Source organism: Lachnoclostridium sp. An14 (assembly GCF_002160755.1).
In the GTDB taxonomy this organism is placed as follows: Bacteria; Bacillota; Clostridia; order Lachnospirales; family Lachnospiraceae; genus Lachnoclostridium_A.
The window spans coordinates 172,320-228,803 of the sequence record NZ_NFLE01000001.1 but is presented as its reverse complement, the minus strand read 5'-3'; the positions used below and the strand labels follow the sequence as shown (position 1 = coordinate 228,803).

57 protein-coding genes and 1 other annotated feature (1 of these 58 cut by a window edge) are annotated in these 56,484 nt (G+C 56.3%); of the genes, 44 read left to right on the top strand and 13 right to left on the bottom strand.

From position 1 onward, the window contains the following. Nucleotides 1–192 carry the 3' portion of a hypothetical protein gene (locus tag B5E84_RS01070; RefSeq protein WP_087217885.1) on the top strand. It extends 537 nt beyond the left edge of the window, so 192 of the gene's 729 nt are visible here — the last part of the coding sequence; the start codon falls outside the window, past its left edge; the stop codon is at nt 190–192. 147 nt (nt 193–339) lie between these two features. Here B5E84_RS01070 and B5E84_RS01065 read toward each other — a convergent pair whose 3' ends face one another. Continuing rightward, complete coding sequence (locus tag B5E84_RS01065) at nt 340–1,389, bottom strand: lactonase family protein (protein ID WP_204248519.1); 1,050 nt, start codon at nt 1,387–1,389, stop codon at nt 340–342. A gap of 418 nt (nt 1,390–1,807) precedes the next feature. Between B5E84_RS01065 and B5E84_RS01060 the strand changes: the two genes are divergently transcribed. Beyond that, nucleotides 1,808–3,064 carry an SLC13 family permease gene (locus tag B5E84_RS01060; RefSeq protein WP_087217884.1) on the top strand — a complete coding sequence of 419 codons (1,257 nt, stop codon included), beginning with the start codon at nt 1,808–1,810 and terminating at the stop codon, nt 3,062–3,064. Nucleotides 3,065–3,171: 107 nt separating this feature from the next. Beyond that, on the top strand, nt 3,172–4,059 hold the full coding sequence (locus tag B5E84_RS01055) for a LysR family transcriptional regulator (protein WP_162612785.1): 888 nt from the start codon (nt 3,172–3,174) through the stop codon (nt 4,057–4,059). A 184-nt stretch (nt 4,060–4,243) separates the two neighbouring features. On the opposite strand, the gene B5E84_RS01050 is transcribed toward B5E84_RS01055, so the two are convergent. From B5E84_RS01050 to B5E84_RS01040, 3 genes are all read right to left on the bottom strand, one after another. Then, a complete protein-coding gene (locus B5E84_RS01050; protein ID WP_087217881.1) occupies nt 4,244–4,777 on the bottom strand; it encodes a methylated-DNA--[protein]-cysteine S-methyltransferase in 534 nt (177 codons plus the stop codon). 90 nt (nt 4,778–4,867) lie between these two features. Then, nucleotides 4,868–5,137: an antibiotic biosynthesis monooxygenase family protein gene (locus B5E84_RS01045; RefSeq protein ID WP_242963205.1), complete on the bottom strand. Its 270-nt coding sequence runs from the start codon at nt 5,135–5,137 to the stop codon at nt 4,868–4,870. Between the two features lie 17 nt (nt 5,138–5,154). Further along, nucleotides 5,155–5,853 carry a DNA-3-methyladenine glycosylase family protein gene (locus tag B5E84_RS01040; RefSeq protein ID WP_087217878.1) on the bottom strand — a complete coding sequence of 233 codons (699 nt, stop codon included), beginning with the start codon at nt 5,851–5,853 and terminating at the stop codon, nt 5,155–5,157. 340 nt (nt 5,854–6,193) lie between these two features. Between B5E84_RS01040 and B5E84_RS01035 the strand changes: the two genes are divergently transcribed. Beyond that, nucleotides 6,194–7,144: a helix-turn-helix domain-containing protein gene (locus B5E84_RS01035; RefSeq protein ID WP_087217876.1), complete on the top strand. Its 951-nt coding sequence runs from the start codon at nt 6,194–6,196 to the stop codon at nt 7,142–7,144. On the opposite strand, the gene B5E84_RS01030 is transcribed toward B5E84_RS01035, so the two are convergent. The 3 genes from B5E84_RS01030 to B5E84_RS01020 are packed head-to-tail and all read right to left on the bottom strand — an operon-like array spanning nt 7,141 to nt 9,916. Then, nucleotides 7,141–7,914 carry an ABC transporter ATP-binding protein gene (locus B5E84_RS01030; RefSeq protein WP_087217874.1) on the bottom strand — a complete coding sequence of 258 codons (774 nt, stop codon included), beginning with the start codon at nt 7,912–7,914 and terminating at the stop codon, nt 7,141–7,143. The two genes, B5E84_RS01035 and B5E84_RS01030, sit on opposite strands and share 4 nt — an antisense overlap. Before the next feature lies 1 nt (nt 7,915). After that, nucleotides 7,916–8,797 (bottom strand): ABC transporter permease, encoded by an 882-nt coding sequence (locus B5E84_RS01025; protein ID WP_087217872.1) that lies wholly within the window; start codon nt 8,795–8,797, stop codon nt 7,916–7,918. Nucleotides 8,798–8,818: 21 nt separating this feature from the next. Continuing rightward, on the bottom strand, nt 8,819–9,916 hold the full coding sequence (locus tag B5E84_RS01020; protein ID WP_204248522.1) for an ABC transporter substrate-binding protein: 1,098 nt from the start codon (nt 9,914–9,916) through the stop codon (nt 8,819–8,821). Between the two features lie 328 nt (nt 9,917–10,244). Beyond that, nucleotides 10,245–10,492, bottom strand: a binding site (T-box leader). Between the two features lie 289 nt (nt 10,493–10,781). On the opposite strand from B5E84_RS01020, the gene B5E84_RS01010 reads away from it, so the two are divergent. Then, nucleotides 10,782–11,303 carry a cysteine hydrolase family protein gene (locus B5E84_RS01010; protein WP_087217866.1) on the top strand — a complete coding sequence of 174 codons (522 nt, stop codon included), beginning with the start codon at nt 10,782–10,784 and terminating at the stop codon, nt 11,301–11,303. A gap of 333 nt (nt 11,304–11,636) precedes the next feature. Here B5E84_RS01010 and B5E84_RS01005 read toward each other — a convergent pair whose 3' ends face one another. After that, nucleotides 11,637–12,551: a LysR family transcriptional regulator gene (locus tag B5E84_RS01005; RefSeq protein WP_087217864.1), complete on the bottom strand. Its 915-nt coding sequence runs from the start codon at nt 12,549–12,551 to the stop codon at nt 11,637–11,639. Between the two features lie 257 nt (nt 12,552–12,808). Here B5E84_RS01005 and B5E84_RS01000 point away from each other — a divergent pair, with 257 nt between their 5' ends. Genes B5E84_RS01000 through B5E84_RS00980 form a run of 5 tightly spaced genes read left to right on the top strand, consistent with a single transcriptional unit; the run spans nt 12,809 to nt 17,149 of the window. After that, complete coding sequence (locus B5E84_RS01000; RefSeq protein ID WP_087217862.1) at nt 12,809–13,981, top strand: MalY/PatB family protein; 1,173 nt, start codon at nt 12,809–12,811, stop codon at nt 13,979–13,981. Between the two features lie 13 nt (nt 13,982–13,994). Continuing rightward, nucleotides 13,995–14,342, top strand: coding sequence for a beta C-S lyase family protein (locus B5E84_RS00995; protein WP_087217860.1), 348 nt, complete (start codon nt 13,995–13,997; stop codon nt 14,340–14,342). Continuing rightward, a complete protein-coding gene (locus tag B5E84_RS00990; protein WP_162612784.1) occupies nt 14,339–15,193 on the top strand; it encodes a MalY/PatB family protein in 855 nt (284 codons plus the stop codon). Before B5E84_RS00995 ends, B5E84_RS00990 begins: the two co-directional genes overlap by 4 nt. 8 nt (nt 15,194–15,201) lie before the next feature. Further along, complete coding sequence (locus B5E84_RS00985; protein WP_087217856.1) at nt 15,202–15,693, top strand: hypothetical protein; 492 nt, start codon at nt 15,202–15,204, stop codon at nt 15,691–15,693. Nucleotides 15,694–15,733: 40 nt separating this feature from the next. Continuing rightward, entirely contained in the window at nt 15,734–17,149 is a 1,416-nt protein-coding gene (locus tag B5E84_RS00980; RefSeq protein ID WP_162612783.1) for a Na+/H+ antiporter NhaC family protein, read from the top strand. Between the two features lie 123 nt (nt 17,150–17,272). Here B5E84_RS00980 and B5E84_RS00975 read toward each other — a convergent pair whose 3' ends face one another. Further along, nucleotides 17,273–18,208: a LysR family transcriptional regulator gene (locus B5E84_RS00975; RefSeq protein WP_087217852.1), complete on the bottom strand. Its 936-nt coding sequence runs from the start codon at nt 18,206–18,208 to the stop codon at nt 17,273–17,275. Nucleotides 18,209–18,349: 141 nt separating this feature from the next. On the opposite strand from B5E84_RS00975, the gene B5E84_RS00970 reads away from it, so the two are divergent. Together B5E84_RS00970 and B5E84_RS00965 are read left to right on the top strand one after the other, a co-directional pair. Next, nucleotides 18,350–20,635, top strand: coding sequence for a hydratase (locus tag B5E84_RS00970; protein WP_087217850.1), 2,286 nt, complete (start codon nt 18,350–18,352; stop codon nt 20,633–20,635). A gap of 144 nt (nt 20,636–20,779) precedes the next feature. Then, nucleotides 20,780–21,697 (top strand): AEC family transporter, encoded by a 918-nt coding sequence (locus tag B5E84_RS00965; RefSeq protein ID WP_242963203.1) that lies wholly within the window; start codon nt 20,780–20,782, stop codon nt 21,695–21,697. A gap of 211 nt (nt 21,698–21,908) precedes the next feature. Here the strand turns inward: B5E84_RS00965 and B5E84_RS00960 are convergent, their stop codons facing one another. After that, a complete protein-coding gene (locus B5E84_RS00960) occupies nt 21,909–22,763 on the bottom strand; it encodes a MurR/RpiR family transcriptional regulator (protein WP_087217848.1) in 855 nt (284 codons plus the stop codon). 259 nt (nt 22,764–23,022) lie between these two features. Here B5E84_RS00960 and B5E84_RS00955 point away from each other — a divergent pair, with 259 nt between their 5' ends. The 16 genes from B5E84_RS00955 (at nt 23,023) to B5E84_RS00885 (ending at nt 38,211) form a co-directional block, all read left to right on the top strand. Beyond that, nucleotides 23,023–24,393 carry an FAD-dependent oxidoreductase gene (locus tag B5E84_RS00955; protein ID WP_087217846.1) on the top strand — a complete coding sequence of 457 codons (1,371 nt, stop codon included), beginning with the start codon at nt 23,023–23,025 and terminating at the stop codon, nt 24,391–24,393. A 38-nt stretch (nt 24,394–24,431) separates the two neighbouring features. Next, complete coding sequence (locus B5E84_RS00950) at nt 24,432–25,703, top strand: citrate transporter (protein ID WP_087217844.1); 1,272 nt, start codon at nt 24,432–24,434, stop codon at nt 25,701–25,703. A gap of 36 nt (nt 25,704–25,739) precedes the next feature. Beyond that, nucleotides 25,740–27,875 (top strand): hydantoinase/oxoprolinase family protein, encoded by a 2,136-nt coding sequence (locus B5E84_RS00945; RefSeq protein ID WP_087217842.1) that lies wholly within the window; start codon nt 25,740–25,742, stop codon nt 27,873–27,875. A gap of 35 nt (nt 27,876–27,910) precedes the next feature. Then, nucleotides 27,911–28,594: a hypothetical protein gene (locus tag B5E84_RS00940; protein ID WP_087217840.1), complete on the top strand. Its 684-nt coding sequence runs from the start codon at nt 27,911–27,913 to the stop codon at nt 28,592–28,594. Then, nucleotides 28,591–29,415, top strand: coding sequence for an alpha/beta hydrolase (locus B5E84_RS00935; RefSeq protein ID WP_162612782.1), 825 nt, complete (start codon nt 28,591–28,593; stop codon nt 29,413–29,415). The genes B5E84_RS00940 and B5E84_RS00935 overlap by 4 nt, the downstream gene beginning before the upstream one ends. 219 nt (nt 29,416–29,634) lie before the next feature. Further along, nucleotides 29,635–30,513 carry a YicC/YloC family endoribonuclease gene (locus B5E84_RS00930; RefSeq protein ID WP_087217837.1) on the top strand — a complete coding sequence of 293 codons (879 nt, stop codon included), beginning with the start codon at nt 29,635–29,637 and terminating at the stop codon, nt 30,511–30,513. Between the two features lie 46 nt (nt 30,514–30,559). Continuing rightward, on the top strand, nt 30,560–31,186 hold the full coding sequence (gene gmk, locus B5E84_RS00925) for a guanylate kinase (RefSeq protein ID WP_087217835.1): 627 nt from the start codon (nt 30,560–30,562) through the stop codon (nt 31,184–31,186). A gap of 22 nt (nt 31,187–31,208) precedes the next feature. Next, a complete protein-coding gene (rpoZ, locus tag B5E84_RS00920) occupies nt 31,209–31,457 on the top strand; it encodes a DNA-directed RNA polymerase subunit omega (RefSeq protein ID WP_087217833.1) in 249 nt (82 codons plus the stop codon). A gap of 410 nt (nt 31,458–31,867) precedes the next feature. Next, nucleotides 31,868–33,208, top strand: coding sequence for a 30S ribosomal protein S12 methylthiotransferase RimO (rimO, locus tag B5E84_RS00915; protein WP_087217831.1), 1,341 nt, complete (start codon nt 31,868–31,870; stop codon nt 33,206–33,208). After that, nucleotides 33,192–33,734 carry a CDP-diacylglycerol--glycerol-3-phosphate 3-phosphatidyltransferase gene (gene pgsA, locus B5E84_RS00910; protein ID WP_087217829.1) on the top strand — a complete coding sequence of 181 codons (543 nt, stop codon included), beginning with the start codon at nt 33,192–33,194 and terminating at the stop codon, nt 33,732–33,734. Before rimO ends, pgsA begins: the two co-directional genes overlap by 17 nt. 2 nt (nt 33,735–33,736) lie before the next feature. Further along, a complete protein-coding gene (locus tag B5E84_RS00905) occupies nt 33,737–34,984 on the top strand; it encodes a competence/damage-inducible protein A (RefSeq protein ID WP_087217827.1) in 1,248 nt (415 codons plus the stop codon). A gap of 295 nt (nt 34,985–35,279) precedes the next feature. Further along, a complete protein-coding gene (locus tag B5E84_RS00900) occupies nt 35,280–35,609 on the top strand; it encodes a hypothetical protein (RefSeq protein WP_087217825.1) in 330 nt (109 codons plus the stop codon). Continuing rightward, on the top strand, nt 35,606–36,631 hold the full coding sequence (locus B5E84_RS00895) for a DUF2953 domain-containing protein (RefSeq protein WP_087217823.1): 1,026 nt from the start codon (nt 35,606–35,608) through the stop codon (nt 36,629–36,631). Before B5E84_RS00900 ends, B5E84_RS00895 begins: the two co-directional genes overlap by 4 nt. A 13-nt stretch (nt 36,632–36,644) precedes the next feature. After that, nucleotides 36,645–37,073 (top strand): GerW family sporulation protein, encoded by a 429-nt coding sequence (locus tag B5E84_RS00890; protein ID WP_087217821.1) that lies wholly within the window; start codon nt 36,645–36,647, stop codon nt 37,071–37,073. A 54-nt stretch (nt 37,074–37,127) separates the two neighbouring features. Beyond that, complete coding sequence (locus B5E84_RS20775; protein ID WP_204248518.1) at nt 37,128–37,265, top strand: hypothetical protein; 138 nt, start codon at nt 37,128–37,130, stop codon at nt 37,263–37,265. Nucleotides 37,266–37,422: 157 nt separating this feature from the next. Further along, complete coding sequence (locus B5E84_RS00885; protein ID WP_143469151.1) at nt 37,423–38,211, top strand: hypothetical protein; 789 nt, start codon at nt 37,423–37,425, stop codon at nt 38,209–38,211. 158 nt (nt 38,212–38,369) lie between these two features. On the opposite strand, the gene rpmB is transcribed toward B5E84_RS00885, so the two are convergent. After that, entirely contained in the window at nt 38,370–38,555 is a 186-nt protein-coding gene (gene rpmB, locus B5E84_RS00880; protein WP_087217817.1) for a 50S ribosomal protein L28, read from the bottom strand. Nucleotides 38,556–38,750: 195 nt separating this feature from the next. On the opposite strand from rpmB, the gene B5E84_RS00875 reads away from it, so the two are divergent. The 4 genes from B5E84_RS00875 (at nt 38,751) to B5E84_RS21265 (ending at nt 44,155) form a co-directional block, all read left to right on the top strand. Further along, complete coding sequence (locus B5E84_RS00875; protein WP_087217815.1) at nt 38,751–39,107, top strand: Asp23/Gls24 family envelope stress response protein; 357 nt, start codon at nt 38,751–38,753, stop codon at nt 39,105–39,107. A gap of 15 nt (nt 39,108–39,122) precedes the next feature. Further along, nucleotides 39,123–40,805: a DAK2 domain-containing protein gene (locus B5E84_RS00870; RefSeq protein WP_087217813.1), complete on the top strand. Its 1,683-nt coding sequence runs from the start codon at nt 39,123–39,125 to the stop codon at nt 40,803–40,805. A gap of 134 nt (nt 40,806–40,939) precedes the next feature. After that, nucleotides 40,940–42,991 carry an ATP-dependent DNA helicase RecG gene (gene recG, locus B5E84_RS00865; protein WP_087217811.1) on the top strand — a complete coding sequence of 684 codons (2,052 nt, stop codon included), beginning with the start codon at nt 40,940–40,942 and terminating at the stop codon, nt 42,989–42,991. A 93-nt stretch (nt 42,992–43,084) separates the two neighbouring features. Beyond that, entirely contained in the window at nt 43,085–44,155 is a 1,071-nt protein-coding gene (locus B5E84_RS21265; RefSeq protein WP_087217809.1) for a GNAT family N-acetyltransferase, read from the top strand. Nucleotides 44,156–44,255: 100 nt separating this feature from the next. Here B5E84_RS21265 and B5E84_RS00855 read toward each other — a convergent pair whose 3' ends face one another. Then, entirely contained in the window at nt 44,256–44,465 is a 210-nt protein-coding gene (locus tag B5E84_RS00855) for an alpha/beta-type small acid-soluble spore protein (protein WP_087217807.1), read from the bottom strand. 283 nt (nt 44,466–44,748) lie between these two features. Here B5E84_RS00855 and rsmD point away from each other — a divergent pair, with 283 nt between their 5' ends. From rsmD to B5E84_RS00840, 3 genes are read left to right on the top strand one after another with little or no spacing between them, the layout of a single operon-like run. Beyond that, the gene (gene rsmD, locus B5E84_RS00850) at nt 44,749–45,315 is read left to right on the top strand and encodes a 16S rRNA (guanine(966)-N(2))-methyltransferase RsmD (RefSeq protein WP_087217805.1); all 567 of its coding nucleotides are present in this window, start codon (nt 44,749–44,751) and stop codon (nt 45,313–45,315) included. Beyond that, entirely contained in the window at nt 45,312–45,797 is a 486-nt protein-coding gene (gene coaD / locus B5E84_RS00845) for a pantetheine-phosphate adenylyltransferase (RefSeq protein ID WP_087217803.1), read from the top strand. Before rsmD ends, coaD begins: the two co-directional genes overlap by 4 nt. Before the next feature lie 28 nt (nt 45,798–45,825). After that, nucleotides 45,826–46,422: a vacuolar family H+-ATPase subunit H gene (locus B5E84_RS00840; protein WP_087217801.1), complete on the top strand. Its 597-nt coding sequence runs from the start codon at nt 45,826–45,828 to the stop codon at nt 46,420–46,422. Here the strand turns inward: B5E84_RS00840 and B5E84_RS00835 are convergent. After that, on the bottom strand, nt 46,367–47,584 hold the full coding sequence (locus B5E84_RS00835) for a hypothetical protein (RefSeq protein WP_087217799.1): 1,218 nt from the start codon (nt 47,582–47,584) through the stop codon (nt 46,367–46,369). The two genes, B5E84_RS00840 and B5E84_RS00835, sit on opposite strands and share 56 nt — an antisense overlap. 51 nt (nt 47,585–47,635) lie before the next feature. Between B5E84_RS00835 and B5E84_RS00830 the strand changes: the two genes are divergently transcribed. The 9 genes from B5E84_RS00830 to B5E84_RS00790 all read left to right on the top strand — a co-directional run bounded on the left by B5E84_RS00830 (nt 47,636) and on the right by B5E84_RS00790 (nt 56,460). Next, entirely contained in the window at nt 47,636–48,442 is an 807-nt protein-coding gene (locus tag B5E84_RS00830; protein WP_087217797.1) for a M23 family metallopeptidase, read from the top strand. Between the two features lie 188 nt (nt 48,443–48,630). Then, nucleotides 48,631–50,067, top strand: a complete 1,437-nt coding sequence (locus tag B5E84_RS00825; RefSeq protein ID WP_087217795.1) for an RsmB/NOP family class I SAM-dependent RNA methyltransferase — start codon at nt 48,631–48,633, stop codon at nt 50,065–50,067. A gap of 22 nt (nt 50,068–50,089) precedes the next feature. Next, nucleotides 50,090–50,815 (top strand): pseudouridine synthase, encoded by a 726-nt coding sequence (locus B5E84_RS00820; protein WP_087217793.1) that lies wholly within the window; start codon nt 50,090–50,092, stop codon nt 50,813–50,815. Beyond that, a complete protein-coding gene (locus B5E84_RS00815; RefSeq protein ID WP_242963201.1) occupies nt 50,812–51,510 on the top strand; it encodes an HAD family hydrolase in 699 nt (232 codons plus the stop codon). Before B5E84_RS00820 ends, B5E84_RS00815 begins: the two co-directional genes overlap by 4 nt. Next, nucleotides 51,507–53,546 (top strand): YgiQ family radical SAM protein, encoded by a 2,040-nt coding sequence (locus B5E84_RS00810; RefSeq protein WP_087217791.1) that lies wholly within the window; start codon nt 51,507–51,509, stop codon nt 53,544–53,546. Before B5E84_RS00815 ends, B5E84_RS00810 begins: the two co-directional genes overlap by 4 nt. 46 nt (nt 53,547–53,592) lie before the next feature. After that, nucleotides 53,593–54,360, top strand: coding sequence for an SDR family NAD(P)-dependent oxidoreductase (locus tag B5E84_RS00805; protein ID WP_087217789.1), 768 nt, complete (start codon nt 53,593–53,595; stop codon nt 54,358–54,360). Nucleotide 54,361: 1 nt separating this feature from the next. Further along, nucleotides 54,362–54,934, top strand: coding sequence for an O-linked GlcNAc transferase-like protein (locus tag B5E84_RS00800; RefSeq protein ID WP_087217787.1), 573 nt, complete (start codon nt 54,362–54,364; stop codon nt 54,932–54,934). Nucleotides 54,935–54,961: 27 nt separating this feature from the next. Beyond that, on the top strand, nt 54,962–55,930 hold the full coding sequence (locus B5E84_RS00795) for an RluA family pseudouridine synthase (protein WP_087217785.1): 969 nt from the start codon (nt 54,962–54,964) through the stop codon (nt 55,928–55,930). Then, nucleotides 55,930–56,460 (top strand): Holliday junction resolvase RecU, encoded by a 531-nt coding sequence (locus B5E84_RS00790; RefSeq protein ID WP_087217783.1) that lies wholly within the window; start codon nt 55,930–55,932, stop codon nt 56,458–56,460. Before B5E84_RS00795 ends, B5E84_RS00790 begins: the two co-directional genes overlap by 1 nt. Nucleotides 56,461–56,484: the final 24 nt, after the last annotated feature.

Here is a 56,484-nt window from a genome sequence, read left to right as displayed (position 1 = left end):
CCGGCCGTGTGTTCCAGCCTGGAGGAGTGCTTGCGCCTGTTCGGCATCTGGCTTGCCCTTCTCTCCAAGGAACGGCCTGTCACCGGCGGGGACATCTCCTACGTGGAGGAGGAAATCCGCCTGACGGAAAACCCCATTCACCGGCGGGAGATGAATGGGCTGCTGGAGCAGCTTAAGCTGGCGGAGGAATAAAAACGCAGTTTCCTGTTAAAGAAAAGAAAAAACGGGAGCGGCCGCAGGCAGAGAGATTCTGCCGGAGCGGCCGCTCCCGTTTTCCTTTTACCGGGAAAGCTGGTCTCCCGGTAAAAGGAATGTGCGCGGTAAAGCGCCGGAACGGTTTTACAGGAATTGGATGCACACCGGGCTGCCGGTGGGGATGACGCGGGAGGTGGGAGTGAGCTGGCCTGTGGCCGGGTCAAAGAAGAACTCCACGATGGTGTCGCTGTCCTCGTTTGCCACGTAGCACCGCCCGTTGGGGCCAAAGCAGAAATACCGTGGCGTCTTTCCCAGGCATGGGAAAAATCCCGTATTTTTCAGATAGCCGGTGCAGGGGTCGATGCGGTACACCGCCATCAGGTCGGTGTAGCGGTTGGATACGATCACATAGCCGCCGTCCGGGCTCACCATCACCTCGCTGGCGTCGGAGTATCCGGTCACCGTTTCCGGGACGGTGGAGAGCTCCTGCAGGGCCGTCAGCTGTCCGCTTTCGTGGTCGAACTGGAAATAGAGGACTTTATTGCCTTTTTCCTCGCACATATAGAGCCAGCGGTTGTTGGGATGGATGGCGGCGTGGCGCGGTTCGTCCCAGGTTCTGGCCAGGAATCGTGAGGTTTCCTCAAACTCCCCGCTTTCCGGATGGTATTTTAAGGCCCGGATCTGGCCGTAGCCCTTTACCCGTCCCTGGGCGCAGGCGAACAGGTACTCTTTGGAATGATCCCAGAGGCACTGATGGATGGTGGAAACCTGTCCTTCCTGTTTCCCCTCATAGGTGTAGGCAGCCTTGATTTCCCCCAGGGAGCCGTCCGGCCGGCGCTCGATAGAGTAGAGGGTCCCGCCCTGGAGGGTGGCCACGATCACAAACCGGTTGGCAGCGTCTACGGTGATGTCCACCGGGTTTCTGCCGCCGATGTCCACGGTGTTTAAGTGTTTCAGGGTACCGTCCTCCCGGATCTCGTAGCTGGAGACCAGGGTCAGGTCCCCGTGTACGCTGTAGAGGAACCGTTTCTCCTGGTCAAAGCACTGGAAACTGGGATTGTCCGCCACAGACAGACACTGGCGTTCCTCCCAACTGCCGTCCGGCCGGATACCGTAGACGGTCAGCCCCTTTCCCCTGGCGTTTCGTTCCTTCGTGGTCCGGCATCCCACGTAAACATAGTCGTAGTTCATCATAGCTTGCACTGCTCCTTCCGATGATATTTGATTGGCTCCATTATAGAGAAGGAGAAAAGGGATGTAAAATCAGAAATTCCATATGGAGGTATAAATGCTGTTCGGCTCAAAATTCATCATATTGCACAATAAAAAAGATAAAAATTGCGCAGTATAGACAAAGAAAAGGGAAAAAGCGATAAGTTTTCGCGTATAATCAATGAAAAATTACGTATTTTACCATAAAAAAACGGACTGCTACAATACTGGTATCAAAAAAGTTTCAGGCGAAATCCCTTCCGCTCCCGGGGGAGAGGCAGGTCCCATTGCCTCCGGGGGAGAGGCACAGGTGCCGCGGGAGAGGGAAATGCGCCAAAGGCTTTGACTCCGCCGGGGACGAGCTCTCCCGGGGAGAAAAACAGGATTGGAGGAATGGAATATGGCAATCGTATCATTGATCGCTCTGGGAGCGGCAATCGTGCTGGGCTTTGTGCGGAAGGCAAACGTGGGAATTGTGGCAATGGCCCTGGCGTATCTCATCGGGCTGGCCTACGGCCTGCCGGCAAAACAGATCACGGGAGGGTTCAGCTCCTCTTTGGCGTTAACCATGATCGGGGTGATGTATTTGTTCGCCGTAGTAGGGGGAAACGGCACGCTGGAGCTGCTGGCCCGCCGGATCACGGCGTTGGCGGGAGGAAACCGGTATCTGCTCTACGTGGCCATCTATGTGATCGGCTTGATTCTCTCCGGCGTGGGGCCTGGGGCCATCCCGTCCTTAGCCATCATCCCGGTATTGGCCATCCCTGTGGCGCTGAAAGCGGGGATCAATCCCATTTTGCTCTCCCTCATCGGGCAGATGGGCGCCCAGTGCGTGCGGATGTGTCCCATCACCCCGGAGGCCGTGGTGGTGAGCGGCCTGATGACGGAACAGGGCTTAGACGGCAGCACTCTGCCTGGGATGTGGTGCCTGTGGGCTACGGAGCTGGTGATGATCGCCTGCGTGTTTGTGTTCTTTAAAGGCTGGAAGTTTGACAAGCCTCTGGAGTCCATCCGCGCAGAGAAGGCGGAGGCATTCTCCGGAAAGCAGCTTTTGACCCTGGCTGGCCTGTTTCTCATGATCGCCGCTGTGGTGGTGTTCCGCACGGATGTGGGACTGACCAGCCTGGTGGTGGGAACGGCACTGATCCTTTTGGGCTGTGCCGACGAGAAGGCGGTGGTAAAAGCCATCCCCTGGAACACCATTCTGATGGTTCTGGGGGTAGGGGTGCTGATGAACATTGTGCAGATCTCCGGCGGCGTGGAGATTTTAGCCGGTTCTATTTCCAAGATCAGTTCCTCCCGCACCATTACCGCCATGATGTGCGGCGTGTCCAGCGTGATGTCCTTCTTCGCGTCAGGGCTGGGCGTGGTGTTCCCCACCCTCATTCCCACCGTGGGCAGCATCGCCTCCCAGCTGGGAGGAGTGAACCCGGTGGAGCTGATGGCCGCTGTGGTGATCGGCGGGACCGTGGCCGGGTTTACCCCCATTTCCACCGCGGGAGCGCTGATTTTAGCAGGAGTGTCCCAGTTCCCGGAGGTCAGTGACAAATACTCCCAGAATAAGATGTTTGTGGAGCTGTTTATCGTGTCCTTCCTGTGTATGTTCATCAGCGTGGTCATGGGCGGCCTTGGCATTTACCGGGTGATCTGCGGCTGAGGAGAGAGGACGGCTTGTGCAACGGTCTGGGGGCTGGTATAATGGGAATAAACACAAGATAAACCCCATCGAGACGGAGTCGAGATGGTACAATGGGGGGGAAAGACGTGGATTCCAAACAGATTCAGTACATATTAAAGGTGGCGGAATGCCAGAATATCACCCGGGCCGCGGAGCAGCTCTACGTATCCCAGCCGGCCCTCAGCCATTTTATCTCCAAGGTGGAGGAGGAGCTGGGCGCGAGGATTTTTAACCGGGGCACCAGCCCTCTGACCCTGACCCAGGCGGGAGAGCGGTACGTGAGGACGGCCCGGATGATGATGAGCCTGGAGGAGAGCTTAAAACAGGACATCGAAAACCTGCGGGACTGCCAGACGGGGGAGATCGTCCTGGGGCTGTCGGACATGAGGGCCACCTCCCTTCTGCCCTTTGTGCTGCCGGATTTTTCCCGCCTCTATCCCAACGTGAAAATCCGCACCGTGGAGTCCTCCAGCCGGGAGGTGGAGGAGAACGTGCGCCGTGGCGCGGCAGAGATAGGGATCATTCCCCTCTTTGACCAGGGGCAGGATCTGGCGTCCATGCCCCTTTACGACGAGGAGCTGGTGCTGGTATCGCCCCAGGATCTCCAAAGCAGCCGGGGATCTGTGAGAAACTGGGTTTCCATGGAGGACGTGAATGAGAAAGATTTTGTGGTACTGACCAGGGGAAACCGTCTGCGTAGGGCGGTGGACGCCATTTTTCTGGAGCACGGGGTCAAGCCCCGGAGCCTGTTAGAATCCTCCAACAACATGACCGTCTATATGCTGGCCACCGCCGGAATGGGCTTAGCCATCGTGCCGGAGAGCGTGGTGCGCATGATGAACCCGGTGCGGGTTCCCAAGATCTACTCCATCGGAAAAGCCGGATTCCACTGGAGCATCGGGGCGGTGTGGCGGGAGGATACGGCCCTCACCGGTGCCCATCAGCAGCTGCTGCGCCTGCTACAGAACCGGTAGAGCGGTATCTGTGACAGGATCCTATTTGATCAATATTTATCAGTAGGATCATAAGATCACACCCTGAGAACCTGCGGATATATCAAAATTTGCCAGGCCAATCCGACGCGTGTTCGTCGCGTCGAATTGGCCTGGCGGCTGAAATGTCCTATTTTTATGAAACCAGCGGTTTTATCCCGGTATTTTAAGGTGCCGTGCTGTGTTTCGGCACAAAGTATTCCTTTTTCCATGCGCCTTCTAATTTGAGAAGTTCGATCTTTTTATCAATTCCTCCGGCGTATCCCGTCAGGCTACCGCTGCTTCCCACCACCCGGTGACAGGGGACAATAATGGAAATTTCATTGCGCCCCACAGCGCCTCCAACCGCCTGCGCGGACATCCGTTTCAGCCCGCGGCTGGCAGCGAGCTGCTTGGCGATTTCTCCATAGGTCGTGGTCTGCCCATAGGGAATGGAGTAGAGGATTTCCCACACTTCATTTTGAAAGTCCGTGCCGGTAAAATGGAGCGGCACTTTAAAATCCGGCTCCCTGCCGGAAAAATAGATGTCAAGCCATGTTTTTGCCTGTTTCAATACGGGTAGTTCCTTTTCTTCGTGCTCTTTGTCCAGATAAAGGGCGAAGTATTTCTGCCCCTCAAACCACAGGCCGGTTAAACCGATTTCATCTGCGGCCAGCAGGATGGTTCCCAGGGGGGACGAGTAATGACTAATGTACTGCATATGATTCCTCCATGTCAAAATATTGATTGGAATCCCGGGGGGCCTGTAAACGGTCCTGATCCGTATAGGAGCGGATTTCAGAGCAGACAGTTATTTTATAACTTTCAACAGGTTTTCCCGTCCTTCCTTCTGGCTCATGCGGTGCTGCATAACATTTCGCCAGCGTTCCACCGCGTTTTCATCCGTCCACACGTTCATGGACAGCAGCTTTCCATCCTCATTCAGGCTGGAAAACCGTTCTGCCCGGATAAAGCCCTCAAAGCCCGCCAGCATTGGTTTCAGCATAGCGGCAAGGTCAAGATATTTTTTCATTCCGGTTTCTGTGGGTTTCACTTCAAATAAAACAATCACGTTTGCCATGTTTTCTCCTCCTGTTTTTAAAGTTCCCGGTTCGCACCGCCTTTGTGGCCGGCTCTCTTTTTTCCTGTCCCACGGCCGCTCTGTTTCTTCGGCGCTCTGTCCTTCATGTCCGGAATGGCGCCGCCTGCCACAGCCCATAAATACAGGCTGGCAACGCTGCCGTAAGGAGTGAACCGCCTGCGGTATTTTTCAAACAATTTGCGGTCGATGGTCCTGTGGTGGTAGACCATGCGCAGCCCCCGCTGGATTGCCAAATCATCAAAACTGAAAATATCAGGCCGCTGCAAACAGAACAGCAAAATCATTTCCGCCGTCCATACTCCGATGCCTTTCAAAGAGGCTAAGGCTGCAATGGCCTCACTGTCCGGCAGCCGGGAAATATGCTCTAAATCAAACTCTCCGTTCTGCACCTTTTCCGCAAAATCCCTGATGTATTCCGCTTTGCGAAACGTCATGCCGAGGGACTGCAATGCTGCAAGATCAGCCGTCGATACAGTGGCGGCGTTTATTTCCCCAAACCGGTCTTTCATGCGCTGCCAGATGGTGGTCTGCGCTTTTGTGGAGATTTGCTGTCCGATGATGTGATGAATCACAGAGGAGAACAAATCGTCGTCCGCCTCCCGGTCAATATGGCCGATGGTCTCGATCACTGCGCCTAAAACCTTATCTTTGCGTTTCAGATACTCTGTTTCTTTGTCGCCGTATAAAAAATACAATTCATTCCCTCCTTGCCGCCTTGACCGTTTCTTCCGGAAATATTATGATGTAGGGGGCAAAAGGTATTTTAACCCCTATGATACCGGATTGCTTCACATTACGTGCTCCCGCAATCCTGGGAAACATTCATAATCCGCTCCTTTTTCTACGAAAAATGGCTGCTTATGAATGTTTTTGGCGGGTCCCAAGGTCAAAAATCCTCTTGCGAGCAAGCTTACATCGGATTTCCGACCTTTTGACCCTGGTATCATATTATAATTTTATCATAAAAAAATGGGATAAACTATGAAAAAATCGCCCAATACTATCGTAAAATTCCCAAAAGAGAGAGCTGTGGTCATGAACAGAGATGCTTATACGAACTCGGTCAATTTGAATATCAACACGGATTTTCCCTATCTTGTCCTGGAGGTGGCGGGAGATCAGTCCGCTCCCCGAACCCCTGGGTTTCAGGTGATGCACTGGCATGAGGATTTCCAGTTTATCTATGTGCTGGACGGAATCCTTGAGGTGCGGACCCTTGACGGTTCGGTTCAGATCAATGGGGGAGAGGCAATTTTTATCAATCAGAATGTGGTGCATTTGGTAGAGCAGATCAGGGGCTGTCATTACAACAGCTTTATTTTCCCGGCGTATTTTCTGGAATTTTATGCCGGAAGCCCTGCGAAGGAGTTTGTGGACCGCGTGGCTGCCAATGACCGCCTTCCCTTCGTCCGCATTGCCTCCGCGGATCCGTGGCACGGGGAGATAACGGAACGCCTGCGGCAGCTGGCAGAATTGGAACGGAATAAGACCGATTTTTATGTGTATGAGGTGTTGGTTCTCCTTTCCACGATCTGGCTGGTGATGCAGAAACATATTGCGGTTCCTCCGAAACAGAAGGAACAGGGGATTTCGGTTCGCATGAGGAAAATGCTCCGTTTCATTGAGGAACACTATGGAGAGGATCTTACGCTGGCAGACCTGGCCGCAAGCGCGAATATCAGTAAATCGGAGTGCTCCCGCTGCTTTAGGCTGTGTGTCAATACGACGCCCTGCCGGTACTTGACAGAATACCGCTTATCAAAGGCCGCGGAGCTTTTGGCGGGAACCGATGAGCCCGTGGGCAATATCGCCGCAGCCGTGGGTTTTCATCAGATGAGCCATTTTGGAAAATGCTTTAAAGAAAAAACGGGTTGTTCTCCAAAGGCGTACCGGGAGAGGAATCAACAGTGCCCATCCGCCGGAGGTTTTTCCGTCATAGGGAACGCAAGTTCCCCACTAAGACAAAAAAAGGAGTGGGAAACCTAGTTTCCGCACTCCACGCTGATTTCGTTGAACAGAGCCAGGAGATCCTCCGTGTGGGTCTCCTGTTTTCGTTCTCCCGTTTTGTCTAAGATCACCTTTCCCTGGTGCATCATCAGCAGGCGGTTTCCGTAGTCCGCCGCGTAGCGCAGGTTGTGGGTGACCATGATGGTGGTGAGCTTTTTCTCCTCCACAATGCGGCCGGTGAGTTCCATGATGGTCTCCGCCGTCTTCGGATCCAGGGCCGCCGTGTGCTCGTCTAAAATGAGGAATTCAATGGGGGTCATGGTGGACATGAGCAAGGCCATGGCCTGGCGCTGTCCGCCGGAAAGCACCCCTACCTTCACGTCCAGCTTATCTTCCAGTCCCAGCCCCAGCACCTTTAAGCTGTCCCGGTAGTAGTCGATCCGCCGTTTGTCCGTGCCGGGACGGAGGTTGAAGGATTTTCCCTTGGTGTCTGCCATGGCCATATTTTCCAAAATGGTCATGGAAGGGCAGGTGCCCATGGCGGGATTCTGGTACACCCGGCCGATGGTGCGCAGCCGCCGGTGCTCCGGCATTTTTGTGATGTCCTTTCCGCCGATGGAGATGGTGCCGCTGTCCACGGGAATGCTGCCGCAGATGATGTTGAGCATGGACGTTTTTCCCGAACCGTTGCTCCCCACCACGGACACGAATTCCCCGTCGCCGATGGTGAGAGAAAAATTTTCAAACAGGCACATCTCGTTTACGGTGCCCTGGTTGTAATATTTGTTGATGTTGGTAAGCTCCAGCATATCAGGCCGCCCCCTTCTTTTTACTCTGGTTGCTGATGACCAGGATGATCAAAAACAGCGCCGCCGTCACAAACTTCATATAAGAAGTCTTGAAAATGCCGATGGCCATGGCCGCGGCGATGCAGGCCTTGTAGAGAATGCTTCCGATGATCACCGCCGTGGTGGTCTTTAAAAAAGAGGCCCGCTTAAACAGCTTGGTGCCGATGATGACACTGGCCAGGCCGATGACGATGGAGCCGGTTCCCGTGGAAATCTCGAAAAACCCCTGTTTCTGACAGTAGACGCTGCCGGAGAGGGCCACCAGGCCGTTTGCCAGGGCCAGGCCGATGATCTTTACAGTGCCCTTGTCCTTGGCTAAGGAGGTCACCAGGGTGTCATTGTCCCCGGCGGCCCGCAGCAGGTAGCCGGAGCGTGTCTTTAAGTAGGCGTCCAGCAGCAGTTTCACCGCCATCACCACCACGAAGGAGATGATGGTCACGGTGAAATCCCCGGCGGGGGAGGAGAGGAGCGGGGCGGTGAGGCCATTTTCAAAAATGGTATCCTGGCCGAAAAACGCCAGGTTCGCCCCGCCGGCGATGGCTAAGTTGATGGAATAGAGGCCGGTCATGACGATGATACCGGAGAGCAGATCCACCACCTTCAGTTTCACATGGATGAGTCCCGTGACGATGCCTGCCAGCACGCCGCAGACAAAGGAGATTCCCAGGGCCGCGGGGGAGGGAACGCCAGCCAAAAGCAGCGCCGCCGTCACAGCCGCCCCCATGGGGAAGGTGCTGTCTACGGACAGGTCGGGGAAATCCAGGATGGAATAGGTGATGTACACCCCCAGAGCCAGGATGGCGTAAATAAGACCTTCTTCTAAAATACCCAGTATGATGGACATAGGACTGACCTCCGTAATGTATTAGTTGGTGATGGAATCAAACATCTCCGCCGCGGAGGAGGTGAGTTCTTCCGGAAGGGTAATTCCCAGGTTTTCCGCCACTGCGGTGTTGCCGTAGAAGGACGCCTGCTCAATGATCTCAAAGGGCAGCTCTGACGCCTGGGCCTGGCCGGTGAGCACCTGGGCCGCCATGTGGCCGGTCTGCTTGCCAAGCTCGATGTAGTCCAGTCCCATGGAGGCCAGGCAGCCGATCTTCACCTGCTCCACCTCGCTGCCGAATACGGGGATGCCTTTTTTGTTGGCTTTATCTAAGATCATGGGCAGGGAGCTGACTACGGTGTTGTCCGTCAGGTTGTTTAAGCAGTCCACCTTCTCTAAAAGGTTGTCGGTGGCCAGAGGGATGTCGGCGGCTCCGGAGACGCCGGTTTCCACGATCTCAAAGCCAAATTCCGGGGCTGCGGCCTTGTACTCCTCTAAGGTAGCCTGGGAGTTGACCTCGCTGGTGCTGTACAGGATGCCGATGGTCTTGGCGTCAGGAAGGATTTCCCGGATCATCTGCAGCTGTTCCTCCACCGGGAGCTTGTCGCTGGTGCCGGTGATATTTCCCACCGGCATCCGGTCTTCCGTGGCCAGCATTGCCAGAACCGGGTCGGTAACGGCGGTGTAGATGACGGGAACGTCCGCCCGCTTGGTGGCGCCGTATGCTGTCTGAGCCATGGGGGTGGCGATGGCACAGATCAGATCCACGTCCTTGGACATGAAATTGCTGATGATCTGGGTGCCCATGCCGCCGTCTGTGTTGGCGTTTTCATAGAGAACAGTCAGGTTTTCCCCCTCCACGATGCCGGCCTCCGCCAGCCCCTGCAAAAAGCCCTCCCGGCAGTTGTCTAAGGAGCCGTGGACGGCAAACTGGCCGATGCCGATGGTGTATTCCCCGTCCGCCAGGGCGGTTGCTCCGCTGTCAGATGCCGCCTGGGTATCGCCGGCTGCGGCGTCTGTCTCTGCGGCCGTGGTTTCCGGGGCGGCGCTGGTGGATGTCTGGCCGGAGTTTCCTCCGCAGGCGGTCATGGCAGTTGCGGTCATGGCGGTGATCATAAGGGCTGCGATTGTTTTCTTCATCATAGTGGTTTCCTCCGTTTGATAAAATTTTTTATTTAACAGGAAACTGCGTTTCCTGTTAAATAAGAATGCTCCGCAAGGAGGCGCACTCCGCGCAAAGGAATATGGCTGCTGGCGCAGCCGCGCTCCGGCGCGAGTGTGCGCCAAGCGCACACTTTTTTACAAAAGTTTTGTTAGACGGAAGGAAGTGGGGGAGAGGGGCTGGGGCGGAGGTTTTTGCGCGGGGATACGGATTGCTTCGTGCTGCGCACTCCCGCAATCCTGGGAAACATTCATAATCCGCTCGTTTTTCTGCGAAAAACAAAAAGTCCCAGGCATAATTACTTATGCCTGAGACGAATTAACCAATCCGCGGTGCCACTCAAACTTGACTGAAAAGTCCACTTCTTTCATATACTAACATATATGCCGCCTTGATAACGGTCGCGGTTTCCGTCGGTCCATACTGTCGGTCTGCCCGGTTCAGGACCGCCCTCGAAAGTCCATTCAGCCAGCCACGCCATACCGTGCTCCCACCAACGCACAGCTCTCTGAGATCTTGTGAAAAGGCTTACTCCTCTTTCTCAACGGTTTCTCTTTATGTTTTTCTTATCCTAATACGAAATGGGCCGTTTGTCAATCCCTTTTTTCCCGCCGGATGGCAGGCTGGCCTCCAGTCTGCCGTTTTTCCAGGCTTTTTTCCGGCTTTTTCCGGAGCCTGGGAACGGTTTTTCCGGGTGGAACGGCCGGCTGGGGCTGGTATGTTCGCGTGGATTTTCGCAGATTTTCGCGGGAACCGGCTGCCCGTCTTGAACCGGCCGCCCTCCTGTGCTAGAATAAAGAACGAAAAATATGGTAAACATAGGAATACAAAGGAGAATGATCTGTGAAACGGTTATTAGTAGTAGTGGATATGCAGAACGATTTTATTGACGGAAGTCTGGGCACCAAGGAGGCTCAGGCCATTGTGGGGCGGGTGGAGGAGAAGATCCGCCAGTATGAGACCGACCGGGAGGGAGAGGTGGTGTTCACCCTGGACACCCATTTCGCCAATTATCTGGAGACCCTGGAGGGAAAACGGCTGCCGGTGCCCCACTGCGTGAAGGACACGGACGGCTGGAAACTGCATCCGTCTTTGGAGGGCTATGCGGGGAAACGGTATGAGAAATCCACCTTCGGCTGTGTGGCCATGGCCAGGGATCTGGAGAAGGGAGAGTATGAGAGCGTGGAATTTGTGGGCCTGTGCACCGACATCTGCGTCATCGCCAACGCCATGATCCTGCGCACCGTATTCCCCGGCACCCCCATCACCGTGGACGCCTCCTGCTGCGCCGGCGTGACGCCGGAGAGCCACAGAAATGCCCTGGAGGCCATGAAAGCCTGTCAGATTGACATTGTGGGAGAGTAAACGGATATGACCGCTCACGCGGTCATCATCAATCATGAAAGCCAGATGGCTCCACGCCTACGGCGTTCCCGCCATCTGCCGACGGTATTCGAAATCCGGGCTGTCGCCCTCCTTTCTCATGCCGTCTTGCCCGTCTGATGCCGATATATCTGTGCGCACAAGCGCGCCCATCTATATCGCCGCCATCCGGGGCTTTCCGGGGAAATAAAAAACGGTAAGGGTTTTGGCGGGCGGATTTTTCAGAGTTTATGGTTGCTTGCCGAAAAAGGCAGAAGACGGATGGTTTCCATCCGGACCTTCTGCCTTTTTCGATTTATAAACGCAGGATAAAAGCTATGTTTCCCCATCCCGCAATAAGGATTTTATCTCATTGTGAAACGTTGCGCGCAGGTATTGATCCAATAAAGAGATTAGCAGCTTGATGGGAGTTTCTTTTTTATCCCCTTTCGTCAAATAGTAAATAATCCTGTTTGGAGGGGCATCAGAAATGGAATATACATGAGCGCCCTTGCTTTCCAAGTACCTCCCCATGGCGGCGGGAACGACCACCCATCGTTCATCCAGAAGAAAACATTCCAGTAAAGACACATCTTCAAGAAACACCACAGGGGATATGCGGTTGTTGAAACGGTCAGAATGCCAAAATTTGAATTCGTTGTTCCACGGCACATAGATTTCCTGTTCCGGTTTCAGAGAACGGGCCAAAACGCCCCCGTCTTCCACCGGCAATTCCTGATAGGAGGCAATCACAAAGGATTCTGAAAAAGCCGGTTTTGTGAAAATCCCATGGGCATTTTTGTGAATAAAGTCCTGCTGCTCGATAAATGCCAGGTCATAAAGCCCCTGCTCCATATATTGATAGGCGTCTTCTGAAAATGCGTTGTAGAGACGCAGGCGGAATTTGTGAGAAAAAAACTCAGGAAATACAGGCGCCAGTAAATAGCGTCCTACGCTGTTTACCGCCGCCACGGAAAGTAATTCCCGTTGTCCGGAAAAAGAAATGGAGTTTGTTTCTTCCAAAAGCAGCTGCCATTTCCACGCAATTCGGTAGAATTCCCTGCCCTGTTCCGTGAGCTGAACGGCACGGTGGCCTTTTTGACGCACGATGAGAGGATAGCCTAATTCCTGCTCCATGTATTGCAGGCGCCGGGTCAGAGCCGGTTGAGAGATGAAAAGATTCTGGGCAGCAACGGAAAGGTTTCCGTATTTTACAACAGCTAAAAATGTCTCAATATCTAACAGGGTCATTTGATTCCGCTCCTATTCCTGGCTGTTTCCAAGGTCAGACATTCTTCCGCAGGCAGACATTTCGCCGGATTTCCAACGTTTTATTCCTGGTAGTTTCATTATAAAAGATGGCTCCCCTCTTTTCAATGAAAAAAATATGTTTAAAACTGATATTTAATATAGAGTACCGGCATTTTTATTTGAAATGTGAATGCTATATACTATAGTCATCGAAACGGTGATGCAAAATAAATAAAAAAATGGAGAGGAGAAAGGGTATGAAATACAATTTTGACAAAACTTTGGATCACAGGTATAACCATTCTTATCGGTGGGAGCAGCCGGAAGGACGGGAGGATGTTTTAGGGATGGGAACGGCAGATCTGGACTACACTTGTCCGCCCTGCGTAAAGGAGGCCACCCAGCTGGTCTGTGAAGAAAACACGTTTAATTACCGGAAAAAACCGGATTCCTACTATGCAGCCGTCATGGACTGGTTTAAGAGAAAACATCAGATGGATGTAAAACGGGAATGGATTCGGGAACTTCCGAGCACGATTGGCTCCATCCGGCTGGCGCTGGGAGCATACTGCCGTCTGGGAGATTATGTGCTTATGCAGTCGCCTTATTTTACTCCGATCAAGGCGGCCATCGAAGGGGCCGGATGCCATTTCTTAACCAACCCGATGATCTTGAAAAATGGCAGATATGAACTGGATCTGGAGGATTTTGAGGAGAAAATACGGACATACCGTCCGTCAATGTTCATTTTAGTAAGCCCACAGAATCCCACCGGCCGGGTGTTTACTCTGGAAGAATTGCAAAGGATGGTGGAGATCTGCGACCGGTACAAGGTTATAATTTTGTCCGACGAGGTACATTTTTTAATTACATACGATGGACATAAACATATTCCGATTATGGATGTATCAGAGACAGCGAGAAAAATTTCCATTCAGCTTTTCAGTTTCAGCAAAGGATTCAATATGATGAGCCTGCCTTATGCGATGCTGCTGATCGCGGATGAAGGGCTGAGAAAACGCTGGGATGATTATCTCATTCCCTACGATTTCCACTATGCGGTCAATTCCTTCAGCATCGCCGCCGTCACAGCGATTGCTGCGGGAGGGGGAGATGAGTGGCTGGAGGAGGCAAATGCCTATTTAAAGAGGAACCGCGATCTGTTTGCAGAACTGGTTGAAGAAAAACAGCTTCCCCTTATTCCGTTGAAACCGGAAGCCGGTTTTCTTTATTGGATTGACTGCAGAAAAACGGGAATCGAACCGGAACAATTAGGAAAAGTCTTTTTAGAAAAAGCGGGAATCAGCTTGAATAACGGGTTGGATCACGGAGAGGAGGGGAGAGGCTTTATCCGGTTGAACTTTGGCGTTACGGAACAGGTGCTTCGGGAAGCGGTGGACCGTATGGAAAAAATGTTTTGCGCCAAGTGAGGAGGAACGCGGTATGAGTTATCAGTTTGACAGTCATATGGACACGGGCAATTTGAGCAGGAAAAAGTGGGAATACGAGATAGAGCGCACGGGATTTCAGGATTTGCTGTCGTTTGGCACAGCGGATATGGATTATCACAGCCCGGAACCTGTTTTGGATGCAATCAGAGGAGTTGCAGATGCCGGTCATCTCGGCTATCCCCATATCCGGGACAGTTATTATCAGACCATAGAGCAGTGGCTGGAACGGCTTGCTAGCTGGAAAATCAATGGAAAAGAGTCCGTTACGCCTCATGTGGGGATTTACATGGCCTGCATTACAGCCATGGACGCCTTTTCGGAACCGGGAGAGACGAGGTGATTATCCAGACGCCGGTTCACGCCCGCTTTACCCAACTTGTAAAAGATAATGGGAGAGTGCCGGTCAGCAACCCATTAAAAGTTGTGGATGGCCGGTATGAGATGGATTATGAGCAGTTGGAGAGGTGTATTACGGAGAAAACAAAAATCTTGTGGATCTGCAATCCTCATAATCCGGTGGGACGGGCATGGACCGCGGCGGAGCTACAACGTCTGGGAGATATTTGCCTGAGTCACGGAGTGTATATTTTGTCAGATGACATTTATTACGGAATGGTATATTCCGGTGTCTCATATACCCCAATCGCCTCCCTATCCAAGGAGTTGAGTCAGATTTCAATTACCTGTTATTCGCCTAGCAAATGCTATAATACCACAGGGGTAAATCAGTCATTTACCATCATTGAAAATCCGCAGATGCAGGAAAAATATAAAAAGTCACTGCATAAGACAGACTTGGATTACGCCATCAATATTGTTGGTTTGGCGATTACGGAGGAAACCTGTAGCGGTTCCTGCGATGGCTGGTTAAAGGATTTTATGGTGTATGTAAAGAAAAACCATGAGTATTTGACAGAATTTGTGAAAGAACAAATGCCGGGAGCGAGTGTGGCGGAGGCGGATTCTACATATTTTGGATGGATTGATATGAGAAACCTTCATTTGCCGTCTGAAAAAATCGCAGACGCCTTTTTGAACGAGGGACACATTCTGGTAAATGACGGAGCTGCCCTTGGAACCGGAGGAGAGGGGTATATCCGCATGAATTTGGCCTGTCCCAGAGATACACTGGAAATGGGACTGTGGCGAATGGCAAAGGTATATCGTGATTTATGCGCGGGAGAGGTTTAAACGCATCTATGAGGAATCAGATATGGGCCTGCGCACTAAATGGGATACTATTCGGTCTTATAAAACTGTTTTATGAAATCGTACCGGCGCCGATGGCGGAGCTTTTATACTGCACGTTTCTGGGGTTTACCGTCACTTACGCTGTGGGAGCGGAGTGGAAGAAGGCTGGACATTATGTATGCAGTCTGGCTGTGGGCCTTATATGGGTGGCGGGATATGTGGGATTGGAAATGGTCTTTTGGCAGTTTCCCCTGCAGGCGGCAATCTCAAGGGCAGTGAGTTTTGGAGTGGTCAGTTTTGTCATAGAAGGAGCGAACCTGTTTTTTCTTCCAAAGACAAAAGGTGCTGTAGTTCCCCTGCAATTTGCGGTGGTGATAGGCGTATTTTCGCAAAAATGCAGGCATATTCCTTATGTTTTAACGGCACTTTTCATCGGAGTAGCTGCAGCGCTGATTTCCAAACAGATATATAAGTATTTTTTGCCGGTAAAAAAGAAGTGACAGCGATACTTTAACGATTATGTATAGGAGGGAACTTAGTATGGAAAAAACGAAAATCAGGCCGTCATTTGGCTATGCTATGATTACCATGGGAGCGCTTGTGTTGTTTGTTGTATTAGCGCTGCTGGTGTTTCAGATTCCAATTATTATTACATTGTTTTTTTCCTGGATTCTTTTGACGCCGTTCGCGGTGAAACTGGGATATTCCATTGCGGATGTGGAAGAAACCATATATGAAATGATTAAGTCCTCTGCCAGTATGTTCGCACTTTTGCTCTCCATTGGATGTATGGTTGCGATCTGGCTGTGCGCGGGAACCGTTCCCACACTGATTTATTGGGGATTAAACCTGGTAACGCCGAAAATGTTTCTCTGCCTGGCGTTTCTGTTTTGCGCGGTGCTGTCGATTCCCACAGGAACCTCCTGGGGAACCATGAGCACAGCTGGAATTGCCATGCTGGGCGTGGGAATGGGATTAGGTATCAATCCGGCTATGGTGGTCGGCGCTATTGTGGCTGGTTCTCACGTGGGAGATGCCCTTTCCCCGGCATCGGATACGCCACTTTTGACCGCGTCATCCTGTAATGTTCCCTTGATGGAACATTTAAAACACAATTTAAAGTTAATTCTTCCGGCAGTGGGAATTTCCGCGGTTTTATATGGCGTTTTCGGATTCGTTTTTATAGACAATGTGATGGATCATACGACGCTGAATATGATTTCCACAGACCTGAAGAATACGATGAATCTGGGCGTAATTACTTTAATTCCCCTGGTTGTGGTGATTGCATTGCTGGTTATGAAACAGTCCGCCCTGACGGCAATTCTCGCGGGAAGTGTAGTTGGAATGGTGATTGCCGTCGCTTATCAGGGATTCAGCATCAGTGAAGTCGGAAACTTCATGTCAACGGGATTTGTGATTCAGACGGGAAATGAATATCTGGATCCGATTCTGAACCGGGGCGGAGTGAGTAGTATGCTGGAGTTGTTAAGCATGATCATCGCCTCTTTGGGCATGGGCGGAATTCTGAAAGGGACTCAGATCCTGGATGTAATTGTGGAGTCCTTCAGCAAGGTGATCAGCACAAGATTTGGCTTGACTACGGCATCTGCCGTGGGATGCGTGCTTTGCCTGGCGGTGGTATCCACAAACTACTTTTCCATTATTTTAAACAGCACTTTGATGACGCCGCTCTATAAAAAGCTGGGCTACCGGCCGGAGAACGCGTCCAGAATTGTCAACAATTTAAGTTGTCTGCTGAGCCCGTTTGTCCCTTGGGGACTGGCCGGTGTGTTTGTGGCGGCCACCTTCGATATTAACGTAGTTTCCATAATTCCATATGCGTTTTTCAATATTGTGGCATCGGTTTTATGCTTGGTCTATGGATACACGGGATTTACCATGACAAAGTATACGCCGGAGGAATGGAAACAGATGGAAAATACGGCGCAGTAATGCAGTTGCGGAAACGTTTGAGGGAGAATTGTGAGAGAGTAACATAAGGGGAAATCCGGTACAGGGGCCAGCGAAAGGTTTGGCCCCTGTAGTTGTTGTAAAATAATTCCGGGTAGAAAAGGGCTACAGCCCCTCGTCCCCTCCGCACCGCTCCCGCACCATGGAGAGAAAGATTTCCCCGGCCCGGGACAGGTACGCCCCCTTGGCGGTGGCGATGCACAGCTCCCAGAAGGCCCCGTACCGCTCCGGGATGGAGTAGTAGTCCGGTTTCTGGCGCAGGAAAGGGATGCGGGAATACTGCTTTGGCAGCAGGGTGAACCCCATGCCCTCGGCGCAGAGGAGCTGGATAGTCTCAAAGCTTCTCAGAGAGAGGAGGATTTCCGGCTGGTGGATGCCCGCCCGGCTTAAGAGAGAGTCGGCGATCTGCCGGATCCGCTGTCCCCGGCGCACCATGAGAAGGGGCTGTCCCTTCAGGTGCTTGAGATCCAGCTCCGGGTAGTCCCCGTCCCGTTTCTTCGCCTGAGCCCCGATGGGATGGCCTTGGGGGGCCACGATGAGGAAGGGGTCCCTGGAAAGGAGCTCATAGGACAGGCCGGAGGCGTAGGTGTCCTTGGGGGCGTGCATAATGGCAAAATCCAGGTCCCGCTTGGCCAGCTTGTCCTCCAAAACATTGGAGGTTTCCTCCGTCACCAGGCATTCCACCCTGGGAAATTTCCGGTGGAAGTCAGGCAGCACCCGGGTGAGCACGCTGGTGCCCAGATGGCTGGTAATTCCCAGCTGCAGCTTTCCCGTTTTCAGGTCGTTGATGTCGCTGATTTCCCGTTCCAGGCTCTCGTACAGGTTGAGAATGCGCACGGCGGTCTCGTAGTACCGCTCCCCGGCGTAGGTCAGAATGAGGCCGCCGGGCGTCCGTTTGAACAGCTCTGTCCCCAGCTCCTGCTCCATCCGTTTCACGTACTGGCTTAAGGAGGGCTGGGAGATGAACAGCCGCCTGGCGGCCCCGGAAATGCTCTTTTCCTCGGCGATGGTTTTTACATAGATCAGTTCTTTGTCTGTCATATCGTCACTCCATATCATTTATCCTATAAGGGTCATCATAGATATAGTATTTGTCTTATATGCAATTCCATTATATAATAAGGACAACAAATTGAAAAGGGGAATCGAAGATCCCCGCCAAAAATGTTCGGAGGTATTAGTATGGTGAAATTGTATGAAGGCGGCGCGTACCTGGTAAACCAGACGGAGCTGGTGCCGGAGGCGGAGGCCGCAAGAGTGGAATCTCTCACGGGAAAAGCAGTGACCAAGGAGGAGGCGAAAAAAGGAACCATCGCCTATTCCATCCTGTCCGCTCACAATACGTCAGGAAATATGGAGAACCTGAAAATCAAGTTTGACGCTCTCACTTCCCACGACATCACCTTTGTAGGCATTGTGCAGACGGCAAAGGCATCGGGAATGGAGCGTTTCCCCATCCCCTACGTGCTCACCAACTGCCACAACTCCCTGTGCGCCGTAGGCGGAACCATCAATGAGGACGATCATATGTTCGGCCTGTCCGCGGCGAAGAAGTACGGCGGCATCTACGTTCCCCCCCACATCGCTGTCATCCATCAGTACATGAGAGAGATGATGGCCGGCGGCGGGAAAATGATCCTGGGCTCTGACAGCCACACCCGCTACGGTGCCCTGGGCACCATGGCCATCGGCGAGGGCGGCGGAGAGCTGGTAAAACAGCTGTTAAAGGACACTTACGACATCGCCTACCCCGGCGTGGTAGCCATCTATCTGGACGGAAAGCCTCAGCCCGGCGTTGGTCCCCAGGATATTGCCCTGGCCATCATCGGCGCCGTGTTTAAGAAGGGCTATGTGAAGAATAAAGTGATGGAGTTCGTAGGCCCCGGAATCTCCCACATGACCACGGATTACCGCAACGGCGTGGACGTTATGACCACGGAGACCACCTGCTTATCCTCCATCTGGAGAACGGACGAGGACACCAAGGCCTTCCTCACAGAGCACGGCAGAGGAGAGGACTTTAAGGAGTTAAATCCGGCGGACGTGGCCTACTACGACGGCGTGGTTTACGTGGATCTGAGCACGGTGAAACCCATGATCGCCCTTCCGTTCCACCCCAGCAACACCTACGAGATCGACGAGTTAAACGCCAACCTGGAGGACATCCTTCACACCGTTGAGGAGGAGGCGAAACGGATCGCAGGCGGCCGCGCCGACTTCACCCTCATGGACAAGATCCGTGACGGAAAGCTCCACGTGCAGCAGGGCGTCATCGCCGGCTGCGCAGGCGGCAACTACACCAACGTCATTGAGGCGGCTCACGCCTTAAAGGGCGGCAACTGCGGCTGCGGCGAGTTCTCCCTGGCAGTGTACCCGTCCTCCCAGCCGGTATTTATGGATCTGGTGAAGAAGGGAGCCATCGCCGACTTAATGGAGGCCGGAGCCATCATCCGCACCGCCTTCTGCGGCCCCTGCTTTGGCGCCGGAGATACCCCCTGCAACAACGGCCTCTCCATCCGCCACACCACCAGAAACTTCCCCAACCGGGAAGGCTCCAAGCCGGGCAACGGCCAGATGTCCGCAGTGGCCCTTATGGACGCCCGCTCCATCGCTGCGACGGCGGCAAACGGCGGCGTGCTCACCTCCGCCCAGGCCTTCGACTGCTGGGGCGACGTGCCGGAGTACCACTTCGACGACACCGTATACCGCAATCGGGTATACTTTGGCTTTAACAAGGGCCAGGAGGACGCGTCCCTGGTATACGGTCCCAACATCAAGGACTGGCCGGAGATGGGAGCCCTCACGGACAACATCCTCTTAAAGGTCTGCTCCAAGATCCTGGATCCGGTGACCACCACCGACGAGCTGATCCCCTCCGGCGAGACGTCCTCCTTCCGTTCCAATCCCCTGGGACTGGCGGAGTTCACCCTGTCCCGGAGAGATCCGGAGTACGTGGGCCGTGCCAAGGAGGTCGCTCTTTTAGAGAAGGCCAGAACCTCCGGAAACGGCGCCGAAGAACTGGTGCCCGTATTTGAGAAGATCCGCACCATTCCGGGCCAGGAGAACGTGAAAGCGGAGGAGACGGAGATCGGCAGCATGATCTACGCCGTGAAACCGGGCGACGGCTCCGCCAGAGAGCAGGCAGCCAGCTGCCAGAGAGTGTTAGGCGGCCTGGCCAACATCTGTAAGGAGTACGCCACCAAGCGCTACCGCTCCAACGTGATGAACTGGGGAATGCTCCCGTTCCAGATGGAGGAGGAGCCGGAGTTTGAGGTAGGAGACTACATCTACATGCCGGGCATCCGCAAGGTGCTGGCGGAAGGCCCCACAGACCGCATCACCGCCTACGTGGTAGGAGCGGAGGTGAAGGAGATCACCCTGTACCTGGCCGATATGACGGATAACGAGAAAGAGATCGTAATGGACGGCTGCCTCATCAACTTCAACCGCAACCGTGCGAAGAAATAAGACTGGTTTTTCTGCGAGAGTGTGCGCTGCGGCGCACACTTTTGCGTTATAGGAGATGTTTGCAGCGGGAAAAACCGTATTGACGGCGGCCCCGTTTCGTTCCATACTATAAAAGACTACGAAAGACCAAAAGGACGGAACATCATGATTAACTTTGACAACCTTTTTGAAATGCAGGGAATGCTGTTTTCCCTGATGATTGTAGGAGCGTTTTTGACCTGGCGGGGCGTGATCCGCCCGGAAGGGCAGAAACTGCTCACCGATCTGGTGATGGACGTGACGCTCCCGGCCAGCATCATCCGTTCCTTCCAGATCGACTTTGACCGGAATATTCTGGAAAGCTGTCTGGCCATCCTTCTGGTGGCGGCCGCCATCCAGGCGGGAACCTTTCTCTTAAGCGCTGTGCTCTACCGCCGCACAGGGGATGTAAAACACAAAAAAGTGCTCCAGTACGCCACCATCTGCTCCAACGCCGGGATTCTGGGAAATCCCATCGCGGAAGGGGTATTCGGCAGCCTGGGCCTCCTTTACGCCTCCATCTACCTGATCCCCCAGCGGATCTTCATGTGGTCGGCGGGGCTGACTTATTTTACGGAAAGCCCCAGCAAAAAGGAGCTGGCAAAAAAAGTGCTCACCCATCCCTGCATCATCGCTGTGGAGATCGGACTGGTGCTCATGCTTTCCCAGACCAGGCTCACCGGCTTTTTAAACGCCACCGTGAACAGCCTGGCCAGCTCCAATACCGCCGTGTCCATGCTGCTCATCGGCTCCTTCCTGGCGGGGGTAAAATTCCGCTCCATGTTTCAGTGGACGTATTTCTACTACGGGGCGATCCGCCTGGTGGGGATTCCCCTCCTGGTCTATCTTCCCTGCGCCGCCCTCCGGCTGGATCCGGTGGTCACCGGCGTCTCCACGGTGCTGGCGGCCATGCCCGCGGCCAGCTCCTGCGCCATCCTGGCCTCTAAATACCAGTGCGACGAGGTATTCGCCTCCAAATGCGTGGTGTTCACCACCGTGCTCTCCATGGTGACCATTCCGCTGTGGTGCATTTTCCTGGCGTAAGGGCCGGGACGGAAATAAAAAAGTGTGCCTCCTTGCGGAGCATTCTTGTTTAACAGGAAACGAAGTTTCCTGTTAAATAAAAAAAGACAATGAAACATCAGGCCTGGCCTTCTGGAACAATCCCCGGAAGGCCAGGCCTGATGTTGTTTCGTTGTCATATCCGCTTTTTTCCTCCGGACGCCTGCCGGAACCCATTTTCCTCCGGAATCCTTTAATACTCAAAGGCGTAGGTATCCGCCGTCTGCATATTGTTTAACAGGGCGTCGCTGCTCAGCTTTTTCTGCCGCAGGCCTTTGTCGCTCTTTAGCAGGGCGCTGTAGAGGATGTCCGTGACGTAGAGGTACATCAGGCTGTTGGAGAACACGATGGAATTGTTGGCGGCCAGCTTGTCCGACACGATAAATTTGTAGTCGGAGAGATCCCCCAGCTTGGGAGAGTCCACACTGGTGATGGTGAGATTTTTCCCGCCCCGGTCGATGGAGGCGCTGGCCGTCTGGTAGATGTCCTTCATCATGATGCTGCGGGCGATGAAGATGGATAAGTCCCCGGAGGAGATGCTGTTGGCCTGCAGGGCCATCCCTAAGGGATCCGTAAACTCTTTCGCCCTCAGACCCAGCATTTCCAGCTTGAAACGGAATTCCCTGGCGATGAAAGCGGTGCTGTAAAGACCGAAAATATTGATGTTTTTCGCGGAGCGGATCATCTCCGCGGCGCTGAACACGGTGCGCTCATCCAGCATGGCCGCCGTGTTGTTTAGCATACTGCGGTAGTCCGTGGTGATGGACGCGATGAAATTGCTCTGGGCGGAGGCTGGTTCCCCCACCATACTGTTATAGAAACTCTCCTGGGCCAGCGCGATCTTTAATCCGTTGAACCCTTTGTAGCCCAGCTTTTTGCAGAACCGGTTGATGCTGGCCTCTGACGTGCCGGTTTCCTCCGCCAGCGCCGTGATGGTGGTGGTGAGGATCTGTTCCGCGTGGTTGATGACGTACTGGCTGATGGTGTTTTCGCTCACAGTGAAGTTGGGCTGCATGGAGATGATTTTGGAAACGACTGCCGATACCATAAATTCCTCCTTGATTGTATACAACTCCAGTATAGCACAGGTCGGGGGTATTTGCAAAGAATGAGAGAAACTGAAAAATAAAATCATATATATTGACAGCTTATGAAAATAATGATAGTATAAATTCATAAAAACTGCGGCTTGAATCGAAAATATTTCATAAAATAATACAAATTATGAAATGTGACGATGGAAAAAGTGATTTACAATGAAAAAACTATTCAAAATCACTGCCGCAAAACGGAAGAAAGGAGCAGGTATGAAAGAGGTTATCTACGACGAGACGTGGGACGTGCTCGTAGCCGGAGGCGGAGTTTCCGGTTCCATGGCAGCCATCGCGGCGGGACGCCTGGGGGCGAAGGTGCTGGTGGTGGAAGAAACCGGCTATCTGGGCGGCGCCCTCACCGGCTGCGGCGTGGGCCCGATGATGACGTTTCACGCGGGGGAGAAACAGGTCATCCGCGGCATCATGGAGGAGCTGGTACAGCGGATGAAGGACCGGGGCTACTCCACCGGCCACATCTATGACACCATGCAGTACATCAGCTACCTGACCCCCTTTGACTCAGAGGGGCTGAAACTGGTGCTGGATGAGATGGTGGCTGAGGCCGGATGCCAGGTGCTGTTTCACACCTTCGTGGGAGAGGTGGAGAGAGAGGGCAACCGCCTTCGTTCCGTCACCGTCTGCAACAAGGACGGCCTTCACCGGATGTTTGCCAAAGTATTTGTGGACGGCACGGGAGACGGGGATTTGGCAGCCTTTGCCGGCCTCCCCATGACCAAGGGACGGGAGTCTGACGGAGCAGCTCAGCCTATGACCATGAATATGAAGTACATCAACGTGGATACGGAGGCCATCAAGGAGCACATCCGCACCCACATCGAATCCTTTTCCAGGCATCAGGGAAAAGAGGAGTTGATGGACACCGTCTGCCGGCTTTCCTTCTGCGGCTTTCAGGAGGAGTTCCGGGCGGCGGACGAGAGAGGGGAGCTAGACATCAAGCGGGAGGACGTGCTCTGCTTTGAGACCAGCCGTCCAGGGGAGTACATTGTAAATACCACCAGGATCCTGGATCACGACGGTACCGACGCGGTGAGCTTAAGCGACGCGGAACAGGTGGGACGGCGGCAGTGCTGCCAGCTGGACCGGTTCCTGCGGGCCCATGTGCCCGGGTTTGCCAACGCGGTGCTGGAGTTTACCGGGCCGCGGGTGGGAGTGCGGGGATCCAGACAGCTGGTGGGGGCTTACACCCTGACAGCGGAGGACATTTTAAACCGGCGGGCCTTTTCCAGCGTGATCGCCCATTCCGCCTACCCCATCGACATCCACAACCCCAAGGGAGTGGGGACGGACAGCCATTTCCTCTCGGAAATGGGGACCTACTACAGCATTCCCTATGAAACCCTCTACAACCGGGAGGCGGAAAACCTTTTGGTGGGCGGCCGCTGCATTTCCGCCACCTTTGAGGCGGAGGCGGCCATCCGCACCACTCCCACGGCGGGAGCTTTGGGCCAGGCGGCAGGCGTGGCGGCAGCTCTGGCGGCCAGAGGAAATGGAGACGTGACAGCCCTGGATGTACGGGAAATTCAGAAATGCCTGCGGGAGCAGGGCGCGTACCTGGATCTTTGATCCGCGATCATGTTATCAAGCAAAGGAGAGAATAAGAAATGACCCTACAGATTATCGGAATTTTAGGTTTATTTGTACTGATGGTAGTTCTGATGATGACGAGAAAGGTGCCTACGATCCTGGCCCTTCCCATCATGGCGGTGGGCATTGCCCTCATCGCCGGCATCCCCTTTATGGGCGGGGAGTTCAGCATCACGGCAAATGTGCTGGAGGCGGGAGCCATGAGAATGAGCACCGCCATCGCCGGACTGTTCTTCGGCGGATTTTTCGGCAAAGTGCTCAGCCGCGTGGGCGTGACCCACACGATCATCCGCAAGGCGGCGGAGCTGGCGGGAGATAAGCCCCTTCCCATCGCCTACGCGTTTTTAGTGGTATCCTCTGTGATCTTTGCCGCCTCCAATGGCTTGGGAATGTTCATCCTGGTGGGAACCATCGTGATCCCGATCATGATCAGCGCCGGCGTAAGCCCCCTGGTGGCCGGCACAGTCCTGCTCCTTGGAAACGGCATCGGCGTGACATTTTCCGTGGGCACCCTGGGCGTTTACATCGACACCCTGGGACTTCCTCTGGAGACGGTGACCCAGTATTCCTTTCTGTGCGCGGCTCCCTTAATCATCGTGTCTGTCCTGATGATCTGGTTCATGGTAAAAACGGGAGGAAAAAAGAGAAAAGCCTGGGCGATGCCCGCGTCCAATGTGGGTTCTGAGAAAAATGTGCGTTCCATCGCCCTCATTTCCCCCATCGTTCCCGTGGTGTTGGTATTTGTGTGGAAGATGCCCTTAGTGCCGGCCATCCTCATCGGCATTGTGGTGACCCTGATCCTTGCTACCCCGAAAAATGCCGTTCATGTGGTGTCCAGCGCGTTTGTGGAAGGCATCCAGGAGACGGCAGGCGCCTGTGCTCTAATGATCGGCATCGGCATGGTGCTCAACGCCGTGATGGCGCCCCAGGTGGCGGCAGTGCTGGAGCCGGTGATCAAGGCCATGATTCCCTCCAGCGTGGTGATGTTTGTGCTGGTATTCGGCGTGCTGTCCCCCTTAGCCATCTACAGAGGCCCGTTAAACGTGTGGGGCCTGGGCTCCGGCATTGTGGCGCTCTTAGCTGCCGGCGGCATGAATCCCATCGCGGCCATGGTGGCCCTGCGCCTGGATTCCAACGTGCAGGCCGTCTGCGACCCCACCAACTCCCACAACGTATGGGCGGCGGATTTTACAAAGACGGACGTCAACGATTACCTGAAAAAGACCATCGTCTGGATCGTGGTTTCCACCATCGCCGGCCTGGTAGTGGCCGGAGCGATGCTCTTATAATTCCGGTGCGATAGAAATAAGGAGAGTACAGCAGCTATGGGCAAGAAAGTAAGAATTGGAATAGACGTGGGCGGCACGTTTACCGACGCCGTCGTGATTGACAATGACACCTACGAGGTCATCGCCAAAAAGAAGATTCCCACCACCCACAAGGAAGGCGTGGCGGTGGGCGTGGTTTCCATCATCAGCTGCCTGATGGAGGAACAGGGGATCCAGCCGGAGGACGTGGTGTTCATCGCCCACGGAACCACCCAGGCCACCAATGCCCTGCTGGAGGGAGATGTGGCCAGCGTAGGCGTGGTGGGCATGGGTACCGGTCTGGACGCCAGAAGCGCGAAAAACGAGACGAACGTGGGCGACATCGAACTGGCTCCCGGAAAATATTTAAAGACCTCCCACTGTTTCCTGGATTCCAAGCAGGTGGCGGCAGACACCATCCAGGGGGCGATCAAGGAGCTTTTGGGCGCCGGTGCCCAGGTGATCGTGGCCTCTGAGGCCTACAGCGTGGACGACCCGTCCAGGGAGCTGATGGTCCAGGAGGAGGCGGAGAGCCAGGGACTTTACTGTACCGGCGGCCATGAGATTTCCCAGCTCTACGGCCTGAAAATGAGAACCAGGACGGCGGTGGTAAACGCCTCCCTGATCCCGAAAATGATGGAGACCGCCAACATGACGGAGCAGGCGGTTATCGACACCCACATCCAGTCCGGCCTGATGATCATGCGCTGTGACGGCGGCGTCATGAGCATCAACGAGGTGCGCAAGCGCCCCATTCTCACCATGCTGTCCGGCCTGGCAGCCGGTGTGGCCGGAGCCCTGATGTATGAAAAGATCTCCGACGGCATCTTCTTTGAAGTAGGCGGCACCAGCGTGGATATTTCCGTGATCAAAAATGGAAAGGTCATGATCAAATACGCCCAGGTAGGCGGCCACAAGACCTATCTTCAGTCCCTGGACGTGCGGACGCTGGGAGTGGCCGGCGGTTCCATGGTGCGGGTGAAGGACGGGGCCATCGCCGACATTGGCCCCCGTTCCGCCCACATCGCCGGAAAAGAGTACGAGTGTTTCCAGGAGGAAGGCGCCATGGACGGTGGCCAGGTGACCTTCGTAAGCCCCAGGGAGGACGATCCGAAAGAATACGTGCTGGTAAAGACCCCGGATGGAAGGGAGTATTCCCTGACGCTGGCAGGGGCGGCAAACCTCTTGGGCTACGTGCCGGAGGGAGACTATGCCCGTGGGACGCACCAGTGCGCCAAAGCGGCCTGGGACAGCCTGGGAGCTTACTTAGGCTGCACGGGAGAGGACGCGGCAAGACGGGTGATGGACCTGGCCCTGGATAAGCTGGAACAGGTGGTAGACGAGCTGATCGCCGACTATGAGCTGGATCGGAAATTTATCACCCTGGTGGGCGGCGGCGGCTCCGGAGCCGTGATCGTTCCCGCCCTGGCGGAGCGCATGGACATGAGGTGGAAGATGGCGAAAAACGCCCCCTATATTTCCACCATCGGCGTAGCTTTGGCCATGGTGAGAGAACAGCTGGAGCGCACCATTGCCAATCCCACAGAGGAGGACATCAAAAAGATCCGCCGGGACGTGATCGAGAAAATCGTAAGATCGGGGGCCAACGAGGCCACGGTGGACGTGACCATCGAGGTGGATGCCCAGAAGAACATTTTGAGAGCGGTAGCCACCGGAGCCACGGAGCTAAGGCAGAAGGACCTGACGGCGGTGGACTTAAAGCCGGAACAGCTGGCCCAGATCTCCGCCGACGCCCTGGGGGCGGCAGCCAGGGATGTGAGCTGTCCCGCCGCCTGCGGCCGCTGGTACGTGTACGAGGCCGTGACGAAGAAAAAGGTGCTGGGCCTGTTCTCCCAAAAAAGCCGCAGCCTCTGTGTCATTGACCGGGAGGGCGTGGTCCGTTTAAAGAAGGAAAAGGCGGAGTATCTGAAGTTTTCCAAGGATCAGCGTACCTCCGTGTTCCTGGAGTTCCTGGACGCGAACACCACATTTTCCGACGCCAACGCCACCATCCCGAAAGTGTTTCTGTTCTACCGGGAAAAGATGCTGGATCTCACGGGAATGCAGAGCGCTGAACAGCTCACCTCCATGATGGATCTGGAAATCGAGGGCTTAGACGGGAACGAGGAACTGATCGCGGTTGCGTATAAATAATGGCACCTGTATAATATAGAAAGAGGAGGAACGGGATGATCGGAGACGAGCTCCTGGCAATGTGCGAGCTGGGGGAGGACCTGCTTTACGGCAGGATCCCCCAGGGGAAACAGAGTTACTACGTGAAGGAATCCTTAAGGCTGGGACGGGAGGCGGCGGCGCGGGTAAAGAAAAGCTGTGGCAGCCGCCCCATGGAGGATCTCTGCCGGGAGGCCGGGATCCGGATCACCTATCTGGAGGAGAGCGGGAAACGGTGCGGCGTCTCCTTCCGGGCACAGAGTGAGTACGGAAGGGACGGGAGCGGGGAGATCGTTCTCTACCGCGGTTCCATCGCCCTGCTGGCAGAGGCTTCCGGAGTCCATCCGGAGCTGGTCATAAGCCGGGACATCGCCCTGGAGACCCATTTGGCCCACGAGTATTTCCACTACCTGGAATTTGCCAGCTCCGGGGAGATTTCGCCGCCCAGAACGGAGCTTTACGGCTGCGGCTACGTGTCTGACTATCTGGACCCGGTGGAACTGCCCGGCCTTTTCAGGCGGAAACGGAAGGCCGGCATCCTGCGCTGCAGTGAGATTGCCGCCCACGCCTTTGCCAAAGAGTACGTGGGACTTCCCATTCTTCCAAACTATTACGACTATGCCTATCTGATCCGGGAAGGAAAATGGACGGAGGCAGAGTTTCAGGAAATGCTGAAACGATATGGAGAGGTGCTTGCATGAAATACGACGTAGAAATACAACTCAGAGTAAAACATCGCCAGGTGGACTTTGGCGGATTCCTGCCGGGAAACTGGGAGGAGATCGACCCGAACCGGAAACATCCGGCGGTCATTCTTTTAGCCGGCGGTGCCTACTGGAGGCGAAGCAGCCGGGAGAAGGAGCCGGTGGCCTTAAAACTGTTAGGCTACGGCATCAGCCCTTGGATTTTGGAGTACAGCGTGGCCCCGGAGACCTTTCCTCAGTCCTTGTGCGAGGTGCTCACGGCGGTGGAATGGCTGCGGGAGCACAGCGACGAATACGGGATCGACGGGGAAAACATTTCCGTCTGCGGGTTTTCCGCCGGCGGCCACCTGGCGGCCAGCGCCGGGTGCCTCTGGGATCGGGACTTCATTCAGGAAATGCTGGGGGATCCTGGCGTTCTGGTGCGGCCGGACAAGGTGGCCCTCTGCTACCCGGTGATCACTGCCGGGCCTTACGCCCATCAGGAGTCCATCCGCTGCCTGTTGGGAGACAAAGCGGAGGACGAGACCTGCCGCCGCCTGGTTTCCCTGGAACATCAGGTGGGAGCGGGGATGCCGCCGGTCTTTCTCTGGCACACGGCGGAGGACGCCTCCGTTCCCGTCCAAAACTCCCTGCTCTTTGCCATGGCCGTAGCCGCCCAGGGAAAGGAGCTGGAGCTCCACATCTACCCCCACGGCCGCCACGGCCTCTCCACCGGAGACTTCACCGCCAACGCCGGCCTGGAACCGGGAGACGCCTACGGCTGTGCCGGCTGGGTGGAGAAGGCGGCGGCGTTTTTCTGCGGGACCGGGAAGAAATAGGAGGCACTGAAAAGGCAAACGGGAGAATTTCATAAACCATGGTAATGTAGCCTGCGGGAGCTGGCGCACGGGAAAAACGGGCGCGCGGCTCCCGTTTTGTCAGGTGGGAGGCCTGACCGGCCCGTCACAGTTTCATTTTCCCCATTCACAAAACCCGGTTGACGCGCCCCCGCCTTTGCCGTATAATATAGCTATCTATGTGAAAGTGAGGCAGCACCAATGTTAAAGAGCATGACCGGTTTCGGCCGTTATGAAGTGGTCACCGACGAGTACAAAATTTCTGTGGAAATCAAGGCGGTCAACCACCGTTACCTGGATATGAGCATCAAGATGCCAAAGAAATTCAGTTACTTCGAGGCCGGGATCCGAACTCTGCTGAAAACCTACATTCAGCGGGGAAAGGTGGATGTCTACATCAATTATGAGGATTACACGGAGGGAAACCTCTGCCTGAAATACAATGCCTCCCTGGCAGCCGAATACATGGATGTGTTCCGGCAGATGGCGGAGCAGTTCGGCATTGAAAACGACGTGAAGGTGTCGGCTCTTTCCCGTTACCCGGAGGTGCTCACCATGGAGGAGGCCCCGGAGGACGAGGAGCAGCTGTGGAAAGTGCTCTCCGACACGGTGGAGGAGGCCGCGAAACGGTTTGTGGACACCCGGGTCGCCGAGGGAGAGCGTCTGAAAGGGGATCTGGTGGCAAAGCTGGACGATATGCTGGGCCTGGTGGATTTTATCGAGGCGCGGGCCCCCAGACTTCTGGTGGAATACCGTCAGAAACTGGAGGACAAGGTCAAAGAGCTGCTGGCGTCCTCCACCATCGACGAGAGCCGCATCGCCGCGGAGGTGGCCATCTACGCCGACAAGGTCTGCGTGGACGAGGAAATGGTGCGCCTGCGCAGCCACATCGTGGCCACCAGGAAAAAGCTGCTGGAGGGCGGCACCGTGGGCCGGGAGCTGGATTTCATCGCCCAGGAGATGAACCGGGAGGCCAACACCACCTTATCCAAGTCCAATGACCTGGAGGTTTCCGACAAGGCCATCGCCTTAAAGACGGAGATTGAAAAAGTCCGGGAGCAGATTCAAAACATCGAGTGATCCCTACGGACAGGATTGATACAGAATAGAAGGAGATTGAATCCCAATGAGAGAGAGAGGAATACTGGCAGTGGTATCCGGATTTTCCGGAGCCGGAAAGGGAACCCTGATGGAGGCCCTGATGGCAAAATATGACAATTACGCCTTATCCATTTCCGCTACCACCAGACAGCCGAGAGACAACGAGGAGCATGGAAAACAGTACTTCTTTGTGTCAGAAACAGAATTTGACAATATGGTAGAAAACGACCAGTTCATCGAGTACGCCCGCTATGTGGAGCACAGCTACGGCACTCCCAAGGAGTACGTGATGGAACAGCTGGAGGCCGGAAAGGATGTGATCCTGGAGATCGAGATCCAGGGCGCCCTGAAGGTGAAGGAGAAATTCCCGGAGACGCTGCTGATCTTTGTGACGCCGCCGTCCGCGGAGGAGTTGAAACGCCGTCTCATCGGCCGCGGCACGGAGACCATGGATGTGGTGGAGGCCCGGCTGCAGAGAGCCTGTCAGGAGGCGGAGCAGATGGACCGCTACGACTACCTTCTGATCAATGACCAGGTGGAGCCGTGCATGGAGGAGCTCCATCGCCTGATCCAGTCCCAGCACCGCCGGATGAGCCTGCACGGGGAATTTGCGGCGAAGATGAAAAAAGAGTTAAAGGAAATTTCAGAATAGACAGAGAAAGGAAGAAGAAACTATGTTACATCCATCTTATTCGGATTTGATTGAGGCAGTAAACAGCGACGTGGAGCCGGGCGAGCAGCCGGTGGTACAGAGCCGCTATTCCATCGTCATCGCCAGCGCCAAGAGGGCCAGACAGCTCATCGCGGGCGACGAGGCCACCGTGCCTTCCGTGGGCAGAAAGCCCCTCTCCGTAGCCATTGAGGAGCTGTACAAATCCAACGTAAAGATTCTCCCGGAGGAAGAACATACGGAGGAAGAATAACCGCCGCGTCTGCGGCCGCAGGTGTGCGTTTTTTGCGCACACCTTTTTATCATGTCATAGGAAACGCTGTTCCCATGATAGAAACGCCTCCGGCGGGAGGCGCACTCCGTGCAAAGGAAACTGGCTGCATACGCAGCCGCGCTCCGGCGCGAGTGTGGGCCAAGCGCACACCTTTTTCTGTCATAGGAAACGCTGTTCCCTATGACAGAAACGCCTCCGGCGGGGAGCGCACTCCGCGCAAAGGAAACTGGCTGCTGACGCAGCCGCGCTCCGGCGCGAGTGTGCGCCAAGCGCACACTTTTTATAAATGACACATAAAGCCAAATGACACATAAACCCCCCGGGAAAAGAACTGCGTTTCGCCGGCGGGAAATCCCATACATTTACAACCGTGAGGAGTTAAACTGACTATGAAATTACTTTGCATATCCTTAGGCTGCGACAAAAATCTGGTGGACAGCGAGATGATGCTGGGCCTTCTGTCAAAAGACGGTTTCACCTTTACCGATGACGAGACAGAGGCCGATGTGATCGTGGTAAATACCTGCTGTTTCATCGGGGACGCCAAGGAGGAGAGCGTAAACACCATTCTGGAGATGGCGGAGTACCGCAAGGCAGGCCCCTGCAAGGCCCTGATCGTCACCGGCTGCATGGCCCAGCGCTATAAGGAGGAGATCACCACGGAGATCCCGGAGGTGGACGCGGTCATCGGCACCACCAGCTATGACGAGATCGCGAAGGTGCTGCGGGAGGTGCTGGCGGGCCAGGAGCACATCCAGTGTTTCCATGACTTATCTGCCCTGCCGCAGGTGGAGGCAGAGCGGATGGTGACCACCGGCGGCCATTACGCCTTTTTAAAGATCGCCGAGGGCTGCGACAAGCGCTGCACCTACTGCATCATCCCCTATTTGAGAGGGCCTTACCGCAGCGTTCCCATGGAGCGGCTGGTGGCGGAGGCGGAGAGCCTGGCAGAGAAGGGGGTAAAGGAGCTGATCCTGGTGGCCCAGGAGACCACCCTCTACGGCCTGGACCTCTACGGGAAAAAGAGCCTGCCCCAGCTGCTGCGGCGGCTGTGCCGCGTTTCCGGCATCCAGTGGATCCGCATTCAGTACTGTTATCCGGAGGAGATCACCGACGAGCTCATTGAGACCATCCGGGAGGAGGAAAAAATCTGCCACTACCTGGACATTCCCATCCAGCACGCCAGCGACCGCATTTTAAAACGGATGAACCGCCGCACCAACAAGGCCCAGTTAAAGGAAATGATCGCCAAGCTGCGCCGGGAGATTCCGGACATCGCCCTGCGGACCACCCTGATTTCCGGTTTCCCCGGAGAGACCCAGGAGGATCACGAGGAGCTTTTGGAGTTTGTGGACGAGATGGAGTTTTCCCGTCTGGGCGTATTCGCCTACTCGGCGGAGGAGGACACCCCGGCGGCGTCCTTCCCCGACCAGGTGCCTCAGGAGCTGAAGGAGGAGCGCCGGGACGAGATCATGGAGCTGCAGCAGGACATTGCCTTTGAGGCCTGCGAGTCCATGGTGGGCCGTGTGCTGGAGGTTATGATTGAGGGAAAGGTGGCCGACGAAAACGCCTACGTGGGCCGTACCTATATGGACGCCCCTAACGTGGACGGACTGATCTTTGTAAACACAGGGCTGGAGTTAATGTCCGGCGACTTTGTCCGGGTCAAGGTAACAGGAGCCCTGGAATATGACCTGATCGGGGAGGTGTACGATGAATCTGCCGAATAAACTGACGCTGCTGCGGGTGGTGATGATCCCGTTTTTTGTGGTCTGCCTGCTGTGGGAGGGAGGGACAAATCCCACCCTGCGCTACATTTCCGCCGCGATCTTTATCGTGGCCAGCCTGACAGATATGCTGGACGGAAAGATTGCCAGGAAATACGGTCTGGTGACCAACTTTGGAAAATTTATGGATCCCCTGGCGGACAAGCTTTTAGTCTGTTCCGCCCTGATCTGCCTGATCGAGCTGGGACAGCTCCCTGCCTGGATGGTCATTGTGATCATTGCCCGGGAGTTTATCATCAGCGGGTTCCGCCTCATCGCCTCCGACAACGGGGTGGTGATCGCGGCCAGCTATTGGGGGAAATTTAAGACCACCTTTCAGATGATCGCCGTGATCCTTTTGATCTTTGATTTTGAGTCCCTTTCCCTTTTGGCGGCTATCTGCGTGTGGGTGGCTCTGGCACTCACGGTGATTTCCCTGGTGGATTACATCTGGAAGAACCGGAAAATTCTCACGGAAGGAGGAATGTAACCGTGGTAGTAGAGCTTATATCCGTAGGAACGGAGATCCTGCTTGGAAACATTGTAAATACCAACGCCCAGTATCTGGCGGAAAAATGCGCCCTCTTAGGCCTTTCCGTCTACTATCAGAGCGTTGTGGGAGATAATAAGGACCGGCTGGCGGACACCTTCCGCACCGCCTTAAAGCGCTCAGACATCGTCATTCTCACCGGCGGCCTCGGGCCCACGGAGGACGACCTGACCAAGGAGGTCTGCGCGGAGGTGATGGGATTCCCCCTGGTGGAGGACGCCCACACCAGAGAGCGGCTGGTGGAGTATTTCGCCAACAGCATCTATAAAGAAATCCCGGACAATAACTGGAAACAGGCCATCGTGCCCGCCGGGGCCAGGGTGCTGGACAATGACAACGGCACCGCCCCCGGCCTGATCTTAGAGAAGTTCGGCAAATCCGCCATCCTTCTTCCTGGGCCTCCCGACGAGCTGATGCCCATGTTCGCGAAACAGGTCATGCCCTATCTGCAGACCCTGCGTCCGGAGATGATCTTCTCCCGCATGGTGAAGATCTGCGGCATCGGGGAGAGCGCCGTGGAGGAAAAGCTCCTGGATCTCATCGACAAGCAGACCAACCCCACCATTGCCACCTACGCCAAGATCGGCGAGGTCCACGTGCGGGTGACGGCCAAGGTCACCAGCGAGGAGGAGGCAAAAAAGCTGATCAAGCCGGTGGTGAAGGAGATCCGCTCCCGCCTGGGAGACTGCGTCTACAGCATCAAGGAGGACGAGACCCTGGAGATGGCTGTGGTGGAGCTGTTGAAGAAATACGAGCTGACGGTGACCACCGCCGAGTCCTGCACCGGCGGCCTCTTAGCCGGACGCCTGGTGAACGTGCCCGGCGTGTCGGAGGTGTTCCGGGAAGGCTTTGTGACCTATTCCAACAAGGCCAAGCGCAAGCTGCTGGACGTAAACAAGAGTACCCTGAAGAAATACGGGGCAGTCAGCGAGCAGACGGCCAGGGAAATGGCCATGGGCGGCGTATTCGCCACCGACGCGGACGTCTGCGTGGCCATCACCGGCATCGCCGGGCCGGAGTCAGACGGAGACAAACCGGTGGGCCTGGTTTACATCGCCTGCTATATGAAGGAAAAAGTCTGGGTGGAACAGTACCAGTTTAAGGGCAACCGGAACAAGATCCGGGAGCAGTCCGTGGTGAAGGCCCTGGATCTTCTGCGCCGGGCCATTCTGGACAATTACCGCAAGTGACGGCCACGTCCGGGGCGGAAAAAGACAGATACACCCCGGCAGAACGGACGGGGAATTAAAAATGACGGGAAGGCGCTGCGAAACTGGAACTTCGCGGCAGCTGCCGGGCAGGCAAAAAAAGTGGGCGCAACAGCGCACACTCGCGCCGGAGCGCGGCTGCGTCAGCAGCCATATTCCTCTGCGCGAAGTGTGCCTCCCGCCGGAGGCTTTTGTGTCATAGGGAACGCAGTTTCCTATGACATAAAAAAAGCCTGTTCGGCTCAGCGTCCCGCAAAAAAAATAAAGGAGCTGGGCCATGCGTTGGTACGAGCATCTGTACGTGGGGGAGAAGGCGGTCGCGAGCCGTTACCGGATCATTCAGAAAATCCGCAGGAAGGCGGCGGACCGGCAAATCCATGTGATTACGCCGGCCTCAAATGGGAATAATATCCTTGACATTTATTCTGCCGCGGAGTTTGCCCGCCCCCACTGCCAGGAGAGAAATCCCCTGATTCTGGGGATCGCTGCCGATTACTGGGAGGCCCTCTCGGTGGCGGCGCGGATCGTGGACGAGATGTACCGGACCACGGGAGGGTTTTCCCTGGAGGAATTTTTAAGGCAGAAAGACGGCGAGAGGTTGGAATGATTCATATAATACTGTTAATCCTAAAGATCATCGGAATAATCCTGCTGGTGCTTTTGGGACTGGTTCTCGCCGCCGTCCTGGCTGTCCTGTTCGCGCCGGTGAGGTACCGGGCAGAGGGAGAGTTTCGGGGAAACGCGCAGGCGGACGGACGGATCACCTGGCTGTTTCCTCTGATTTCCGTGAATGTTTCCCTCCGGGGCGGAGAGCTTTCCTCCCGCCTTCGGGTGCTTGGGATCCCCCTTGGCGGGGGCGGCAAACGGGGCAGGGAGCTGGAGGAGGATCTGGAGGAGCTGACGGAGCCGTTCATACATACGGCATCCCTGGACGGGGAGGGAAAGGAAACGCCTCCTCCGCAGCCGGATGACGGGACGGAAACGGTTCCTTCCGGAAACCCAAAGGTGGAACCGCCGCCGGACGCTCCTCAGGAGCCGGACCAGGCCGGGAACGGAACATCCGGCGAGACAGAGAAGAAGGAGCCGAAACAAAAACCATCCGGTCCTTCCGGCGTTTCCGGCCGCCCGGGCCGGGGGATCAGCTCTTTGGCCCGGCGGATGAAGGCGGTTCTTTCGTGGCCGGCGCGGCTTCTGAAGGGTTTCAAAAAGCGGATTCGCCGGATTCAAAAGCGTTTTAAGGCGATCCGCGGCCGGATCCGGGAGCTGGCGGAGCGAAAGGATCAGGTGTTGGCCTTTTTAAAGGACGAGGAGAACCGGAAGACCTTCCGCCTGGCGAAAGGGCAGCTGGCCCGGGTGTTTCGCCACATCCGGCCCCGCCGGTTTCGGGGGCAGATCACCTTCGGGTTTGACGATCCCTACCGCACGGGACAGGCGCTGTCCGCGGCGGCCCTGCTCTGTCCCCTGTATAAAAACAGCCTTCAGCTTACCCCGGTGTTTGACCGCGCCGTGCTGGAGGGAGAATTTTCACTGAGGGGCCGCGTCCGCGCGGCAGTCCTCGTATCCGCCGCTCTGCGGCTTTTGATGGACAGAAATTTCCGGAAGCTGTTGAAACGGCTGATGGACCGATAAAAGGAGGAGATTTATGGCAGACAATCATTTTGCGGCGACGGTGGAAGCGTTGTTTAAAGGTATGGACCGGTTTGTGACGACCAAGACGGTGGTGGGAGACGCGGTGAAAATCGACGACGCCATTATCCTTCCTCTGGTGGATGTGACCTGCGGCATGGCCGCCGGCACCTTCGCGGAAAATGCCAAGCAGAACGGCGGAGGCGGCATGAGCGCGAAGATGAGCCCCAGCGCCGTGCTGGTCATCCAAAACGGAGTGACAAAGCTGGTGAACGTCAAGCAGCAGGACGCCGTCACAAAGGTGCTGGATATGGTGCCGGATTTCGTAAACAAATTCGTAGCCGGAAAACCGGAGCCGCCCATTTCCCAGGAGGCGGTGCGGGCCGCTGAGGACGTGGCGGCAGCCGCGGAGGAAACCACGGAGAGCGATCCGGCCCAGGTATAAGAAATTCCCTTTCGCATAAGATATATCATATATCGAAGCGGAAGGGATTTTTTTATGAAACGGATCGTGGGTCTGATGGTGTTCTGTTTCGGAGTGGGAATGACGGTGATGCTGATTGTGCCGGAGACCTTCACCACCCTGGTGTTTATCACCGCCTGCCTCATTGTGGGCTACAACCTGTTTTGCTGCTGACAAGGCCCGCCGTAAGGATTTGTTTAAAATTAATTAAGATGTTTCGGAAATCGTAAACAAATGTAAGATGAATTTCCCTTTGGACGGTTATATAATAGGGACATTATACGGAAGGGAGATGATTTGAATAGAACCGATCTGTATGTTGGCATTTTGTTTGGGATTATTCGCATTTTTGGGGTGCGGCAGTATAAATGGAAACCGTGAGAAGACAGAGGCCGGCGCGGGAGGCGGCGTCGGGGGAGAGGAGGCCGGAGGGACAAGCCCCGGCGGAAAGGACGCGGAAAAAGATTGCTCCGAAGGCGCATCCGCCCCGGGCGGGAAACTGCGGGAGGGCGTCCCGGACGGGGCATTTCCGGCTCCCTCTGCGGACTTAAGGGCTCTTTTTCAGTCTCAGGCCCCCATGGGGGAAAATCCGCCGGAATTTGACTACGGCGACCAGTCCACCATCGTGTTTCACGGCTATTTTGGCCTTCTGGTCTGCCGGAGGGCGGGAGAGGGCTGGAAGGTGTTTCGCGCCCTGGATTTAAAACGGCTGGGGGCGGATGCCACCCAGGGAGATGACTACGCGGTGATTGACGCCGGCCGGGAGGCAGCGTACATCACCCCCGCCTACTTCGCCCCGGGGAATGAGAATCCGGTGACCTACTGCTACCGTTACGGGGCGGACATCCTGTGGGAGCAGAGAGGCTACGAGTCCTCCAGAAACGACCTGCTCTCCTGGAGCTATTCCCACTCCATGCCGGTGCAGGCCCGCATCGACGGCCAGATGGAGTCCATCCCCGGCCTGTGCCGCTGTTCCAACGTCTACCCGGTAAACGGGATCGGCGGCGGCGCCTACGGGTTTCTGGTTTCAGACGGGAAACTGCTGGAAAGTCTGCGCTACGGGATTTACAAGGAAAAGGAGGAACAGGTGGAATTATTTCCCCTGTTTCTGGAAAACTAGACAGGGAGCGGAGAGAGGAGTCAGGCGGACGGCGCTGGAAACCTGCCGGGCGTACCAGACGGACGCCCGGAAACAGGAAAGAGCGGGGCCGGAAAAAGTTCCGGAAACACAAAAACAGCCCGTCCACCGGGCTGTTTCATGTTCATGTTCAACTTTTATTAAGCTCTTTCAACTAAACCGGAACGTAAGCAAGAAGTACACACGTTCATCTTCTGAGCGCCGCCATTGACTTTCACTTTAACAGACTTTACGTTAGCTTTCCACATTTTGTTGGTCCGTCTATGAGAATGGCTCACGTTGTTTCCGAAGTGAGCAGCTTTTTCACAAATTGCACATTTCGCCATGATTTGCACCTCCTTAAAAGCTACTTGGACTCCTTACTTAGAATCCACAACATATTGTATAATAGCAGATAAACTCACATTTTGCAAGCAGTAAATAAAATTTTGTTTCTTTTTTTTTCAATATCATGTATAATAGGAACAACCGAAGGGAGAATGACGGGGAAACCCGCATGGAAATAGAATGGAGGCAAATGTATGAAGGGACGTTTGAACAATAAGCTGGGCGAGATCCAGATCGGCTCGGACGTGATCGCCCAGTGCGCAGGCACCGCCGCTGTGGAGTGTTTCGGCATCGTGGGCATGGCCGCTGTGAACATGAAGGACGGCCTCGTGCGCCTGTTAAAGAAGGACAGCTTGACCCGCGGCGTGGACGTGGAGATCGTGGAAAATCACATCCGTATCAACTTTCATGTGATCGTCGCCTACGGGGTGAACATTTCCGCTGTTTCCGATAATCTCATGGAGAGTGTAAAGTACAAGGTAGAAGAATTCACCGGTATGGAAGTGGACAGCATCAACATTTTCGTGGAAGGTGTCAGAGTGATAGATTAAGGAGGGCAATTACCCGTGGGTATGAATGTAATCGACGCCAGGATGATGCAGAAGGCATTCCTGGCGGCCGCGAAAGGCCTGGAGGCCAAAAAGGAGTGGATCAATGAGCTGAACGTGTTCCCCGTTCCGGACGGGGACACGGGGACGAATATGACGCTGACCATCATGGCGGCGGCCAAAGAGGTGGCGGCCATTGAGGAGCCCACCATCGAGAATCTGTCGAAGGCGATTTCTTCCGGCTCTCTGCGGGGAGCGAGGGGAAATTCCGGTGTCATCTTATCCCAGCTGTTCCGCGGCTTTACCAAGGAGATCAAAGGCACGGATGCCATCACCACCACCACCCTGGCGAACGCCTTTGTCCGCGGGACAGAGACCGCCTACAAGGCGGTGATGAAACCCAAGGAGGGCACCATTCTCACGGTGGCCAAGGGGATGGCGGACAAGGCGGTGGAGCTGGTATCGGAGACGGAGGACATCCTGGAGTTTGTGGACAAGGTCATCGAGCACGGCGACTACGTGCTCAGCCAGACGCCGGAGATGCTGCCTGTGTTAAAAGAGGCGGGCGTGGTGGATTCCGGCGGCCAGGGCCTGATGCAGGTGATGAAGGGGGCCAGGGACGGCCTGCTTGGCAAAGAGGTGGAGATCGCCGCTGAGGAGGCCAGGCCCATGACCGGTGCCGGCATTCGGAGCGAGGTGGAGGTGCCCGCGGAGGAGATCCGTTTTGGCTACTGCACTGAGTTTATCGTAAATCTGGAACATCCCCTGGACGAGGCGGGAGAGGCGGAGTTTAAGGCTTATCTGGAGTCCATCGGGGATTCCATCGTGGTGGTGGCCGACGACGAGCTGATCAAGGTTCACGTCCACACCGATCATCCCGGTCTGGCCTTTGAGAAGGGCCTGACCTACGGCTCCCTGTCCCGCATGAAGGTGGACAATATGCGTGAGGAGCACCACGAGCGCCTGATCCAGAACGCGGAGAAGGTGGCGGCGGAGCAGAAGGCGGCAGAGGCTGCCAAAGCCCAGAAAGAGGAGCCGAGAAAGCCTTACGGGTTCATCGCCGTATCCATGGGAGACGGGCTTGGAGAGATCTTTTGCGGCATCGGCGTAGACTACCTGATCGAGGGCGGACAGACCATGAATCCCAGCACGGAGGATGTGCTGAACGCCGTGGATCATGTGAACGCCGACTGCATTTTCGTCCTCCCCAACAATAAAAATATCATCCTGGCCGCGGAGCAGGCTAAGAGCCTGGTGGAGGATAAAGAGCTGGTGGTCATTCCCTCCAAGACGGTGCCCCAGGGCATCACGGCGGTGATCAATTTTGCTCCTGACTTAAGCGCGGAGGAAAACCAGGAGAATATGATCCGTGAGATGGGCCGGGTGAAGACCGCCCAGGTCACCTATGCGGTGAGAAATACCACCATCGACGGCATGGAGATCAGCGAAGGGGATATTATGGGCATCGGCGATTCCGGGATGCTGGCCGTGGGGAAATCGGTGGAGAGCACCGCTCTCGACGCCTTAAAGGCCATGCTGGACGAGGAATCGGAGCTGGTGAGCATTTATTATGGAAGTGACGTGACGGAGGAGGAGGCAGAAAAACTGCTGGAAAAAGCCCAGGACGCCTGCGCCGGCTGCGAGGTGGAGCTGCACCGGGGCGGACAGCCGATTTACTACTACCTCATGTCTGTGGAATAAAAATGGAAATCTGCCGGAAACTTTTGGCTCATGGGAGATGAGGGGTTCGGCGGAAAAGAAAAGCAAAGGCTTCTGCCTGGGGGCAGAAGCCTTTCTGACGGACATAAAACCGATTCAGGAGGGATGGAAAAACGATGAGTGAGCAGCCAATCACTTCGCTGAAGGGCGTCGGAGAAAAGACCGGCCGGCTGTTTGAAAAGTTGGGGGTCCATACGGTGGGAGAGCTGTTGGAATACTATCCCAGAGGCTACGACGCCTATGAGCCGCCGGTTTCCATCGGGGAGCTGCGGCCGGACGCCATCGCCGCCGTGGAAGGACTTCTGAAAAAGGACGGGGATGTGCGGCGGTTTTCCCGGGTGGCGGTCACGGTGGCGGAGCTTTCCGACGGGACCGGCTCCCTGCAGCTCACATGGTATAATATGCCCTTCCTGCGGACGACGTTACGGGCGGGAAGCCGCTTTGTGTTCCGCGGGCGGGTGGTGAAGAAAAACGGCCGTCTGACCATGGAGCAGCCGGAAATCTTCTCCCTGGCGTCTTACGAGGGGGTGGCCGGTTCCATGCAGCCCATTTACGGGCAGACGAAGGGCCTGGGGAATAAAACCATCACCAAGGCGGTGTCTCAGGCCCTCTCCGGGCGGGGGATGGAGCGGGAGTACCTGCCGGAGGACATCCGCACCCGCCACGAGCTGGCGGAGTACAACTTTGCCCTGGAACACATTCATTTTCCCACCAGCAGGCAGGAGCTTTTGTTTGCCAGAAAGCGGCTGGTGTTTGACGAATTTTTCCTGTTTATCCTGTCTGTGCGCCATTTAAAGGAAAAGCGCCAGGACCGGAGGAGCCGGTTTGTCCTTGCCAGAAGGCCGGAGGTGGAGCAGTTTCAGCGCTCCCTTCCCTACGCCCTCACAGAGGCTCAGGAGAAGGTGTTAAACGAGGTGTTTGACGATATGGCCAGCGGGATGCCCATGAACCGCCTGATTCAGGGAGACGTGGGCTCCGGCAAGACCATCGTCGCCGTTCTGGCCCTTCTCCAGGCGGCCTATAATGGCTGCCAGGGCGCCCTCATGGCCCCCACGGAGGTTCTGGCCAGGCAGCACTATGAGTCCATGACGGAGCTGTTCGCGGCCCACGGCGTGGACAAGGTCCCGGTGCTCATCACCGGATCCATGACGGCGAAGGAAAAACGGCTGGCCTATGAGCGGATCGCCTCCCATGAAGCGGACATCATCGTGGGCACCCACGCCATCATCCAGGAGAAGGTGATCTACGACCGCCTGGCCTTAGTGATCACCGACGAGCAGCACCGGTTTGGAGTGGGCCAGAGAGAGGCTCTGGGGGAAAAAGGGGACCGTCCCCATGTGCTGGTGATGAGCGCCACCCCCATTCCCAGGACGTTAGCCATCATCCTCTACGGCGATCTGGACATTTCCATCATCGACCAGATGCCGGTGGGCCGCCTGCCCATCAAAAACTGCGTGGTGGATCCCTCCTGGCGGCCGAAGGCCTACCGCTTTATCGAAAAAGAGGTGGCGGCAGGCCGGCAGGCTTATGTGATCTGCCCCATGGTGGAGGAGAGCGAGATGCTGGAGGCGGAGAATGTGCTGGACTACGCGGAAAAGCTGAGAAAGGAGCTGCCGTCCTCCATCCGGGTGGAATTTCTCCACGGGAAGATGAAGGGAAAGGAAAAGAACGCGGTCATGGAGGCCTTTGCCGCCAACGAGATCCAGGTGCTGGTCTCCACCACCGTGGTGGAGGTGGGAGTGAACGTGCCCAACGCCACGGTGATGATGATCGAGAACGCGGAGCGGTTCGGCCTGGCCCAGCTTCACCAGCTGCGGGGCCGGGTGGGCCGGGGAAAGCACCAGTCCTACTGCATTATGGTCAACTGCGGAGAAGAAGGGGCCGGGGAACGGCTGGACATTTTAAATCGTTCCAACGACGGCTTTGCCATCGCCTCCGAGGATTTGAAACTGCGGGGGCCGGGAGACATTTTCGGCGTCCGCCAGAGCGGGGACATGGAGTTTAAGCTGGCAGATATTTTCACTGACGCCAATGTGCTAAAGACGGTGTCAGAGGAGGTGGACCGGCTGCTGGAGGCCGATCCGGAGCTGAGAGAGCCGGGACACGGGGAGCTGAAACGCCGTCTGGACCGCTATCTGGAACGCAGCTACGATAAATTGAATTTATGACCGGGGAAAGGGGCCGGAGGCTCCGCGCGGTTCTGGCCGCGGGAGAAGGTTTGAGCCTGAAATCCCAAGATCAACAAATAGGAGAACAAAACGATGACGGAAAAGGAAAAAATGCTTGCGGGAATGCTGTACCGCGTGGAGGAAGGCGGAGAGCTTGTGGACGAGCAGGTACGGGCAAAGGAGCTGTGCCGCCGCTACAACCAACTCTCCTTTGCAGATGGGGAGGAGAGAGACCGGGTGCTTCGGGAGCTTTTGGGCAGCGCCGGGAAAAACCTCTGCATTCAGCCCATGTTCTGGTGTGATTACGGCTACAACATTTCCGTGGGGGACAATTTCTATGTAAATCACAACTGTGTCATGCTGGACGTGGCTCCCATCACCTTCGGGAACAACGTGTTTATCGCCCCGAACTGCGGATTCTACACCGCTGGACATCCCGTAAACCGGGATCTGCGCAACGACAGCCTGGAATTCGGCCATCCCATCACCGTGGGCAGTGACGTGTGGATCGGCGGAAACGTGACGGTGCTGCCGGGAGTCACCATCGGGGACAACGTGGTGATCGGAGCCGGCAGCGTGGTGGTAAAGGACATCCCCTCCGGCACGGTGGCGGTGGGAAACCCCTGCCGTCCCATAAAGACCATGGAGGAAGCCTGTGAGAAGGAGAGGTATCTGGAGATCCGCCCCACGGAGCCGGAGGATTTAGAGACGGTGCTTGCCATCTACGGGGAGGCCAGGCAGTTTATGGCGGAGACGGGAAACCGCAGCCAGTGGCAGGGCGCCTATCCCGGCGAGGCGGACGTGAGGCGGGACATGGAAAAGGGCGGCAGCTACGTGTGCCTGGAAAACGGGGAGATCGCGGCCACCTTCTATTTCCGGATAGAGGAGGAACCCACCTACAAAGTGATCACCGGCGGAAACTGGTTAAACGACAGGCCCTACGGCGTCGTCCACCGGGTCGCCAGCCGTGGCAGGGGCCGCGGGGTGGCCAGCTACTGCTTAAACTGGTGCTTTGAACAGTGTGGAAACGTGCGCATCGACACCCACGCGGACAATAAGCCCATGCAGAATATGCTGAAAAAAAATGGATTCACCCCCTGCGGGATCGTGTACATGGAGGACGGCTCTGAGCGGATCGCCTTCCAGAAGTGCGGGGCAAAGTAGGAAGGAAACAGACAGAAAGAAGGATCCTCTGGCTGGCGAATGCGTCAGCCAGGGGATCCTTCCCGTTTCACTCAGGCTTTAAGCCTCTGGAGGTCGGATATTATTTTCCGGCCATCTGTCTCTCCTGGGCCTCGATCATCTTCTTAACCATATAGCCGCCCACGGAGCCGTTCTGAGCGGAGGTCAGATTGCCGTTGTAGCCGTTGGATAACGGAACTCCCAGCTCGTTTGCAACTTCCATCTTCATGCGGTTCATTGCTTCCTTCGCCTCAGGTACGTTTGTCTTGTTGGAAGAACTGTTGTTTGCCATAATAACACGCCTCCTTGTTTGTATTTGCCGCGCGGCCGTCAGTGGTGCGCGGCTTGTTTTGTGTTACGATCCTAGTATGTGCGCGGCGGATGATAATACACTAGCAGCTTCTGTGTAATATGGAAAAAGCTGTCACTTCCTTAAAAATAGCCTTGTGCATCAAGGACTTTCATACTATAATAGGCTGGACAGACAAAACGTGAGGGCGAAACGGGAGTTTTGCCGGAACCGGCTGTCTCACGGGGAATCAAGGTTCCTGTGACATAGCGAAAGGAAGTTTTTTATGAGAGTAATCGCCGGAAAAGCCAGAAGGCTTCTTCTGAAAACCATAGACGGCCTGGACACCAGGCCCACCACGGACAGGATCAAGGAGACCCTGTTTAACATTCTTCAGAACGACGTTCCCGGCTGCCGTTTCCTGGATCTGTTCGCCGGCAGCGGCGGCATCGGCATCGAGGCCTTGAGCCGCGGGGCGAAGGAAGCGGTGTTTGTGGAGAACAGCCAGAAGGCAGCGGAGTGCATCCGGGAAAATTTAAGGACCACCCGCCTGGCAGACCAGGCTACGGTGATGGCCTGCGACGTTCTGACGGCCCTTTCCCGGATGGAGGGGAAACAAAAGCCCTTTGACATCGTATTTATGGACCCGCCCTACGGCAGGGAGCTGGAGCTGCAGGCTCTTTCCTATTTAAGCCGTTCCTCCTTAATCGGGCCGGACACCATGATCATCGTGGAGGCGTCCTTAGAGACGGACCCGGCTGCCGCGGAAGGGCTGGGCTACACCGTGGAACGGGTGAAACCCTACAAGACGAATCAGCACATATTTTATACAAAAGGAGAGAGCGCCAGATGACAAGCGCCGTTTATCCGGGCAGCTTTGACCCGGTTACGTTGGGCCACTTGGACATTATTGAGAGAACGGCTCAGATTATGGATCATGTGATCGTGGGAGTTTTGGTCAACCGAAAAAAAACTCCGTTGTTTTCTGTGGAAGAACGTGTTAATATGTTAAAAAGCGTGACCGCCCACCTGCCAAACGTGGAGGTGAAGGCCTTTGACGGCCTGACCATCGACTTTGCCAGGGAGAACGGGGCGAAGGCCATCGTGCGGGGACTGCGGGCTATTACGGATTTTGAGTACGAGCTGCAGCTTTCCCAGACCAACCGGGTGATGGCCCCGGAGATTGACACGCTGTTTTTGACCACAAGTCTGAAATATTCCTATCTCAGCTCCAGTATGGTGAAGGAGATCGCCATGTATCAGGGCGACATTTCCGCCTTCCTCCCTCCGGAGGTGGCAGAGCTGGTGCGGGAGAAGGTAAAAGGATTCGATTAAAGATTAAGAAAGGGTAGGAGAGAAGAACATGAGCAGCAGGATCGAGCAGTTGATCAATGAAATTGACGAATATATTGAGGAGTGCAAATTTAAGGCGTTTTCCAACACGGAGATCATCGTGAACAAGGACGAGATCCAGGATCTGCTGGGGGAGCTGAGACTTCGGATTCCTGACGAGGTAAAGCTGTACCAGAAGATCATCAGCAACCAGGATGCCATTATTTCCGACGCCCAGGCCCAGGCTCAGGAGATGTTAGCCCAGGCTACGGCCCAGACGGACGAGCTGGTAAACGAGCATGAGATCATGCAGCGGGCCTACGCCCAGGCAAACGAGGTGGTGGCCCAGGCCCAGGCCCAGGCTCAGGAGATCATCGACCGGGCCGTGGCGGAGGCGGACGAGGTGCGCAAGGACGCGATCCATTACACCGACGGGATGCTTAACAACCTTCAGATGGTGGTAGGCCAGACCATGGACGAGGCCCAGGGCCGGTTCCAGGCCTTTATGCAGACCATGCAGTCCACCTATGACGTGGTGGTTTCCAACCGGGAGGAGCTGGCAGGGAGCCTGGTTACCATGGAAGGACAGCCTCAGCAGGAGCCGGAAACAGACGAAGAAGAACAGTAAGAAACAGGAAGGAAAGGCTTGCGTGGAGCAATTTCCAGAGTACATAATGCCGGATGGACAGTCCGGCATTTTTTGTGTCATAGGAAACGGTGTTTTCTATGGCGGAAAGGTCTCCGGTGGGAGGGGCACTCCGCGCAGGGGAATATGGCTGTTTCCGCGGCCGCGCTCCGGGCAGAGGGGGATGGCCGTTTACCCTGCCTCGCTCCGGCGCGGGTGTGCGCGGCCTCGCGCCCTTTTTTTCGTCACCTAACGTGAGGACGCTTTTCGTCTGAAAAAGGCCGGACAGACCGCCGAAGGATGCGGCAAAGGCCAGGGCGGCGGCTAAAAGAGGCCCTTTTAAGGTCTGTTTCAGGGCGAGAATGCCGGTGGTGATCTCCGTGATTCCAAGGAGGCAGGCGTTCGCGGCGGCGGGAAAGGGGGAGAGGTGCCGGATGTAGGCTGCCAGGATGGAAAAGGCCATCACATAGCCTCCGATCCGCACCATGGCCTCCAGACAGTTCATAAAATCCCGGTCAAAGGAGAAGGCAGACAGAGAGTTTCCTAAGGAGCCGCGGCGAAGGCAGTCCCCGGTGTTTCCCCTCTGGCTGTACGGAACGGGTTCTCCGGTGTCAGCTCCGTTTCCGGCATTCCCAAAACGGCCCCCGGACGCCCGGCGGTTTTGCCTCCGCCCCGGAAACCGGTACACCCGGCCGGCCAGCCACCACACAGGCAGAATGGGCAGGTAAACGGCGGCCAGAAACAGGGGCGCCGGACAGACCGTCTCCAGCCCCGCCATCACGTAGCCTAAGAGAAACATGGGGCTTGGATGGTTGCTCACCGCCAGCAGAACCTTTGCCTCCCGGTCCGAAAGCATCTCTCTGGCCCGGAAATCCCCGCAGGTCTTCGCCCCCATGGGATAGCCGCAGAGGAGGCCGGAGAGCAGGGTGTAGGCCCCCTCCTGGGACAGCCCGGCAAAGCGGTTTAACAAAGGCCGGAAGGGGGCGGTGAGAATGGGAATGCCGCCGGAGGCCGTCACCGCGGTGGAACAGAGCATAAAGGGGAGCAGGGTGGGGAGCAGGACCCCGGCCCACAGATTCAGCCCGTTTTTGGCTCCCTCCAGGGAAAGGGCCGGTTTCCACAGCAGAAACAGGAGAGCGATAATGGAAAATGCGGATTTTTTCATGGCAGCCGGAATACAGTGTATTTGTAAATTATATGAGGAGGCAGCCGGTCTATGATTCTCATTTTCCTGATCCTGCTGGCCTTATTCCAGGCCACCATGGTCGATTATCTGTACAACAATCCCACCTACTATCAGCTGGACGGGGCAGTCTGGGAGACGGAGGCCTTCCGGGCCCTGCGCCTGGGAGAGTCGGTGTGCCGGCTGGAGAAACTGGACTTCGACCAGCTCACCGCCCTGATGGTGGAACACGGCTACGATCTCACCGGCGTGGACTCCCTTCAGGCGGATAGCGCCCCCATCCGGGCGGCCAAGCCGGAGGCCTACGAAAAGCTGAAACAGGCCTACGAGACCATCCTGGGGGATCTGGTCTATTTCCCCATTCCCTTAAACGAGGCGGCGGAGGTTCCGGATGTGACCTACTCCGACAGCTGGGGAGACGGGCGCACCTACGGCGGCGACCGGCGCCACGAGGGCTGTGACATCATGGGAGAGGAAAAGCCCAGAGGCTTTTATCCCGTAGTGAGTATGAGCGAAGGGGTGGTGGAGAAGGTGGGCTGGCTGGAACAGGGCGGCTGGCGCATCGGCGTCCGTTCCCCCTCCGGGGCCTATCTCTACTACGCCCATTTATACCGCTATGAACGGGAGTGGAAGGAGGGGGATCCGGTGCGGGCGGGAGAGCTCCTGGGCTTTATGGGGGACAGCGGCTACGGCAAGGAGGAAGGCACCGTGGGAAATTTCCCTGTCCACCTCCACGTGGGGATCTATCTGGAGACAGACAACTACGAGGAGCTGAGCGTAAATCCCTACTGGGCGTTAAAATACCTGGAAAAACGGCGGCTGCGGGCCAATTTCCGCTGAGGCCGCTCCCCAGCACCGCCGCCCGCCCCGCAAATACCGGGTATCCATACGGAAAAAAATATGGTAAAATAACGAGGAAAGCACAGATTGTGCTTGCACAAATCTGTGATTGACGAGAGACCCCATCGAGACGCAGTCGAGATGGCAGAATAGATGCGAATGGATAAATTTACAATGAGGAGAACGACATGACAAAAGAAGGACTGCCCCCGCAGTTTTTAGAGGATATGAGGGAGCTGCTGGGAGAGGAGTTTGAGGCCTATCTGGATAGTTTCCGCCAGCCAAAGAGCGCCGGTCTGCGGCTCAATTCCGGCAAGCTCACCGGGGAGGAGTGGGAGAAACTGGCCCCCTTTCCCACGGAGCCGGTGCTCTGGGCGGAAAACGGCCGCTACTATGAGGAGGGCCTGCAGCCGGCCAGAGATCCCTATTACTATGCCGGGCTGTACTACATCCAGGAACCCAGCGCCATGGCCCCGGCGGCCCTTCTTCCGGTGGAGCCGGGAGACCGGGTGCTGGACGTGTGCGCCGCTCCCGGAGGAAAGAGCACGGAGCTTGGGGCCAGGCTGAAAGGGCAGGGCCTGCTGTTTTCCAACGACATCAGCAGCTCCCGGGCGAAGGCCCTGTTAAAAAACCTGGAACTGTCCGGAGTCCCCGGCATCTGCGTTTCCAGCGAGGCGCCGGAGCGGCTGGCAGAACTTCTTCCCGGATTTTTTGACAAAATCCTGGTGGATGCCCCCTGTTCCGGCGAGGGGATGTTCCGGCGGGACGAGCGCATGGTGAAGGACTGGGAGAGCCGCGGACCGGCCTACTACGGTCCCATCCAGCGCCAGATCCTGCGGGCGGCGGCGGAAATGCTCCGTCCCGGAGGCGTGATGGTCTACTCCACCTGTACCTTTTCCCGGTACGAGGACGAGGAGGCCGTTTTGGATCTATTGGCGCAGTGCCCGGAGCTGGAGTTAGACCCCATCCCCCTGTTTCCCGGGGCGGTAAGCGGGTTTGGGCTGGACGGCTGCGTGCGCCTGTTCCCCCATAAGCTTAGGGGCGAGGGCCATTTTGTGGCCAGGCTGCGGAAAAAAGCGGGGGAGGAGAGGAGACGCCAGTCTCAGCGCCGGAAACCGGCAGCCCTTTCCCTGGAGCCGGATTCCGCTGCCCTGTTAGACGCTCTTTTGTCGGCGCTGTCCCGATCCCTGGCCTTGCTGGCCGGGAACGCGGTCTCCGGAAAAACGGGGGCAGAGACCCTGAAAGAGGGCCTGCGGGAGCGAAACGGCTCCCTTTACCTGCTCCCGGAGGAATTTCCAGAGGAGTTGAGCCTGCGGTTTCTGCGGACAGGCCTTTTGGTGGGAGAGGTGAAAAAAGGACGGTTTGAGCCGTCCCAGCCCCTGGCCATGGCCTTAAGCGCCAAGGCGGTGGAAAGCGAAAGCGGCCCCGTTTCCCTGCTTTCCATGTCCCGTTTGGACGGCCGGGTCATCCGGTATTTAAAGGGAGAGACCATCGCCCTGGAGCCGGAGGAGCCGGACCGGAAGGGCTGGATTCTGGTGTGCGTGGACGGGTTCCCCTTAGGCTGGGGAAAGGGAAACGGCCGCACGGTGAAGAACAAATATTACCCCGGCTGGCGCTGGCAGTAGCCCGGCGGGAAGGAGTATCCATATGGCAGAAAAAACCATGCGCCTGGACCGTTTCCTCACGGAGATGACGGCGCTCACAAGGACCCAGGCCAAGGAGGCCGCCAGAAAAGGCCGCCTCACCGTCAACGGGGTCCCCGTAAAAAAAGCGGATGGGAAAATCGACCCCGCCGCCGATACCATCGCCCTGGACGGGGCGGTGATCCCCTATCAGGCGGTGGAATACTATATGTTAAACAAGCCGGCGGGGGTGGTTTCCGCCACGGAGGACGGCCGCTACCCCACAGTGTTAGACTTAATCGGAGAGAAACGGAGAAAGGACCTCTTTCCCGTGGGCCGTCTGGACTTAGACACGGAGGGCCTGCTTCTGATCACCAGCGACGGGGCGCTGGCCCACCGCCTCCTGTCCCCGAAAAAGCACGTGGACAAGGTATATTACCTCCGCTATGAGGGCCGTCTCCCGGAGGACGTTTGCGGACGTTTCCGTGAGGGGATGGTGCTGGAGGACGGAACCCGCTGCCTGCCGGCGGATTTTGAGCCGGGGGAGCGGACGGAGACGGGCGGAGAGGCCCGCCTGACCCTTAGGGAGGGAAAATTCCATCAGGTCAAGCGGATGATGGAAATGATCGGCTGCCCCGTCACTTACTTGAAACGGCTCTCCATGGGCAGTCTTGTGCTGGATGAGAGCCTGCGGCCCGGAGAGTACCGGCCGCTCACAGAACAGGAACTGGAGGAACTGACGAGATCATGACGACAATGGATCAACTGAGAGAAAAAAAGGCCTTTCTTTTTGACCTGGACGGCACCCTGGTGGACTCCATGTGGATGTGGAAGGCCATTGACATCGAATATCTGGGCCGTTTCGGCCTGGCCTGCCCGGAGGATCTGCAGAAGGTGATCGAGGGCATGAGCTTTACGGAGACGGCTGTTTATTTTAAAGAGCGGTTCGGCCTGGACCGCCCGGTGGAGGCCATCAAACAGGACTGGGTGGAAATGTCCCTGGAAAAGTATAAAAATGAGGTGCCCCTAAAAGAAGGGGCCAGAAGATTCCTCTCCTGGGCCAAGGACCGGGGCATCCGCATGGGCATCGCCACCAGCAACGGGCGGGACATGGTGGACGCCGTCCTGGATTCCTTAGACATTAGCGGCTATTTTGACCAGGTGACCACCGCCTGCGAGGTGGCGGCGGGAAAACCGGCTCCCGACATCTATTTAAAGGTGGCAGAGGATCTGGGCGTGCGGCCGGAGGACTGTGCCGTCTTTGAGGACGTGCCCGCCGGCATTCAGGCGGGAAAAGCCGCCGGGATGACCGTGGTGGCCGTGGACGATGAATTTTCCGCTCACATGGCGGAGGAGAAGAACCGGTTGGCGGACTGCCACATCCACAGCTTTCTGGACCTGTTTGGAACAGGAGATCAATTTGACGATAAAGGAGAACCTTCATGATACACGATTACCTGCCGATCTGCAGAGAGGATATGGAAAAACGGGGCTGGGACCAGTGTGATTTCGTCTACGTGAGCGGGGACGCCTACGTGGACCATCCCTCCTTCGGGGCGGCCATCATCACCCGCCTGCTGGAGTCCAAAGGCTACCGGGTGGGGATGATCGCCCAGCCGGACTGGAAGGACCCGGAGAGCATCGCCCGCCTGGGACGGCCAAGGCTTGGCTTTCTGGTGTCCGGCGGAAATATGGATTCCATGGTAAACCACTATTCCGTTTCCAAAAAGAGAAGAAGTCAGGATGCCTACACCCCCGGCGGAGAGATGGGGAAACGGCCGGACTACGCCACTGTGGTCTACGGAAATTTAATCCGGCGCACCTACCCGGACGTGCCCGTGATCATCGGCGGCATCGAGGCCAGCCTGCGCCGCCTGGGCCACTACGACTACTGGTCCAATAAAATGAAACGGTCCATCCTCCTGGATTCCCAGGCGGATTTAATCTCCTACGGGATGGGAGAGCACTCCATCGTGGAGATCGCCGACGCCTTAAACGCGGGGATCGCGGTGAAGGACATCACCTTCATCGACGGGACCGTGTACAAGACGAAGGATCTGGAATCCGTCTACGACTACCGTCTGCTCCCCTCCTTTGAGGAGATCCGGGACCATAAGAGAAAATACGCGGAGAGCTTTTACATCCAGTACTGCAACACCGATCCCTTCACTGGCAAACGGCTGGTGGAGCCCTACGAGCGGGGCTATGTGGTGCAGAACCCGCCCTCCAAGCCTCTGACCACGGAGGAGATGGACGAGGTGTACGGCCTTCCCTACATGAGGAATTATCACCCCTGCTACGAGGAGGCCGGCGGCATCCCCGCCATCCGGGAGGTGAAATTCAGCCTTATCAGCAACCGGGGCTGCTTTGGCTCCTGCAGTTTCTGCGCCCTCACCTTCCATCAGGGCCGGATCATCCAGGTCCGCAGCCATGATTCCCTGGTGGAGGAGGCCACGAACCTGACGAAGGAGCCGGACTTTAAAGGCTATATTCACGACGTGGGCGGCCCTACCGCCAACTTCCGGTTCCCGGCCTGTGAAAAGCAGCTCACCAAGGGGGCCTGTCCCAACAAGCAGTGCCTCTTTCCCCAGCCCTGCAAGAACTTAAACGCGGATCACAGCGACTACCTGCTGCTGTTAAAACGGCTGCGGGAGATCCCTAGGGTGAAAAAGGTGTTTATCCGCTCCGGCATCCGGTTTGACTATCTGCTGGCGGACAAGAGCCGCCAGTTCCTGAAAGAGCTGTGCCAGTACCACGTGAGCGGCCAGCTGAAAGTGGCCCCGGAGCACGTGGCCGACGCCGTCCTGTCAAAGATGGGCAAGCCGGAGAACAAGGTGTACCGCCAGTTTGTGGACGAGTACAACCGGATGAACCAGCGCCTGGGCTTAAAGCAGTATCTGGTGCCCTACCTCATGTCCTCCCATCCCGGCTCCTCCTTAAAAGAGGCCATTGAGCTGGCGGAGTATCTGCGGGATCTGGGATATATGCCGGAGCAGGTGCAGGATTTCTATCCCACCCCCTCCACCATTTCCACCTGTATGTACTACACAGGCCTGGATCCCAGGACCATGGAGGAGGTGTATGTGCCCACCAATCCCCACGAGAAGGCCATGCAGCGGGCCCTGATCCAGTACCGCAACCCGAAAAACTACGACCTGGTCTCCGAGGCCCTTCACAAAGCGGGCCGCACGGACCTGATCGGCTTTGACAAAAAATGCCTCATCCGGCCCAGGCAGCTGGCCGGGGAGCGGAGAGGGGCGGAGGCTGTTTCCTGGAGCAAAGGAAAGGCCGCGGGAGGAAACGGGCGCACCGGCCGTCCCTCCCAGGGCAGAACCGGCGGCCGCCTGACCCAGAGCGGAGGGGGAACCTATGGGGCACAGGGCAGGAACGGAGCCAGGAGCCAGCAGAGCGGGGTGCCGTCCGCGGCTGCCCGGCCAAAGAAAAAGACCATTCGCAACGTACACAGGAAGGCAAAGAAATAGCACGTGTAACCGCCGCGGACCGCGGCGCCTGGAAAGGAGCGTTTGTATGAAAATAGCGATCGTAACGGGAGCTTCCTCCGGCCTTGGCCGGGAGATGGTCCTTCAGCTGGGAGACCGGTATGGAAAACTGGGAGAAATCTGGGTGATCGCCAGGAGAGAGGAGCGGTTAGTGGAGTTAAAGGGGCGGGTTCCCGTACCCTTGCGCATCCTGCCCCTGGATCTGACGAAGGAGGCCGCCCTTTACCGCCTGAGAAAGGAGCTGGAGAAACGGAACCCGGAGGTGGTGTTTTTGGTAAACGCCTCCGGCTACGGAAAGATCGGCCCTGTGGGCAAGGTGGACCTGGAGGAGGAGACGGGCATGGTGGCCTTAAACTGTGAGGCCCTCTGCGCCGTCACCCACCTGGTGCTGCCCTACATGGCGAAAAACGGCCGCATCATCCAGTTTGCCTCCGCAGCGGCCTTTCTGCCCCAGCCCGGGTTTGCCGTTTACGCGGCCACGAAAGCCTTTGTGCTCAGCTACAGCCGCGCCTTAAACAGCGAGTTAAAGCCCCGGGGCATCCGGGTGACCGCCGTCTGTCCCGGCCCGGTGCGGACGGAGTTTTTCCGCATCGCTGAGACCACCGGCACCATCCCCCTCTACAAACGCCTGGCCATGGCAAGCCCCAAACGGGTGGCGGCCCTGGCGGTGCGGGACAGCGCCGCGGGAAAGGCCGTATCGGTATACGGCCCGCTGATGAAAGCATTTTTCCTGCTTTCCAAAATCCTGCCCCACGGCCTGATGCTGACCGTGATGGAACATCTGCAAGGAGACTGACATGAAACACAGAAGAAAAAAAGGAGAGTACGGATACCGGGCCTACCACCGGAGCGTCCAGGTGGGGGAAGTCCTGTTCGGACTGGCCATGATCCTGGCGCAGCTGGGGGCCAGAGGGCTGACGGAGCAGCAGGCCATGAAGAACATTCTCACCGTCATGGCCATCTTATCCGTCCTGCCCACGGCCAACGTGGCGTCCCCCCTGCTGGCGGCGTGGAGATACAAGACGCCCCCGAAGGCCTTTTACGACCGGGTGAACCCTTACGAGGCCCGGTATCCCGTGCTTTACGACCTGATTCTCACCTCCAGGGAGGCGGTAATGCCTGTGGACGCGGCGGCGGTCCACCCCACCGGCGTCTACCTCTACTGCACCTCCCCGAAGGTAAACGCCAGACTGGCGGAGAAATTTTTAAACGATATGTTCACCACCCACCGCCTGGATCCCCACGTCCACATGATTCAGGACGAGAGGGCCTTCTTTCAGCGGCTGGACAGCTTAAAGCCCATGGCGGAGTACGAGGACGACGGGAGTGTGGACTACACCCTGGAGCTGCTAAAACAGCTTTCCATGTAACAGAAAAAGGGGGAGAGGAGGAGAGCGATGAAATTACTGACCGTGACAAAAAATGAGGCCGGACAGCGCCTGGACAAGCTCCTGGCCAAATACTTAAATCAGGCCGGAAAAGGCTTTATCTATAAAATGATCCGCAAGAAAAACATCACCCTGAACGGAAAACGGTGCGACGGCTCGGAAAAGCTGGAGGAGGGAGATCAGATCCGGCTGTTTCTCTCCGACGAGACCATTGAGAAATTTTCCAAAACAGAGGTCCCCGCTGTAAAAAAGCAGACCCTGGACATCCTCTACGAGGACGAGAACGTCCTTTTCATCAACAAGCCCTGCGGAATGCTGTCCCAGAAGGCGGAGGAAACGGACGAGTCCCTGGTGGAATACCTGATTGCCTACCTGCTGGAGAGCGGGGCGCTGACGGAGGAGCTGCTCCGCACTTTCCGCCCCTCGGTGTGCAACCGCCTGGACCGGAACACCAGCGGCATCGTCATCGCTGGAAAGAGCCTGGGCGGCCTTCAGGCCATGAGCGCTGTTTTGAGGGACCGCAGCCTTCACAAATATTACCAGTGCATCGTGAAGGGACGGGTGGAGACGCCCTGCCGCGTCCGCGGCTACCTGCGGAAGAATGAGCAGACCAACCAGGTTTCCGTATTCCGGGATCCGGTGCCGGACAGCCTGCCCATCGAGACGGAGTATATCCCCCTGGCGGTGGGGACGGACTACACCAGGCTGCAGGTGACCCTGATTACCGGCCGCTCCCATCAGATTCGCGCCCATTTAGCCTCCATCGGCCATCCCATCCTGGGAGACCCGAAGTACGGCGATCCCGCCTGCAACCGGGAGGCAAAGCAGAGATACCACATTTCCACTCAGCTGCTGCACTCCTGGAAACTGGTGATGCCGGAGACGGTGGCGGAACCCTGCGCCGGCCTGGCAGGCCGGTCCTTTACCGCCCCCCTTCCGGGAGATTTTCTGCGGGTGATGAAGGGAGAGAACCTGTAATGGGCACCTGGAGCACCAGGGGCCTTCGGGGCTCCACCCTGGAGGAGCTTATCAACCACACCAACGACTGCTACCGGGAAAAGCATCTGGCCCTGATTCAGAAGATCCCCACCCCCATCACCCCCATCGAGATCGACAAGAAAAACCGCCACATCACCCTGGCCTACTTTGGCCAGAAAAGTACGGTGGATTATATCGGGGCCGTCCAGGGGATTCCCGTCTGCTTTGACGCCAAGGAGTGCGCGGAAAACACCTTTCCCCTCCAGAACGTGCACCCCCACCAGATGGAATTTATGAAAGAATTTGAGTCCCAGGGCGGCGTGGCCTTTCTCCTGATCCACTACACAAAGCGGGATGAGATCTACTATATGCCCTTTTCCCACATTTACCGGTTCTGGACCAGGATGGAGCAGGGGGGCAGAAAGAGCTTTACCTACGACGAGGTGGACAAAAGCTACCGCGTCCGCGCCCACCGGGATATGCTGGTCCACTACCTGGAGGGAATCCAGAGGGATCTGGAGGAAAGGTAAGGACGGGGCGGAAACCGCATTCCC

Bases quoted from the DNA above. Each gene is read 5' to 3' on its own strand.
- B5E84_RS00790 (WP_087217783.1), top strand. From the start codon at position 55,930: ATGGGCACCTGGAGCACCAGGGGCCTTCGGGGCTCCACCCTGGAGGAG.
- B5E84_RS00825 (WP_087217795.1), top strand. From the start codon at position 48,631: ATGACAAAAGAAGGACTGCCCCCGCAGTTTTTAGAGGATATGAGGGAG.
- B5E84_RS00900 (WP_087217825.1), top strand. From the start codon at position 35,280: ATGCGTTGGTACGAGCATCTGTACGTGGGGGAGAAGGCGGTCGCGAGC.
- B5E84_RS00830 (WP_087217797.1), top strand. From the start codon at position 47,636: ATGATTCTCATTTTCCTGATCCTGCTGGCCTTATTCCAGGCCACCATG.
- B5E84_RS00975 (WP_087217852.1), bottom strand. From the start codon at position 18,208: ATGACAGACAAAGAACTGATCTATGTAAAAACCATCGCCGAGGAAAAG.
- B5E84_RS00820 (WP_087217793.1), top strand. From the start codon at position 50,090: ATGGCAGAAAAAACCATGCGCCTGGACCGTTTCCTCACGGAGATGACG.
- B5E84_RS00835 (WP_087217799.1), bottom strand. From the start codon at position 47,584: ATGAAAAAATCCGCATTTTCCATTATCGCTCTCCTGTTTCTGCTGTGG.
- B5E84_RS00980 (WP_162612783.1), top strand. From the start codon at position 15,734: ATGGAAAAAACGAAAATCAGGCCGTCATTTGGCTATGCTATGATTACC.
- B5E84_RS00795 (WP_087217785.1), top strand. From the start codon at position 54,962: ATGAAATTACTGACCGTGACAAAAAATGAGGCCGGACAGCGCCTGGAC.
- B5E84_RS00895 (WP_087217823.1), top strand. From the start codon at position 35,606: ATGATTCATATAATACTGTTAATCCTAAAGATCATCGGAATAATCCTG.
- gmk (WP_087217835.1), top strand. From the start codon at position 30,560: ATGAGAGAGAGAGGAATACTGGCAGTGGTATCCGGATTTTCCGGAGCC.
- B5E84_RS00955 (WP_087217846.1), top strand. From the start codon at position 23,023: ATGAAAGAGGTTATCTACGACGAGACGTGGGACGTGCTCGTAGCCGGA.
- B5E84_RS01000 (WP_087217862.1), top strand. From the start codon at position 12,809: ATGAAATACAATTTTGACAAAACTTTGGATCACAGGTATAACCATTCT.
- B5E84_RS00800 (WP_087217787.1), top strand. From the start codon at position 54,362: ATGAAACACAGAAGAAAAAAAGGAGAGTACGGATACCGGGCCTACCAC.
- B5E84_RS00875 (WP_087217815.1), top strand. From the start codon at position 38,751: ATGAAGGGACGTTTGAACAATAAGCTGGGCGAGATCCAGATCGGCTCG.
- B5E84_RS00855 (WP_087217807.1), bottom strand. From the start codon at position 44,465: ATGGCAAACAACAGTTCTTCCAACAAGACAAACGTACCTGAGGCGAAG.
- B5E84_RS01050 (WP_087217881.1), bottom strand. From the start codon at position 4,777: ATGCAGTACATTAGTCATTACTCGTCCCCCCTGGGAACCATCCTGCTG.
- B5E84_RS00945 (WP_087217842.1), top strand. From the start codon at position 25,740: ATGGGCAAGAAAGTAAGAATTGGAATAGACGTGGGCGGCACGTTTACC.
- B5E84_RS00815 (WP_242963201.1), top strand. From the start codon at position 50,812: ATGACGACAATGGATCAACTGAGAGAAAAAAAGGCCTTTCTTTTTGAC.
- rpmB (WP_087217817.1), bottom strand. From the start codon at position 38,555: ATGGCGAAATGTGCAATTTGTGAAAAAGCTGCTCACTTCGGAAACAAC.
- B5E84_RS01025 (WP_087217872.1), bottom strand. From the start codon at position 8,797: ATGTCCATCATACTGGGTATTTTAGAAGAAGGTCTTATTTACGCCATC.
- recG (WP_087217811.1), top strand. From the start codon at position 40,940: ATGAGTGAGCAGCCAATCACTTCGCTGAAGGGCGTCGGAGAAAAGACC.
- rimO (WP_087217831.1), top strand. From the start codon at position 31,868: ATGAAATTACTTTGCATATCCTTAGGCTGCGACAAAAATCTGGTGGAC.
- B5E84_RS01030 (WP_087217874.1), bottom strand. From the start codon at position 7,914: ATGCTGGAGCTTACCAACATCAACAAATATTACAACCAGGGCACCGTA.
- B5E84_RS20775 (WP_204248518.1), top strand. From the start codon at position 37,128: ATGAAACGGATCGTGGGTCTGATGGTGTTCTGTTTCGGAGTGGGAATG.
- B5E84_RS00840 (WP_087217801.1), top strand. From the start codon at position 45,826: ATGAGCAGCAGGATCGAGCAGTTGATCAATGAAATTGACGAATATATT.
- B5E84_RS00985 (WP_087217856.1), top strand. From the start codon at position 15,202: ATGAGGAATCAGATATGGGCCTGCGCACTAAATGGGATACTATTCGGT.
- B5E84_RS00930 (WP_087217837.1), top strand. From the start codon at position 29,635: ATGTTAAAGAGCATGACCGGTTTCGGCCGTTATGAAGTGGTCACCGAC.
- B5E84_RS01035 (WP_087217876.1), top strand. From the start codon at position 6,194: ATGAACAGAGATGCTTATACGAACTCGGTCAATTTGAATATCAACACG.
- B5E84_RS01020 (WP_204248522.1), bottom strand. From the start codon at position 9,916: ATGAAGAAAACAATCGCAGCCCTTATGATCACCGCCATGACCGCAACT.
- B5E84_RS01060 (WP_087217884.1), top strand. From the start codon at position 1,808: ATGGCAATCGTATCATTGATCGCTCTGGGAGCGGCAATCGTGCTGGGC.
- B5E84_RS01045 (WP_242963205.1), bottom strand. From the start codon at position 5,137: ATGGCAAACGTGATTGTTTTATTTGAAGTGAAACCCACAGAAACCGGA.
- B5E84_RS01005 (WP_087217864.1), bottom strand. From the start codon at position 12,551: ATGACCCTGTTAGATATTGAGACATTTTTAGCTGTTGTAAAATACGGA.
- B5E84_RS01065 (WP_204248519.1), bottom strand. From the start codon at position 1,389: ATGATGAACTACGACTATGTTTACGTGGGATGCCGGACCACGAAGGAA.
- B5E84_RS00995 (WP_087217860.1), top strand. From the start codon at position 13,995: ATGAGTTATCAGTTTGACAGTCATATGGACACGGGCAATTTGAGCAGG.
- B5E84_RS00935 (WP_162612782.1), top strand. From the start codon at position 28,591: ATGAAATACGACGTAGAAATACAACTCAGAGTAAAACATCGCCAGGTG.
- rsmD (WP_087217805.1), top strand. From the start codon at position 44,749: ATGAGAGTAATCGCCGGAAAAGCCAGAAGGCTTCTTCTGAAAACCATA.
- B5E84_RS00805 (WP_087217789.1), top strand. From the start codon at position 53,593: ATGAAAATAGCGATCGTAACGGGAGCTTCCTCCGGCCTTGGCCGGGAG.
- B5E84_RS21265 (WP_087217809.1), top strand. From the start codon at position 43,085: ATGACGGAAAAGGAAAAAATGCTTGCGGGAATGCTGTACCGCGTGGAG.
- pgsA (WP_087217829.1), top strand. From the start codon at position 33,192: ATGAATCTGCCGAATAAACTGACGCTGCTGCGGGTGGTGATGATCCCG.
- rpoZ (WP_087217833.1), top strand. From the start codon at position 31,209: ATGTTACATCCATCTTATTCGGATTTGATTGAGGCAGTAAACAGCGAC.
- B5E84_RS00940 (WP_087217840.1), top strand. From the start codon at position 27,911: ATGATCGGAGACGAGCTCCTGGCAATGTGCGAGCTGGGGGAGGACCTG.
- B5E84_RS00965 (WP_242963203.1), top strand. From the start codon at position 20,780: ATGATTAACTTTGACAACCTTTTTGAAATGCAGGGAATGCTGTTTTCC.
- coaD (WP_087217803.1), top strand. From the start codon at position 45,312: ATGACAAGCGCCGTTTATCCGGGCAGCTTTGACCCGGTTACGTTGGGC.
- B5E84_RS00950 (WP_087217844.1), top strand. From the start codon at position 24,432: ATGACCCTACAGATTATCGGAATTTTAGGTTTATTTGTACTGATGGTA.
- B5E84_RS00890 (WP_087217821.1), top strand. From the start codon at position 36,645: ATGGCAGACAATCATTTTGCGGCGACGGTGGAAGCGTTGTTTAAAGGT.
- B5E84_RS00970 (WP_087217850.1), top strand. From the start codon at position 18,350: ATGGTGAAATTGTATGAAGGCGGCGCGTACCTGGTAAACCAGACGGAG.
- B5E84_RS00960 (WP_087217848.1), bottom strand. From the start codon at position 22,763: ATGGTATCGGCAGTCGTTTCCAAAATCATCTCCATGCAGCCCAACTTC.
- B5E84_RS00810 (WP_087217791.1), top strand. From the start codon at position 51,507: ATGATACACGATTACCTGCCGATCTGCAGAGAGGATATGGAAAAACGG.